Origin of the sequence: Pseudomonas sp. 22526, from assembly GCF_052044735.1 — a bacterium.
In the GTDB taxonomy this organism is placed as follows: domain Bacteria; phylum Pseudomonadota; class Gammaproteobacteria; order Pseudomonadales; family Pseudomonadaceae; genus Aquipseudomonas; species Aquipseudomonas piscium.
In genome coordinates this window covers 113,957-169,417 of the sequence record NZ_JBQENK010000001.1, presented here as the reverse complement: position 1 = coordinate 169,417, position 55,461 = coordinate 113,957, and the positions used below count along the sequence as shown (strand labels likewise).

The 55,461-nt window shown below is 64.1% G+C and carries 53 protein-coding genes (2 of these 53 only partly in view); 24 read left to right on the top strand and 29 right to left on the bottom strand.

All coding sequences use genetic code 11. From position 1 onward, the window contains the following. Positions 1–215, top strand: partial view of an XdhC family protein gene (locus tag ACTJKT_RS00770; RefSeq protein WP_440785784.1) — the 3' end only. 814 nt of this gene lie to the left of the window's left edge; 215 of the gene's 1,029 nt are visible here — the last part of the coding sequence; its start codon lies off the left edge, out of view; it ends in the stop codon at positions 213–215. 19 nt (positions 216–234) lie between these two features. Here the strand turns inward: ACTJKT_RS00770 and ACTJKT_RS00765 are convergent, their stop codons facing one another. Then, complete coding sequence (locus ACTJKT_RS00765) at positions 235–1,125, bottom strand: universal stress protein (protein ID WP_440785783.1); 891 nt, start codon at positions 1,123–1,125, stop codon at positions 235–237. A 310-nt stretch (positions 1,126–1,435) separates the two neighbouring features. Between ACTJKT_RS00765 and ACTJKT_RS00760 the strand changes: the two genes are divergently transcribed. After that, positions 1,436–2,368 carry a universal stress protein gene (locus tag ACTJKT_RS00760; protein WP_440785782.1) on the top strand — a complete coding sequence of 311 codons (933 nt, stop codon included), beginning with the start codon at positions 1,436–1,438 and terminating at the stop codon, positions 2,366–2,368. An 11-nt stretch (positions 2,369–2,379) separates the two neighbouring features. Here the strand turns inward: ACTJKT_RS00760 and ACTJKT_RS00755 are convergent, their stop codons facing one another. Next, a complete protein-coding gene (locus ACTJKT_RS00755; RefSeq protein ID WP_440785781.1) occupies positions 2,380–3,048 on the bottom strand; it encodes a TetR family transcriptional regulator in 669 nt (222 codons plus the stop codon). A gap of 128 nt (positions 3,049–3,176) precedes the next feature. On the opposite strand from ACTJKT_RS00755, the gene ACTJKT_RS00750 reads away from it, so the two are divergent. From ACTJKT_RS00750 to ACTJKT_RS00740, 3 genes are all read left to right on the top strand, one after another. Beyond that, positions 3,177–3,836, top strand: a complete 660-nt coding sequence (locus ACTJKT_RS00750; protein ID WP_440785780.1) for an O-methyltransferase — start codon at positions 3,177–3,179, stop codon at positions 3,834–3,836. A 258-nt stretch (positions 3,837–4,094) separates the two neighbouring features. Continuing rightward, on the top strand, positions 4,095–5,222 hold the full coding sequence (locus ACTJKT_RS00745; RefSeq protein ID WP_440785779.1) for an NAD(P)-dependent alcohol dehydrogenase: 1,128 nt from the start codon (positions 4,095–4,097) through the stop codon (positions 5,220–5,222). Between the two features lie 29 nt (positions 5,223–5,251). After that, the gene (locus ACTJKT_RS00740) at positions 5,252–5,632 is read left to right on the top strand and encodes a nuclear transport factor 2 family protein (protein ID WP_440785778.1); all 381 of its coding nucleotides are present in this window, start codon (positions 5,252–5,254) and stop codon (positions 5,630–5,632) included. Positions 5,633–5,664: 32 nt separating this feature from the next. On the opposite strand, the gene ACTJKT_RS00735 is transcribed toward ACTJKT_RS00740, so the two are convergent. From ACTJKT_RS00735 to ACTJKT_RS00705, 7 genes are all read right to left on the bottom strand, one after another. After that, the gene (locus tag ACTJKT_RS00735; RefSeq protein WP_440785777.1) at positions 5,665–7,449 is read right to left on the bottom strand and encodes a SulP family inorganic anion transporter; all 1,785 of its coding nucleotides are present in this window, start codon (positions 7,447–7,449) and stop codon (positions 5,665–5,667) included. Between the two features lie 49 nt (positions 7,450–7,498). Beyond that, a complete protein-coding gene (gene ppk2 / locus ACTJKT_RS00730; protein WP_440785776.1) occupies positions 7,499–8,320 on the bottom strand; it encodes a polyphosphate kinase 2 in 822 nt (273 codons plus the stop codon). 126 nt (positions 8,321–8,446) lie between these two features. After that, positions 8,447–10,057 carry a gamma-glutamyltransferase family protein gene (locus tag ACTJKT_RS00725; RefSeq protein WP_440785775.1) on the bottom strand — a complete coding sequence of 537 codons (1,611 nt, stop codon included), beginning with the start codon at positions 10,055–10,057 and terminating at the stop codon, positions 8,447–8,449. Between the two features lie 285 nt (positions 10,058–10,342). Next, positions 10,343–11,266 carry a SphA family protein gene (locus ACTJKT_RS00720; protein WP_440785774.1) on the bottom strand — a complete coding sequence of 308 codons (924 nt, stop codon included), beginning with the start codon at positions 11,264–11,266 and terminating at the stop codon, positions 10,343–10,345. Between the two features lie 22 nt (positions 11,267–11,288). Further along, positions 11,289–12,674 (bottom strand): OprD family outer membrane porin, encoded by a 1,386-nt coding sequence (locus ACTJKT_RS00715; protein ID WP_440786055.1) that lies wholly within the window; start codon positions 12,672–12,674, stop codon positions 11,289–11,291. 168 nt (positions 12,675–12,842) lie between these two features. Continuing rightward, positions 12,843–13,469, bottom strand: coding sequence for an isochorismate family cysteine hydrolase YcaC (gene ycaC / locus ACTJKT_RS00710; protein ID WP_440785773.1), 627 nt, complete (start codon positions 13,467–13,469; stop codon positions 12,843–12,845). 69 nt (positions 13,470–13,538) lie between these two features. Next, positions 13,539–14,228, bottom strand: coding sequence for an isochorismatase family protein (locus ACTJKT_RS00705; RefSeq protein ID WP_440785772.1), 690 nt, complete (start codon positions 14,226–14,228; stop codon positions 13,539–13,541). A 316-nt stretch (positions 14,229–14,544) separates the two neighbouring features. Here ACTJKT_RS00705 and ACTJKT_RS00700 point away from each other — a divergent pair, with 316 nt between their 5' ends. Continuing rightward, the gene (locus ACTJKT_RS00700; protein WP_440785771.1) at positions 14,545–15,453 is read left to right on the top strand and encodes a LysR substrate-binding domain-containing protein; all 909 of its coding nucleotides are present in this window, start codon (positions 14,545–14,547) and stop codon (positions 15,451–15,453) included. A gap of 100 nt (positions 15,454–15,553) precedes the next feature. Here the strand turns inward: ACTJKT_RS00700 and ACTJKT_RS00695 are convergent, their stop codons facing one another. From ACTJKT_RS00695 to ACTJKT_RS00675, 5 genes are all read right to left on the bottom strand, one after another. Beyond that, complete coding sequence (locus ACTJKT_RS00695; protein ID WP_440785770.1) at positions 15,554–15,988, bottom strand: nuclear transport factor 2 family protein; 435 nt, start codon at positions 15,986–15,988, stop codon at positions 15,554–15,556. 148 nt (positions 15,989–16,136) lie between these two features. Next, complete coding sequence (locus tag ACTJKT_RS00690; protein WP_440785769.1) at positions 16,137–16,661, bottom strand: cupin domain-containing protein; 525 nt, start codon at positions 16,659–16,661, stop codon at positions 16,137–16,139. 102 nt (positions 16,662–16,763) lie between these two features. Then, positions 16,764–18,650, bottom strand: coding sequence for a GldG family protein (locus ACTJKT_RS00685; protein WP_440785768.1), 1,887 nt, complete (start codon positions 18,648–18,650; stop codon positions 16,764–16,766). 10 nt (positions 18,651–18,660) lie between these two features. Next, on the bottom strand, positions 18,661–19,395 hold the full coding sequence (locus ACTJKT_RS00680) for an ABC transporter permease subunit (RefSeq protein WP_440785767.1): 735 nt from the start codon (positions 19,393–19,395) through the stop codon (positions 18,661–18,663). Beyond that, positions 19,392–20,315, bottom strand: a complete 924-nt coding sequence (locus tag ACTJKT_RS00675) for an ABC transporter ATP-binding protein (protein WP_440785766.1) — start codon at positions 20,313–20,315, stop codon at positions 19,392–19,394. Before ACTJKT_RS00675 ends, ACTJKT_RS00680 begins: the two co-directional genes overlap by 4 nt. Positions 20,316–20,649: 334 nt before the next feature. Here ACTJKT_RS00675 and ACTJKT_RS00670 point away from each other — a divergent pair, with 334 nt between their 5' ends. Next, a complete protein-coding gene (locus tag ACTJKT_RS00670; protein WP_440785765.1) occupies positions 20,650–21,699 on the top strand; it encodes a hypothetical protein in 1,050 nt (349 codons plus the stop codon). Between the two features lie 48 nt (positions 21,700–21,747). Here the strand turns inward: ACTJKT_RS00670 and ACTJKT_RS00665 are convergent, their stop codons facing one another. Then, a complete protein-coding gene (locus tag ACTJKT_RS00665) occupies positions 21,748–22,530 on the bottom strand; it encodes a substrate-binding periplasmic protein (protein WP_440785764.1) in 783 nt (260 codons plus the stop codon). A gap of 757 nt (positions 22,531–23,287) precedes the next feature. Here ACTJKT_RS00665 and arnB point away from each other — a divergent pair. The 12 genes from arnB (at position 23,288) to ACTJKT_RS00605 (ending at position 36,567) form a co-directional block, all read left to right on the top strand. After that, positions 23,288–24,436: a UDP-4-amino-4-deoxy-L-arabinose aminotransferase gene (gene arnB / locus ACTJKT_RS00660; RefSeq protein ID WP_440785763.1), complete on the top strand. Its 1,149-nt coding sequence runs from the start codon at positions 23,288–23,290 to the stop codon at positions 24,434–24,436. Next, positions 24,433–25,452, top strand: coding sequence for an undecaprenyl-phosphate 4-deoxy-4-formamido-L-arabinose transferase (arnC, locus tag ACTJKT_RS00655; protein WP_025808953.1), 1,020 nt, complete (start codon positions 24,433–24,435; stop codon positions 25,450–25,452). Before arnB ends, arnC begins: the two co-directional genes overlap by 4 nt. Next, positions 25,449–27,440, top strand: a complete 1,992-nt coding sequence (gene arnA, locus ACTJKT_RS00650) for a bifunctional UDP-4-amino-4-deoxy-L-arabinose formyltransferase/UDP-glucuronic acid oxidase ArnA (RefSeq protein WP_440785762.1) — start codon at positions 25,449–25,451, stop codon at positions 27,438–27,440. The genes arnC and arnA overlap by 4 nt, the downstream gene beginning before the upstream one ends. After that, on the top strand, positions 27,440–28,324 hold the full coding sequence (gene arnD / locus ACTJKT_RS00645; RefSeq protein WP_440785761.1) for a 4-deoxy-4-formamido-L-arabinose-phosphoundecaprenol deformylase: 885 nt from the start codon (positions 27,440–27,442) through the stop codon (positions 28,322–28,324). The genes arnA and arnD overlap by 1 nt, the downstream gene beginning before the upstream one ends. After that, complete coding sequence (gene arnT, locus ACTJKT_RS00640; protein WP_440785760.1) at positions 28,321–29,967, top strand: lipid IV(A) 4-amino-4-deoxy-L-arabinosyltransferase; 1,647 nt, start codon at positions 28,321–28,323, stop codon at positions 29,965–29,967. Before arnD ends, arnT begins: the two co-directional genes overlap by 4 nt. Next, positions 29,964–30,308 (top strand): 4-amino-4-deoxy-L-arabinose-phosphoundecaprenol flippase subunit ArnE, encoded by a 345-nt coding sequence (arnE, locus tag ACTJKT_RS00635; RefSeq protein ID WP_440785759.1) that lies wholly within the window; start codon positions 29,964–29,966, stop codon positions 30,306–30,308. Before arnT ends, arnE begins: the two co-directional genes overlap by 4 nt. Then, the gene (gene arnF / locus ACTJKT_RS00630; RefSeq protein ID WP_440785758.1) at positions 30,305–30,718 is read left to right on the top strand and encodes a 4-amino-4-deoxy-L-arabinose-phosphoundecaprenol flippase subunit ArnF; all 414 of its coding nucleotides are present in this window, start codon (positions 30,305–30,307) and stop codon (positions 30,716–30,718) included. The genes arnE and arnF overlap by 4 nt, the downstream gene beginning before the upstream one ends. After that, positions 30,715–32,088 carry a UDP-glucose dehydrogenase family protein gene (locus ACTJKT_RS00625; protein ID WP_440785757.1) on the top strand — a complete coding sequence of 458 codons (1,374 nt, stop codon included), beginning with the start codon at positions 30,715–30,717 and terminating at the stop codon, positions 32,086–32,088. The genes arnF and ACTJKT_RS00625 overlap by 4 nt, the downstream gene beginning before the upstream one ends. Next, positions 32,089–33,708, top strand: a complete 1,620-nt coding sequence (locus ACTJKT_RS00620; protein ID WP_440785756.1) for a phospholipid carrier-dependent glycosyltransferase — start codon at positions 32,089–32,091, stop codon at positions 33,706–33,708. A 41-nt stretch (positions 33,709–33,749) separates the two neighbouring features. Further along, positions 33,750–34,283 (top strand): GNAT family N-acetyltransferase, encoded by a 534-nt coding sequence (locus ACTJKT_RS00615; RefSeq protein ID WP_440785755.1) that lies wholly within the window; start codon positions 33,750–33,752, stop codon positions 34,281–34,283. 234 nt (positions 34,284–34,517) lie between these two features. Next, entirely contained in the window at positions 34,518–35,690 is a 1,173-nt protein-coding gene (locus ACTJKT_RS00610) for an MFS transporter (RefSeq protein WP_440785754.1), read from the top strand. Positions 35,691–35,859: 169 nt separating this feature from the next. Further along, the gene (locus ACTJKT_RS00605; RefSeq protein ID WP_440785753.1) at positions 35,860–36,567 is read left to right on the top strand and encodes an HPP family protein; all 708 of its coding nucleotides are present in this window, start codon (positions 35,860–35,862) and stop codon (positions 36,565–36,567) included. A gap of 180 nt (positions 36,568–36,747) precedes the next feature. Here the strand turns inward: ACTJKT_RS00605 and ACTJKT_RS00600 are convergent, their stop codons facing one another. Next, a complete protein-coding gene (locus ACTJKT_RS00600) occupies positions 36,748–37,611 on the bottom strand; it encodes a LysR family transcriptional regulator (protein WP_097303441.1) in 864 nt (287 codons plus the stop codon). A gap of 318 nt (positions 37,612–37,929) precedes the next feature. On the opposite strand from ACTJKT_RS00600, the gene ACTJKT_RS00595 reads away from it, so the two are divergent. Genes ACTJKT_RS00595 through ACTJKT_RS00585 form a run of 3 tightly spaced genes read left to right on the top strand, consistent with a single transcriptional unit; the run spans position 37,930 to position 40,758 of the window. Continuing rightward, the gene (locus ACTJKT_RS00595; protein ID WP_440785752.1) at positions 37,930–38,343 is read left to right on the top strand and encodes a GtrA family protein; all 414 of its coding nucleotides are present in this window, start codon (positions 37,930–37,932) and stop codon (positions 38,341–38,343) included. A gap of 25 nt (positions 38,344–38,368) precedes the next feature. Continuing rightward, the gene (locus ACTJKT_RS00590) at positions 38,369–39,322 is read left to right on the top strand and encodes a glycosyltransferase family 2 protein (protein WP_440785751.1); all 954 of its coding nucleotides are present in this window, start codon (positions 38,369–38,371) and stop codon (positions 39,320–39,322) included. Then, complete coding sequence (locus ACTJKT_RS00585) at positions 39,319–40,758, top strand: ArnT family glycosyltransferase (RefSeq protein ID WP_440785750.1); 1,440 nt, start codon at positions 39,319–39,321, stop codon at positions 40,756–40,758. Before ACTJKT_RS00590 ends, ACTJKT_RS00585 begins: the two co-directional genes overlap by 4 nt. Here the strand turns inward: ACTJKT_RS00585 and astA are convergent. The 7 genes from astA to ACTJKT_RS00550 form a co-directional block, all read right to left on the bottom strand. Beyond that, positions 40,718–41,752: an arginine N-succinyltransferase gene (astA, locus tag ACTJKT_RS00580; RefSeq protein ID WP_440785749.1), complete on the bottom strand. Its 1,035-nt coding sequence runs from the start codon at positions 41,750–41,752 to the stop codon at positions 40,718–40,720. The genes ACTJKT_RS00585 and astA overlap by 41 nt on opposite strands. Next, the gene (ctlX, locus tag ACTJKT_RS00575) at positions 41,749–42,687 is read right to left on the bottom strand and encodes a citrulline utilization hydrolase CtlX (protein WP_440785748.1); all 939 of its coding nucleotides are present in this window, start codon (positions 42,685–42,687) and stop codon (positions 41,749–41,751) included. Before ctlX ends, astA begins: the two co-directional genes overlap by 4 nt. A 232-nt stretch (positions 42,688–42,919) precedes the next feature. Beyond that, on the bottom strand, positions 42,920–43,399 hold the full coding sequence (locus ACTJKT_RS00570; protein WP_007974731.1) for an Lrp/AsnC family transcriptional regulator: 480 nt from the start codon (positions 43,397–43,399) through the stop codon (positions 42,920–42,922). A gap of 12 nt (positions 43,400–43,411) precedes the next feature. Then, a complete protein-coding gene (locus tag ACTJKT_RS00565) occupies positions 43,412–44,173 on the bottom strand; it encodes an ABC transporter ATP-binding protein (protein WP_440785747.1) in 762 nt (253 codons plus the stop codon). A 58-nt stretch (positions 44,174–44,231) separates the two neighbouring features. Then, positions 44,232–44,942 (bottom strand): ABC transporter permease, encoded by a 711-nt coding sequence (locus tag ACTJKT_RS00560; protein ID WP_440785746.1) that lies wholly within the window; start codon positions 44,940–44,942, stop codon positions 44,232–44,234. Beyond that, positions 44,939–45,664, bottom strand: a complete 726-nt coding sequence (locus ACTJKT_RS00555) for an ABC transporter permease (protein ID WP_440785745.1) — start codon at positions 45,662–45,664, stop codon at positions 44,939–44,941. Before ACTJKT_RS00555 ends, ACTJKT_RS00560 begins: the two co-directional genes overlap by 4 nt. 73 nt (positions 45,665–45,737) lie before the next feature. Continuing rightward, positions 45,738–46,517, bottom strand: a complete 780-nt coding sequence (locus ACTJKT_RS00550; protein WP_440785744.1) for a transporter substrate-binding domain-containing protein — start codon at positions 46,515–46,517, stop codon at positions 45,738–45,740. 472 nt (positions 46,518–46,989) lie between these two features. Here ACTJKT_RS00550 and ACTJKT_RS00545 point away from each other — a divergent pair, with 472 nt between their 5' ends. Then, positions 46,990–48,111: an enoyl-CoA hydratase/isomerase family protein gene (locus ACTJKT_RS00545; RefSeq protein WP_440785743.1), complete on the top strand. Its 1,122-nt coding sequence runs from the start codon at positions 46,990–46,992 to the stop codon at positions 48,109–48,111. 3 nt (positions 48,112–48,114) lie between these two features. After that, positions 48,115–49,275, top strand: coding sequence for an acyl-CoA dehydrogenase family protein (locus ACTJKT_RS00540; RefSeq protein WP_440785742.1), 1,161 nt, complete (start codon positions 48,115–48,117; stop codon positions 49,273–49,275). Positions 49,276–49,340: 65 nt separating this feature from the next. Here ACTJKT_RS00540 and ACTJKT_RS00535 read toward each other — a convergent pair whose 3' ends face one another. The 6 genes from ACTJKT_RS00535 to ACTJKT_RS00510 form a co-directional block, all read right to left on the bottom strand. Further along, positions 49,341–50,114: an enoyl-CoA hydratase gene (locus ACTJKT_RS00535; RefSeq protein WP_440785741.1), complete on the bottom strand. Its 774-nt coding sequence runs from the start codon at positions 50,112–50,114 to the stop codon at positions 49,341–49,343. Positions 50,115–50,134: 20 nt separating this feature from the next. After that, positions 50,135–51,262 (bottom strand): acyl-CoA dehydrogenase, encoded by a 1,128-nt coding sequence (locus ACTJKT_RS00530; RefSeq protein ID WP_440785740.1) that lies wholly within the window; start codon positions 51,260–51,262, stop codon positions 50,135–50,137. Positions 51,263–51,271: 9 nt separating this feature from the next. After that, positions 51,272–52,459 carry an acetyl-CoA C-acyltransferase gene (locus ACTJKT_RS00525; protein WP_440785739.1) on the bottom strand — a complete coding sequence of 396 codons (1,188 nt, stop codon included), beginning with the start codon at positions 52,457–52,459 and terminating at the stop codon, positions 51,272–51,274. 16 nt (positions 52,460–52,475) lie between these two features. Next, positions 52,476–53,237 (bottom strand): 3-hydroxyacyl-CoA dehydrogenase, encoded by a 762-nt coding sequence (locus ACTJKT_RS00520; protein ID WP_025808978.1) that lies wholly within the window; start codon positions 53,235–53,237, stop codon positions 52,476–52,478. An 18-nt stretch (positions 53,238–53,255) separates the two neighbouring features. Beyond that, positions 53,256–54,920, bottom strand: a complete 1,665-nt coding sequence (locus tag ACTJKT_RS00515; RefSeq protein WP_440785738.1) for an AMP-binding protein — start codon at positions 54,918–54,920, stop codon at positions 53,256–53,258. A 238-nt stretch (positions 54,921–55,158) separates the two neighbouring features. Then, a protein-coding gene (locus ACTJKT_RS00510) for an AraC family transcriptional regulator (protein ID WP_440785737.1) crosses the window boundary here: on the bottom strand, positions 55,159–55,461 show its 3' portion. The gene runs 714 nt beyond the window's last position; the window shows 303 of its 1,017 coding nt (coding positions 715–1,017); its start codon lies beyond the right edge, outside the window; the stop codon is at positions 55,159–55,161.

Below are 55,461 nucleotides of genomic sequence, written 5' to 3'. Positions count from 1 at the left end.
GCCTGATCGAACACTTCGGCGAGAGCCAAGCATCGCTCCAGCGCCTGCACGGCCCGATCGGTATCTACATCGGCAGCAAGACGCCCGCGGAGATCGCCGTGAGCGTCATGGCCGAGATCCTCGCCGCCAAGAACGGGGTCGCCCTGCCCCGCGCCGTCGACATTTCGAACGCCAAGCAGGCCCGCGAGCAACTCGACTCGGTGGCGGCCCTTTGAATCGGTCCGGGGCCAGCCCCTAGACCGCCAGAACGCTGCAAGACGCCTGATACAGGATATGTTCGGTGGTGCTGCCCAACAGCTTGGCCAGCCCGCGGGACTGGTTTCTGCCCATCACGATCACATCCACATCCTGGGCGTGGGCAAATTCGCTCAGCACCGAGACGGCTTGCCCCCTGATGAAGTGTCGACACTCGGCAGGCACGCCAAAACGCTCGGCCAGCCTGAGGAAAGATTTTTCCAGATCCTCGCGCAGCTCCCTGGTAAGCCCCGCCAGGGTCATGTCGACACCGCCCATATCCGCCAGGAAAGCCGCGGCAATATCACAGGCATACAGCAGGTGCAGCTCGGCATCACACTGCAGTGCAAGGCCGGCGGCCTGATGGATGATCCGCTCATTGAGTTCATTGTCCGCAGGCTCGGTATCCGACACCTCGACCGCTGCCACGACCTTGCGCGGCAAGGCGTAGCCATTCCCGCCAATCAGATAGACCGGTATCGGGCAATGGCGCAGCAAGTGCCAGTCCAGAGGGGTGAAGAACGTGCGCTTGAGCTTCGGCTCATGCTGTATCTGCTTGATCAGCAGGTCGGGTTGCATTTCCACGACATGGTCGAGGATGTCTTGCTCCATGTCATCGACCCATGCCACCTCCGTCGTCACGGCAAGCCCCTTGCCATGCAGGTCTTCTACCTGGGCCTCAAGCCAGTCGCGCTGGTCCTGCAGGTAACTTTCCCGGGCCTGCTTGCGGTCGCCCTCCTCAAGCAACGACAGAATATCCAGAGACCTCAGCAAGGCCGCGATATGCAGGCTCGCCCCGCTGGCCTGGGCCAGGGCTACGGCGTGACCTATGGCGTGGGCATGGCGTTGAGCCGGATTGATGATCAGCAGCAACCGTTGATACTGGCTCATGATCTACCTCCAGACAGGTGGGTCTTCGGTGCCAGACGCCCATTGATGAGGGCATCCGCGTCAATCCAGATTCCTCCCTTGGCGCCTCCAGGGTTCTGATCCATGTCAGATCCCCGCGCAATGCGCCGACATGATCAATAATTCATCAATGGGCCCCTTCGCGGCTGACCGCACGTCAGTTGGCCTGCTCCACGACCGGCCGGCTTGATACAGGTCAAACTCGCCCCGCCGGCCGGCGGCAGGATCGCAGCAAGCTTTCACGGCCACAGACGCGTTGCCGTTATCTGCTATCACCCACGGGAGATTTGTCATGTCCGAGCAATCACGTTTCATGCTGGTCGCCTCGCCGCTGATGGAAAACAGCCCCGCCTTCGATCGCGCCGCCGCCCTGGCCAGGGCCGCAGGCGCGGCACTGCACATCGTGGCCTTCGACTACCTGGAGGGTTTGGCCACGGCCAGCCTGGTCAACGAACAGGCCCTGGAGCAAATGCGCCTGGGCTACGTCGAGCGCCATCGCCAATGGCTTGAAGAACAGGCCCGCCCGATGCGCAAACTGGGGGTCACCGTCACCACTGAAGTGGTGTGGGTGCAAAACCCGCTGCAGGAAATCCTGACTCATCTCAAAGAACAGCCCATGGCCCTGCTGATCAAGGCCCTGGAGCATCAATCGCTGCTGTCGAGGGTGTTTTTCACCCCCCTGGATATCCACTTGCTGCGCGAATGCCCGGTGCCCCTGCATTTTGTCAGCCACCTGCAGCATGCGCTGCCCCGCAGGATCGTCGCGGCGGTCGACCCCTTCCATCGCGATGACCAGTACCAGGACTTCAACGACCGGATACTGCATGAGGCGACAAAACTGGCCAGTGCCTGTAATGCCGAACTCGAGGTGGTCTATGCCCATGACCTGTCCTCTATCGGCGCGGACGAATTCAACTTCGACGAGAGCTCGACGTTCTTCTCCTCAAGCAAAGCCAAGACCCTGTTCGACGCACAGGGCGCTGCCCTCAACCAACTGGCGGAACGCAACGGCATTCCAGCGGAGCGCCAGCACATGATCATGGGCAGCCCGGCCAAGGTCCTTGCCAGCTACGCCGAAACCCATGGCATCGACGTGATTGTCATGGGCAGGGTCGGCCATCGTGGTGGCTTGGGGCGCCTGATCGGCAGCACGGCGGAGCAGTTGCTGTACAAGATGCCTTGCAGCGTGTGGGTGGTGTCGCCAGAGGTGCTAACGGCTGGATAAAAAGTATTTCGTTACTTTTTCAGGACGGTTGCCCCGCGCGCCTGACCGGCATCGAACGCCAGCTGCGTGAGGTAGGCGCAGAACATGTCTGCCATCGCGTCGGCGTAGGTCTCGATCTCTGCGGCGGTACGCGGGCTTTCTGAAAACTCCTTGCCAACGCTGCTGAGCGTGGTGGTGATCAAGTCGGCAGTCAGGGCACGGATTGCCTGCGACGCGTCGGGCAGCGCCTCCTCCATGAAAGCCTGGAAAATCCTCTCACCTTGCGCCTTCACAGCCTGCGCTTCAGGCGCGTGGCGATACAACGGCGCGGCGTCGTTGAGCGCCACGCGCATCCTGGCTTCCTCGCACTCGGACTGGATAAACACCTGGACCAGGACCCGCAGCCGTTCCAACGGGGCTGTGCCAAGGTCTTCGAGGATGCTGCGCAGCAGCTGCGTGGTCTGTTGCCACTCATCGCTTTGCAGGCGGAACAGGATCGCCGCCTTGTTCGGGAAGTATTGGTACAGCGAGCCGATGCTGACGCCGGCCTTCTCCGCCACCCGCGCTGTGGTGAAACGCTGCGCGCCCTCCCTGGCCAAAACCTGAGTAGCGGCTTCCAGGATCGCCGCGACCAGCTCTGTCGAGCGGGCCTGTTTAGGGTCTTTTCGCGAGGAAACCTGCGGGGTTCGGCGGTTGCTCATAAGGGCCTGACAGGGCCGGAGCCAATGCGAATAGCGGATGGGGTCACTTGCTCATATTCTCTAAATGCGACGAATTGATCGCATTTTAGCCACGCGCCGCCAGGCGTCAATTTCGGAAGGGATGCCCCATGACCAGCACACTGACTACTTCCCCGCTCGCGCCCTTGCTCGATCGCCTGTTCGAGCAGGCCGATACGGCGACCAGCCCGGCCGTCGCCGACATCCCCCGCGAGGAACGCGAGCGCCTGATGCACAGCAAGACCGAATACCTGGACTTCTATGGCCGCCTGAAGGAACTCTGGCTACCGGTTTCCCGCGAGACCGGCGGGCTGCTGTACATGCTGGCGCGCAGTACCCGGGCCCGGCACATCGTCGAATTCGGCACCTCGTTCGGCATCTCGACCCTGCACCTGGCGGCGGCGATCCGCGACAACGGCGGCGGCCGCCTGATCGGCAGCGAGTTCGAGGCGTCCAAGGTGCAACGGGCGTACCAGCACCTGCTCGAAGGCGGCCTGGCTGACCTGGTGGAAATCCGCGAGGGCGACGCGCTGAAGACCCTGGCGGTCGACCTTCCCGAGTCCATCGACCTGCTGTTGCTCGACGGTGCCAAGGCGCTGTATGCCGATATCCTGGCCCTGGTCGAAAGCCGCCTGCGGCCGGGCGCGCTGATCGTCGCCGACAACACGGATTACTGCCCGGACTACCTGGCCCGGGTCCGCTCGCCCGGCAGCGGCTACCTGTCCGTACCCTTCAGCGACGACGTGGAACTGTCGATGCGGCTCGGCTGAGTCCCGTAACCATGAGGATCTGCCGCCCGCGAGGCGGCAGATTCGCCTACTGCCGTCCCGTATCGCCCCCCCATCTCACTCAAGATTCGCCAAAAGCTGGCCCTATACCCGGTTTGGCATGGAGGGATCGCCAAATACCATTATTCGGGCCCGCCTGGCCCTTCGATAATCCCGCCCCATCGACCCGGCTTGCAGCGCTGGACAAACCACCGGCTGCATCGCCTGAATCCCCCGAAAATCAAGGCAGAGACTTCCACCATGCACATCAAGGCTGCTGTTGTTCGCGAGTCTGGCGGGCCTTTCCTGATCGAAGACCTGGAACTTGAAGCGCCCCTGGAGGGCGAGGTCCTGGTCAGGATCCTTGCCTGTGGCATCTGTCACACCGACCTGATCATCCGCGACCAGTTCTACCCTACCCCCTTGCCCGTGGTGCTCGGCCATGAAGGCGCGGGCATAGTCGAGGCCGTGGGGCTTGGGGTGAAGTCGGTCAAGCCGGGGGATCATGTACTGATGTCGTTCTCTGCCTGTGGCAACTGCCCCAGTTGCGTGGAAGGGGCAAAGGCCTATTGCTGGCACCACATGCAGATGAATTTTTCCGGCATGCGTTATTCCGGCAAGGCCTGGGACGTGCCGGCGCCGCTGTTGAAGCGCCTGCCGTCGGGCGGCGTGGAGCGGATCAATGGCGCCTTCTTCAACCAGTCGGCACTGGCGACCCACGCCATCGCCACCGAGGACAACGTGGTGGTGGTCGACGCCGATCTCGACCTGAAGATGCTGGCGCCCCTGGGCTGTGGCTTCCAGACCGGTGCCGGGGCCATTCTCAATACGTTGCGGCCTGAAGTCGGCAGCTCCCTGGTGATTAGCGGCGCCGGCAATGTCGGCCTCGCCGCGGTGATGGCCGCGGCGATCAGCCATTGCCATCCGATTATCGTGATCGACAGGGTGCCCGAGCGCCTGGCGCTGGCTCGGGAGCTGGGGGCCACCCATGTCTTCGACTCTTCCGACAGCGACCCGCTGGCCGCGGTATTGGCGCTCTGCCCGGGCGGCGTGCGTTATGGGCTGGACACTACCGGCCATCCCGCGGTGCTGCAGTCGATTTTCCAGATGCTCCAGGCGCGAGGCATATGCGGCCTGATCGGTGGTTCCAAGCCCGGCGCCGAGGTCAGCCTGGACATGACCCACTTGCTGTTCGGGCGCACCGTGCGCGGGATCCTGCAAGGCGACAGCCAACCCAAGAAGTTCCTGCCGCAACTGCTCAAGCTGTTCCGCGATGGCCTGTTCCCCATCGATCGCCTGATCCGGCATTACCGCCTCGATGAGATAGAAAACGCCATTGCCGACATGAAATCGGGGGCCACCATCAAGCCTGTGCTGCTGATGGAATGAACGCCAATCAACCTTGCAAGGAGTCAGGCATGAGCCACCCAAGCCATATCCAGGAGTACCAAGGGATCATCGACACCCTCGGCCACTACATCGCAGGCAACAGGCAGGCCAGCAGCGCGACGATGAAGCCTGCGTTTCATGAGCAGGCGACGATTTACGGTCTCAACGGCACTGAGTTTTTCGGTCCGGAGATTCAACAGCTGTATGACGACATCGATCGGTTCCCGGCCTCCCCCGATCTGCAATCCAGCGTCACCCGCGTCGATATCGTCGGCAACGCCGCCAGCGTCCGCCTCGATCTGGATAACGTCGCTGGCCACAGGTTTACCGACTTCCTCAATCTGCTGAAGATCGACGGGCAGTGGACGGTGGTCAGTAAAGTCTTCTATCTGCACCCAGGCCCTGCCTGAGGCCATGACCTAAATGGCTCTGCCGCCGCGCCTCAGTGATCCTCGCGCCCCGCCCACTCCACCGGGTACAGCGCCAGGTAGCTGTCGACGGCATCGCCTAGGGTCGGGAAGAACGCCGCTTCGCCCAGCCGCGCGAACAGCCCGAAGCGCTTCAGCTTGTCCTTGACCGGGTCTTTCATCTCGGCCACGCACAACTTGATGCCCGCCGCGTGCAGGCTGTCGTCCAGCTCCGCCAGCATGTCGGCGGAGGTCACGTCGACGCTGGTCACCGGCTCCGCCGCCACCACCAGCCAGCGCACCGGTGTCGGCGAGGCCGCCACGGCATCCAGCACCCGGTCATGGAACAGCTCGGCGTTGGCGAAAAATAATGGTGCATCCCAGCGAAACAGGACCACGCCGGGGATGAGCTGCGCGTCGGGATAACGCTTGATGTCGTGATACCCCCTGACGCCTTGCGCCCGCCCCAGGACCGCCGAATAAGGGCGCCAGCCATCCCATAGAAACTCGATGACGGCGATCACTATGGCCAGGCCGATGCCCTCGATTGCGCCAAGCACGGCCACGCCTATGGTGCAGACGATGGACAGCCAGAACTCCCAACGCTGGATGCGATAAATTCGTCGCAGGTCGCTGACTTCGATCAGGCCAATGGCGGATGCGATCACCACCGCGGCCAGGGCGCTGCTAGGCAGGTCCTCCAGCAGGTCCGGGGCCAGCACCAGCAGCAAGGCCACGGCCAGCGCGCCTATGACTCCGGTCAGCTGAGTCTTGGCGCCGGCGGCCTCGGCCACAGGGGTACGCGAGGAGCTGCTGCTGATGGCAAAACCCTGGAAAAGACCGGCGGCCAGGTTGGCGACGCCGAGCCCGACCATCTCCTGGTTCGGGTCGACATAGGTGCGGGTTCGCGCCGCGTAGACACGGGACAGCACGCTGGTATCGGCGAACGAAACCAGGGCCACCGCGCAGCCGCCGATCAGCACCGGGACGATATCGGCGCGGGTGATCCAGGGCACGGCGAACGCCGGCAGGCCTTGTGGCAGCGAGCCGAGGACCGAGACGCCGGCGGTTGCCGCAAGGTCCAGTACAGCAACGGCGACCGTCGCCGCGGTGACGGCGATCAGGATGCCCGGCACCCGCTTGTGGTTTCTGAACAGCAGAATCACCGCCAGAGTCGCCGCGCCGACCATGAAGGCGGTCCAGTTGGTTTTTCCCTCCAGCACTGCAGTGGCGATGGCCCACAGGTTGCGCAGCGGCCCCTCGGCGTCCACCGAAAAGCCGAAGAGTTTCGGCAACTGGCTGATCAAGACCGTCAGCGCAATACCGTTCATGTAGCCGTAGCGGATCGGCTTGGAAAGCAGCTCGGTGACAAACCCCAGGCGCGCGATGCCGGCCAGGATGCACACCGCCCCCGCCACTATCGCCATCATCCCCGCCAGGGCGACCGCGCGCTGCGGGTCGCCGCCGGACAGCGGCAGGACCACGGCGAGGATCACCGCCGCCAGCGAGGAGTCCGGCCCCAGCACCAGGATCCGACTGGGACCGAACAGCGCATAGGCGAGCAACGGCACTATGGTCGCGTAGAGGCCATAGATGCCGGGCAGGCCCGACGCCGCCGCGTAGGCGATGCCGACAGGCACCAGCATGGTGGTCAGCACCAGCCCGGCCACCAAGTCATAGCGCAACCAGGCGATCCGGTATTCGCGCAGCATGCGCAGCCCCGGTAGCCAGCGGCCCCAGCGGTTCTGCCCGTCGCCGGCATCCCGGCGGGCGATGCGCCCGGGTTCCGGGACGGGCGGTGAAGACCCCGAATGGCTCATGGGACGCGGGTCCTTTGCTGTACTGCGCCGGTTTGCCTACAGGTGCCGCTCAGAACTTCTCCGGAACCCGCCGCAACGGATGGTCCGACTCCCGATAGGCACCCGGCTTCTGCCGTTTGGGCAACACCACGTTCTCCCTTGGCACTTCCTTGTAGGGAATACGGCTGAGCAGGTCCGAAAGGATATTGAGCCGCGCGCGGCGCTTGTCGTTGGAGTTGGCCACCAGCCAGGGGCCATGTTCGGTGTCGGTGGCCTTGAACATCTCGTCGCGGGCGCGGGAGTAGTCATACCAGCGGCTGTATGACTTGAGGTCCATGGCGGTGAGTTTCCAGATCTTGCGTCCGTCCTTGATCCGCGCCTCGAGCCGGCGGGTCTGCTCTTCCTGGCTGACTTCCAGCCAGTACTTGAGCAGGATCACGCCCGAGTCGACGATCGCCCGCTCCACCAGCGGCACCGCCTTGAGGAAGGCGACCGCCTGCTCTTCGCTGCAGAACCCCATCACCCGCTCGACGCCCGCGCGGTTGTACCAGCTGCGGTCGAAGATCACCACTTCGCCCGCCGCGGGCAGGTGTGGCAGGTAGCGCTGCAGGTACATCTGGCTTTTCTCGCGGTCGGTCGGCGCCGGCAGCGCCACCACCCGGAACACCCGCGGGCTCAGCCGTTCGGTCAGGGCCTTGATGGTCCCGCCCTTGCCGGCGCCGTCGCGCCCCTCGAAGACGATGCAGATCTTGATGCCCTTTTCGCGCACCCACTCCTGCAGCTTGACCAGCTCCACGTGCAAGCGGCGCAACTGGTCCTCATAGTCTTTCTTGGTCAGTTTCGCGTGTTCAACGGCAGCGCCCTTGGCGACGCCCCTCTTGTTTTTTGCCATGGCCAGAACCTCATGTTCGCGTTCATCGATCGCGTGAGTCTAGTCGATGATCCGGCATCCACAGGGCTGCCCGGGCCGGCTGGGAACGCGGCAAGGACAAGCGCCCGCACCCGCTCCCCCCTTGGCTCAGAACACCGCGATATGGGCATCCGTGCGCGGTTCGGTGCCGCCGCACAGCACGCCGGTTTGCGGGTCGCGCAGGATGATCTGCCCGCGCCCGTAGCTGGTCAGGTCGCAGGCCACCTGCACCTCGTGCCCGCGCCGGGCCAGGGCGGCGGTCATGTCCCGCGAGGCGTTCTGTTCGATCCCCACTTGCAGCCCGCCCAGCCATTGCCAACGCGGCGCATCCAGGGCCGCCTGCGGGTTGAGGCCGAAATCCACCAGGTTCATGACCATCTGCACATGCCCCTGGGGCTGCATGTAGCCGCCCATCACGCCAAAGGGCCCCATGGGCACGCCGCCCTTGCTGAGGAAACCCGGGATGATGGTGTGGAAGGTCTTCTTGCCGGGCGCCAGGCAGTTCGCGTGCGCAGGATCGAGGCTGAACTCTTCGCCGCGGTTCTGCAGGGCGATGCCGCTGTCGGGCAGCACCACGCCCGAGCCGAAGCCGTGGTAGTTGCTCTGGATGAACGACACCATGTTGCCCTCGGCATCGGCGCTGGCCAGGTAGACCGTGCCGCTGGCGTGCGGGTCGCCCGGCTGCGGGGCCTGCGCCTGTTCGCCGATCTGCGCCCGACGCTGGGCCGCGTAGCGGTCGCTGAGCAAATCCTCCACCGCCACCCGCATATGCGCGGGGTCGGTGATGTAGTGCAGGCCGTCGCTGTAAGCCAGTTTCATCGCCTCCAGCTGGCGGTGCCAGGTCTGCTGGCTGTCGCGGTGATCGAAGTCGAAGCCTTCGAGAATCTTCAGGGTCATCAATACCACCAGGCCCTGGCCGCTCGGTGGAATCTCCCAGACGTCCACGCCGCGATACTTGACCTTGATCGGCTCGACCCACTGGGCGCGGTAATCCTGCAAGTCGCTGGCGCGCAGATAACCGCCGGTGGCCCGCGAATGCTGGTCCAAGCGTTGCGCCAGGGCACCGCGATAGAAGCTTTCGCAGCCGCTGGCGGCCAGTTCCGCCAAGGTCCGGGCTTGCGCCGGGTTGCGAAACAGCTCCCCGGCCCGGGGTGCCCGGCCGTCGATCAGATAGGTGTCGAACCAGCTGTCGAGCACGGCGTTGCGGCTCGGGGTGAAGTTCTCCAAGGCTCTTTGCCATTGCAGGGCAACCACCGGCGACACCGGGAAGCCATCGCCCGCCAGGCTTATGGCGGGTTGCAGCAGGTCGGCGAATGGCAAGCGGCCGAAACGCTTGGACAACTCGGCCCAGGCCGACGGACAGCCTGGGACCGTCACTGGCGTCCAGCCATGTAAAGGCATCTGTTCATGGCCGGCGGCTTTCACCGCCTCGATGCTCAGGGCCTGGGGAGCCACGCCGTTGGCGTTCAGGCCGTGCAGTTTGTTCTGGGTCCAGACCAGGGCAAAGGCGTCGCCACCGATGCCGCAACCGGTAGGCTCGACCACGGTCAAGGCCGCCGCCGTGGCGATCGCCGCGTCGATGGCGTTGCCACCGCGACGCATGATTTCAATGCCGGCCTCGGCGGCCAATGGCTGGGACGCAGCGACCATGCCGCGCTTGGCGAACACGCTTTGCCGCTGGGAGGCGTAGGGATACTCATGGGCAGAAAAGTTGAACATGACAGGACTCACACAAGGTTGAGGGTCACGACACCCGGCAGAGAAAGGCCCGGGTCCGGGCGTGGCTGGCTGAAGATCTGCTCGATCAGCCCAAGTACCGATAGCCTAGCCTCGCCATCGTCGCAACAACCTACTGCTCGGGCCGAGGTTCGATTGCTGATTCCAGGCTGCGCCTCATAAGCCCCTCGGGCACGCCTTGACACTCATAAAAAAAGGCGCCGCCAGGACGCCTGTTGAGTTTTTCCCTTTCATTGGCCCGTCCAGAACCAGCGGTATTGATAAGCACTAGAACCCATGAAGGTAGCGCAGCGTCAGTTGCGTTCCCTGGGAGCGGTTTTCGGCACCGCTTTCAAAGTAGAGATTGGCGAACAGGCTCTGCTTGCCCTGGCGGTACATCACCCCAGGGCCGATGCCCAGCACCTGTTCCCGGGAGTCTTTTTGCCGATGGCCGTCGATGCGGTCGTCGCTGATCTGCTTGAGCTGGTAACCCGCCACCCCGACCCGCCAACGCTCCGAGAGCGCATAGGACAGCGCCAGGTTGCTGTGGATCGCCTGCCCCGGCTGAATGCTGTCGGCCTCCAGCACCGACGCCGGATCATGGTTGCGGCTGGACCAGGCGTAATGAATGCGCCCGCTGACCTCCAGGCGCTCGCTCAGCTCCCAGGTGAACACATAGTGCGGGTTGAACACCCAGAGATTGCTCCCGGTATTGATGCTCGAATCCTTGCTGTAGGAACCGGTTGGCAGCGAGAACACGAAGTTCAGGCGCTGCCAGTAAGGCCGGCCGAAGAACGACACCGGGGCCCATTGCAGCAGGAACGGGCTGACGATCATATCGCCCTGGCGAGTGCGCCGGCCCTTGGGGCCCTGGTCGATGTCCAGCTCCAGGTTCACCAGCGGCAACAGCACCTCAGCGCCATAGTTCGCCCCCAGCCAGGTGTCGCTGCTGAAGTAGGCCAGGTGCGGCAGTACCGTGGTGCTGTGCACCTGCTGCCGGCCCGGGACCGAGTGGCCGCGGGCATCGTAGGCCGAATGGCTGCGGTAGTACTGCACCGGCAGTTCGAACAGCCCGCCCGGGCCGGCGACCCCGTCCATGAAGCTGGTATTGCCCAGGGCCAGGGGCGGCAGGCTGACACTGTCGGCCTCGCTCGTGGCGCAGGCCAGCGCCGAGCTGATACCCAGCGCCTTGACCCATTTCGTTCGGTTCATGCAACAGCCCCTCTGCGGCCGGTTAGAAAATGCTGAACGGGTAATCGACTATCACCCGGTATTCGTCGGCGTTGGCATTGCCGCGGGTATTGCCCGGGGCGGTGTAGCCCTGCCCCGTGCGGTGCGCGGCCCAGCGCAAGGTCAGGTTCAGGCCCTTGGCCCGGCCGTCGGGCACGGCGTAGCGCAGCGCCAGGTCGCGCTCCCAGTGATGGGCGTCCTTGCCGGCGGCGTTATAGATGTAGCCGTAGCCCTGGCTGCCAGGGTCGACCCGGGTCAGGTCGGCCTCGCCCCGGGTATAGGCGGCACTGAACTGCAGGTCCGGGGCGTCGATAAAGGCCAGGCTGGTCTGGTACTGGAGTTTCCAGGAGCGCTCCCCCGGCGCGTTGAAGTCGGCGTATTGCTGCGAATTGCTGAGGTAGAGAAAGGAGCGGTCGTCCTGGGCGATGTAGTCGAACGGGGTATTGCCATCGACCTTCTGCACCCCGAGGGTCAGGCTCTGCCCCGCACCGGCCAGGGTCAGCCCGCCGCTGTAGGTATCGTTGTCGATGCGCCCCAGTTGGCCGCGGCCCTGGTCGCGGGTTTTGAAGTAATGCAGGTAAGGCGTCAGGCTGATGCCATGGCTCAGCTTGAAGGGCTGGCTCACGCCTGCGTAGTACTGGCGCCAGATATCGCTCAGTTGCCCGCCATACAGGGTCAGCGTGGGCCCATCCACTGGGCTGTAGATGCCCCCGGCCCAGGCCATGCGCGAGGCTTCGCGGTCGGCTGCGACCCCACTCTTGGTGCCGCTGCCATAGCTGGTGGCCAGGTGGCTCTGCCCGCTCTGGTTGCGCAGGCGGGTGGAGTCGACCATGCCGACGTCCAGGGTCAGGTGTTCCAGGCTGTAGTTCTTCAGCGTCAGCCCACGAAAGGTCTGCGGAAACAGGCGACTGACCCCGCCCGCCACCAGCGGATTCTCCAGATACTGGTCGCCGGCCTGGAGCAGGCTGTCGAAGCCGCGCAGCTTCAGGGCCGCGCCGGCCGCGGAAAAATCCGCCTGCGGTGCCCGTTGCGAATCCAGCGGCAACAGCCCCGCCCCGCCACTGCCGCCTCCGCCGTCGAGCTTGAGTCCGTAGAACCCGTGCACATCCAGGCCGACACCGATCGGCGTGTCGGTGTAGCCCGAGCGAAACGACAGGTACAGGCCCTGCACCCACTCGCGCTGGTCCTGCCGCGCCGAGGTGTCGTGGTTGTCCCGGGCCAGGTAATAGTTGCGCAGCAGGCCGTTGAGCGACGAACCCTGGACAAACCCGGCCGGCACCGCCAGCTCGGCCTTTTGCCGCTCGTTGATGGCGGTGCTGAGGTTGTCGCGCTGGCCCAGGGAGTTGTCGGCCCGGACATCGACCAATGTCAGCGACAGGCCAAGGGTCATCGCCCAGCGTTGCAGGCGTATAGCAGGCACACCCGGGGGTTGGTTTCGTGTGGTCATGGTGGTTTCAGCAATCGTCAGGCGGGATATCGAGGCGCGGCCACCCAGTGGGATTTCCCTCGGGGCCCCCGCGGGCAAGGGCTGCCTGGAGCGGCAGCCCTTGCCCGGCGGTTACTTGCCGGAGGTCAGCGTGTTGTAGCTGGTGATCAGGTTGCGGTAGTCCGGAATGTGGTTGGAGAACAGAGTGCCCAGGCCCTCGATATCGTTGCGCCAGTCGCGGTGCAGCTCGCAGGCCAGGCCGAACCAGGTCATCAGCTGGGCACCAGCGGTGGACATGCGGTTCCAGGCCGAATCGCGGGTCAGCTCATTGAAGGTGCCGGAGGCGTCGGTGACCACGAACACCTCGAAGCCTTCTTCCAAGGCCGACAGCGCCGGGAAGGCCACGCAGACTTCGGTCACCACCCCGGCAATGATCAGTTGCTTCTTGCCGGTAGCCTTGATCGCCTTGACGAAGTCCTCGTTGTCCCAGGCGTTGATCTGGCCCGGCCGGGCAATGTAGGGCGCGTCCGGGAACAGTGCCTTGAGCTCGGGCACCAGCGGGCCGTTGGGGCCGGTTTCGAAACTGGTGGTGAGGATGGTCGGCAGCTTGAAGTACTTGGCCAGGTCGGCCAGGGCCAGCACGTTGTTCTTGAACTTGTCCGGGTCAATGTCGCGCACCAGGGACAGCAGGCCGGCCTGGTGGTCCACCAGCAGCACGGCGGCGTTGTTCTTGTCGAGACGCTTGTAGGTAGTGGTCATGTCCATCTCCAGAGAAACAGCGCAAACCCCCATGGTTTGCGCTGGAAAGGCAGAAAGCCCCGGCCCTGTTCAGCTGCGTTGGGAGTCGAGGGTTTCGTGATTGTTGGCCACTTGCTGAGCCTTGATGTAGCTCTCGATCAGCAGTTGGTAGTGCGGCATCGCCTGGGTGTAGACGCGGGCCCAGTCCTCGGCGTCGGGACGGTTCCACGAGCCCTGCAGTTCGGAGAGCGTGGCCATGATGTCGATCGGCACCACCCCGGCCTGGGCCAGGCGGGCAATTGTCAGATCGGTAGCCAGCCGCGAATGGTTGCCCGAGGCGTCGACCACCGCGAACACCTTGTAGCCGGCATGCACCGCGGCAATCGACGGGAATGCCAGGCAGACACTGGTCAGGGTGCCGGCGATCACCAGGGTTTTCTTGCCGGTGGCTTTTACCGCGGCGACGAACTCGGGATTGTCCCAGGCGTTGATCTCGCCTTTGCGCGCCACGTACTGGGCATGGGGCGCCTCCTGGTGGATTTCCGGGATCAGCGGGCCGTTGGGGCCCTGGGGCACCGAGGCCGTGGTGATCACCGGCATCTGCAACAGGGTCGCGGCTTTCGCCAGGGCGATGGCATTGGCCCGCAGTTGCGGAACTTCGATGTCCTTGACGATCTGGAACAGTCCGCTCTGGTGATCGATCAGCAACATCGCTGTGTCGGTCGGATCAATGGTCGGTTTGGCCCCATTGAAGTTGGCTGCGTGTCCTGATGTGCTCATGTCCATTTCTCCTGCGTGGGGTGCCGTCATGGCATGGGGAACGGGCTGGATGCCCGGCGCTGGCTGCCGTCCTGGGCAAGCCTGGGTGAGTGCCGGGCCATGGGCCGGCCCCGGAGTCCTGGCGGCAGTCGTTTACCTGACTGCCCCTCTCGACTGTTCCAGCGGTGTAACCACGACGGCTGACAAGACGGCCTTCATGGCTGCCCCACCAGCCGCGCAAATCGGCTCAGGAGCACTACCTTAGTGGCCGGCCTTGGGTGCCGGTAGTCATTGAATTAGACTGCACCGTCTCATTATTGGAACAACGCGGCTGTCGATGATCGATCTGAACGAACTCTTCCTTTACGCCAAAGTGGTCGAACACAGCGGCTTCGCGGCGGCCGGCCGGGCGCTGAACATGCCCAAGTCGACCTTGAGCCGCAGGGTCAACCAGCTGGAAACCCGCCTGGGGGTGCGCCTGATCCAGCGTTCGACCCGGCAATTCCAGGTCACCGAAATCGGCCAGGCCTACTACCGGCATTGCGTGGCGATGATGGCCGAAGCGGAGTCGGCCGAAGACCTCATCGAACAGAACAGGTCCGAACCCCGGGGCGTGGTCAGGCTGAGTTGCAGCACCCCGCTGCTGAACTACTGGGTGGCGCCGCTGCTTGGCAAGTTCATGGTCCAGTGCCCGGCTGTCGAGCTCTATGTGAAGAGCTACAACCGGCGGGTCGACATCATCAGTGAAGGTTTCGACATCGCCCTGAGCCTGTGTTTTCCACCGCTGGACGACAGTGAGCTGGTGATGAAGGTCCTGAGCAAAAGCCCGCAGGTACTGGTGGCGAGCTCAGACTTTGTCCGCCGCCATGGCCCGCTGGAGTCCCCCGAGGACCTGGCCGAGCTGCCCAGCATCGGCTGGACCAGCGCCGGGCAGTCCAGCCACTGGTGGCAATTGCGCGACACCTGCGGCGCGACCGCACAGATCGTCCACACGCCCCGGCTGCTCAGCGACGACATGGCGGTGCTCAAGAGTGCGGTGCTGGAAGGCGCCGGCATCGCCAACCTGCCCCTGGCGGTGGTCCGCGACGAACTGGCGAGCGGCCAGTTGCAGCGACTGCTGGGGTCCTGGCAACCCGCCGAAGGAGTGATCACCGCGGTGTTCCCGTCGCGCCGAGGCTTGCGCCCTTCGGTGCGCACGCTGATCGACTTCCTCGCCACCTCCTTTGCCCAGGAACCCAGCGAATAACCGCGCGAAAGTGCGGCTCTGCTGCCCAGCCCAGACGATGCCAAGGGTATGGCGCTGGCCACTGAGGGTCAGCAGCCAGACGTCATAAAGCCTCGGCCCCTCAGCCAGACGCCTTGCTCGCCGCCAGATAGGGCGCCAGGCGGCGCGCCATTTCCTCGCCGAGGGCCTGCAGGCCGCTCATGGGACGGACCATCACCTCGAACTCGACGATCTTGCCGGCCTCGTCGAAGCGGATCAGGTCGATGCCCTTGATCTGCCGCTCGCCGACCCGCGCGCTGAATTCCAGCACCACGCTCAGGCCATCGGCGGTGACCAGTTCGCGGTGATAGGCAAAGTCGCTGAACACCTTGAACACCGTATTGAGGATGGTCGAGACCACCGGCGCACCAGGATAAGGCGTATGGGCCATGGGCGAACGGAATACCACTTTCGAATCCAACAGTTCGGGCAAGGCGCCCAGGTCACCCTGGGCAAGCATGGCGTGCCAGCGTTGCAGGGAGGCGGCAGCCTGGGGATGCAGTTTCAGATCGGACATGGTGTTCTCCTGTCGCAGGTAAGGGTCGGACTGGGGAGCTGTGGTTCGGTGCATTGACCGAGCCACCATAAGCGCCGGGCGCCGCGCGCAACAATGATCGCAAGTGACACTTGACTGATCGCAATGAGCAATCCCGTGGCGGCCCTCTTCAGGCCTGGCAGAGTTGTTCGAACAGTTTGGCGTGCTGCGGGAAGCCTTCGCTGAGCTGGCGCTTGCAGCCCAGCTGCATGTCCGCGTAGTCGAACCCGGGGCACACTGCCTCACTGATCAGCCCATAGCCCGCCGCGCCCGGCAGCAGCCGCGAGGCCTTCCACACGCCGCCGGGAACGTGCAGCTGCAAGCACTGACCGGCCAGGACATCGCTGCCCATCACCCGGGTTTCCAGGCGGCCATCCGGGAACACCAAGTAGTATTCGAGGGCGTCTCCGAGGTGGAAGTAATGCAGGATGTCGGACTGGTTCAGATGGAAGTGACCGATGGGCGAATCCCCGGTCAGCAGGTAATAGATGGAGGTCATCAAGTAACGCTGCCCGCCCGCGCTGGCGAGCATCGGCCGCTGGTCCGTCTGGAAGGTCCGGCGGTAGTAACCGCCTTCCGTGTGCGGCTCCAGATTGAGGGCGGTGAGCAGTTGTTGTGCGCTGCAAGCAGGCTTGAGCGGGAGCTGGTCAGTCATGGCGGGATCGCAGGTCAGGGAGTTGCTCCCAGCGTAGCAGCGCCTCGCCCTGGCGCCCCTGGGTTGGCCCGACCTGNGAATGGCAGGTCGGGCCCAGGTCGCTTACGCCCGCCGCGAGCCGGCTACCTTGCCGGTCGGCGCAGGCTTGCGTGACAGGGTCCTGGTCCGGCGCAGGTAACGCACGGCCCAGACCAGCAGCATGCCCAGGCTCAACAGCGCCGGAACCAGGGCGATGTTGAGCATCTTCAAGGTCCTGCCCAGGTCATCGATATCGGCGTTCAGCTGGTACTGCACCTCGCGCAGCTCCTTGCGAATGCGGGTTTTCTCCTGCATGAACTGGCGCACCGTCGCCTGCTGTTCGGCGCTGAGGGTCTCACCCTTGTCCGAGGAGCCCTGCAATTGCTGCAGCTTGACTTCGGTCTCTTCGAGACTTTCCTCGAGGGCGAAGCGTTTGGCCCGGAAGCTGGCTTCGGCCTGGCGGCGCAATTGCTCCACCACCACGAACGGACGGCTGTAGGGGCCGCGCGAGCGCAGGCTGTTCAGTGCGTCCGAACCGGCGAGGTTGTCCAGGGTATTGAGCACGAAGGAGGCGTTGTCGGCCCATGGCCGCGTTGCCGGGCGTCCGTTGACGTCCTGCATTTCCAGCCACATCCGGTCGCTCAACAGGTCCGTATCGGCCACCACCACCAGGTTGACCTGCTGCGCTTCCTTGAGGCCGTCCTTGCGTCCCTCGATGCCGTCGGCAAAGGCGGTCTGTACCGGGCCCTGTACACGGGCGGCGACAACGTAACGCTGACTCGGCTGCTCCTGGTCGCGCACCCGTTGTTTGCGGTCGGCGGGTTTGTCGAAACGGTCCGCCTCGAAGGCCTTGGCCGAATCGGAGCTGTACATCAGCGGCGTGAAGTGCGTGCTGGCGCCGGCCACTGGCTCGAGGATGCCGACGGTGGTCAGGGCGATGAACTCCAGCCCGGCGGTACTCGGGTCCTGCTGACTCAAGGCGGCTTGCGGCACACCCAGGGTGAACGGCCGTGGCAGCGGACGCCCGTCTTCCTCGGAACTCTCCAGCAAGGCATAGAGGTTGTCCCCCAGGACCTTGCCCGGCTGCATATGAATGCCCCAGGCCTTGAACAACGGCTCGAGATTCGAAGACTTGTCCTTGCTCTGGATGCCGAAGTACTCCTCGCCAGTGTCCTGCTCGCTGTAGGGATCGACGAAGGCCAGCAGCTTGCCGCCGCGCAACACGAACTGGTCGATGGCGTACAGGGTCGGCTGCGAGAGTTTTTTCGGGTGCAGCAACATCAGGATATCGACGTCTTTCGGGATGTCCTGGGTATCGGGCTTGAGCTGTTGCAGATCGAACTCCCGGCGCAGCTCCTGGATCAGCATCCACGGCTCGGTCTTGCTCTGCGTGCGAATATCGAAGCCACCGTTGGCTGGCAGGCTGGTCAGCAGGCCCAGGGTCGGGCGCTTGGGGTTGGCCAGGGCCTGCAGCAAGCGGCTGAGGTCGTACTCGAGAAACTCTTCCTGGTCCGGCGCAAAAAACTCGATGGTCTGGGCGTTGTTCTGCTCATCGGTACCGGCCAGGCCGAAATACACCGGCGCCCCGCCCTGCCCCAGCGGCACGGCCTGCAGGCCGAACTCGCTGGCCTTGTCCTCCTCCGCGGAAAACGGCAGCGGGTCGATGACATGCAGGCGGATCTTGCCGTCGGCCTCGCGCTCATAAACTTTGAGCAGTTCCTGGACACGCTGGGCATAGCCGCGCATCGGCACCAGCTCCTTCGAGCCGCTGTCGGAAAAGTAGAAATACAGGTCGAGGGGTTGCTTGAGCTCCGCGAGAATCTGCCGGGTGCCGGCGCTGATGGAATAGAGCTTGTTCTGGGTCAGGTCGAGCCGGACGCCCGTGAGCAGCAGGCCGGTCGCAAGGTTGAAGGCCAGGAACAGCAAGGCAATCAGCAACAGGCCGGAAGTGGAATACAGCATGCGTTTCATCGAATCGTCCTCACTCGGCTTTCTTCAGGTTGACCGTCACCACCGTGGCCATCAGCCAGGCGACGATCACGCTGAGGAAATACAGCGGATCACGCAGGTCGATCAGCCCTTTGCTGATCGTGCCGAAATGGGTCAGCAGGCTCAGCGAGGCCAGCAAGTCCAACAGCCATTGCGGCGCCCAGGGGTTGAGTGCATCCAGCACCAGGGAGAAACCGCAGGCGACGAACAGGAAACACACCAGGAAGGCGAGGATCAGGGCGACCACCTGGCTCTTGGCCATGGCCGACATGCAGGAGCCGATCGCCAGGTAGGTGCCGGCGAGCAACCAGCTGCCCAGATAGCCGGTCAGGATCACGCCGTTGTCCGGGTTGCCCAGGTAGTTCACGGTCAGCACCATGGGCAGGGTCAACAACAGGGTGATGCCGGCGACGACCCAGGCCGCGAGGAACTTGCCGACCACTGCTTCGAAACAGCTCACCGGCAGGGTCATCAGCAGCTCGATGCTGCCGGACTTGCGCTCCTCCGACCACAGGCGCATGGCCAGGGCCGGCAGCAGGAACAGATAAAGCCAGGGATGGATGTCGAAGAACGGCGCCAGATCGGCCTGGTTGCGCTCGTAGAAACTGCCCAGGTAGAAGGTGAAGACGCCCGAGAGCACCAGGAAGATCTCGATGAACACGAAGGCCAGCGGCGTGGCGAAATAACTGCCCAGTTCGCGCTTGAATATCACCGGTAGCTGTCTCATGCCGACTCTCCCCGGGTCAGGGTCTGGAACACTTCGTCGAGACGACCCTGCTCCAGTTCCAGGCGCTTCATCTTCCAGCCACGCGCAGTCACCAGCGCGTTGACCTGAGGGAAAATCACCTCGCCAGGCCGTGCCAGAAGCGTCAGGCTGCCCTCGGCCGCGTTCTCCTCGACCCCCGCCACACCCGGCAAGACCACCAGGGCCAGCAGGTCCAGCGGTCCGTCGGCCTGCAAGGTCACTGCCTGGCGATAGCGGGAACTGCGCTCCAGCTCATGCGGCGTGCTGTCGGCCAGCAAGCGGCCATTGCTGATGATCAGGGCGCGGTTACAGACGGCCGACACCTCTTCCAGGATGTGGGTCGAGATGATCACGATCTTGTCCTGGCCCAGGTCCTGGATCAGTTGGCGAACCAGTTGTTTCTGGTTGGGGTCGAGCCCGTCGGTGGGTTCGTCGAGAATCAGCACCCGCGGATCGTGGAGGATCGCCTGGCCCAGGCCGACCCGGCGGGTGAAGCCCTTGGACAGGGTCTCGATGGTCTGGCGGCGGACGTCGCCCAGTTCCAGCAGGTCGATCACCCGGTCCACCCGTTCGCGCTTCTGCGCGCCGCGATAGCCGCGAACACTGGCAATGAACTCGAGAAAACCCTGTACCGCCATGTCGCTGTAGCTGGGCGCGCCTTCCGGCAGGTAGCCCATCTGCCGCTGGGCGTGGCGGGTCTGGGTGCGGATGTCGAACCCCAGGATGCTCGCGGTGCCGGAGGTCGGCGCCAGAAAGCCGGTGAGCATTTTCATCGTGGTGGATTTGCCTGCACCGTTTGGCCCGAGAATCCCCAGTACTTCTCCCGGGCCGATATGACAGGACAGATCGTCGACCGCGACCTGTCCGGAAAAAGACTTGGTTAGTTTGGATATTTCGATCATGGCTTCCAGGTTCAGCAAGAGAAGTCTGAGGTGAGCAGCCAAAGGCCATTCAAAGTCAGAAGAGGTTGAGATTGGGTAGTTGCAACAGGATCAATAGCTGTGTTGTGCCGGAATGGGCGCAATACAATACACGCTGATATTTTTAATGCGGGTATAAAGCTATATGAATAAGACCATTCAATAGAAATATAAGATTTATCCTATTCAGCCGGAGCATTACTCTTAACGCCAACTGACATTATTTCCTAGTATCCTAGCGCTCATATTTTTACTTAAGCTTACTGGGTGACACATGCTCTTACGCACTATCTTCATTGAAAACAAAGAGCAGCAAATGCTGACGGCGGCTTTGCTCTGCAGTTTTTCTGTTCCAGAAGCAGGTCGAAACTTTCTCGCCTATAGCCTGAATGAAAGCCTTGATGAGGATAATCTGCGCGTCTATATCGCCTTGTTATTCAACGAAGGGGGCACTTACTGCCTGGGCGCCCTGGACTCCGACGAGGATGGGCAACTGGCGATTCGTGTGTTCAGCCAGATCCTGCGCGAGGCCGCCACCGGCGAACAGCGTGAAAGCGATGTGCCCTACCATCTGCTGGACCTGAACAAACAACAATTGCCCGCCGCCGCGGCGGCGGACCATCGCCTGTTGAGCACCAAGAAGGAATGGATCGCCAAGCTGCTGAGCTTCCAGGCTTCGGCTCAATTCGGCTCGGCGATCGAACATTCGCCCACCGCCATCGATGACCAGCAACTTGACGCCGCCCTGGCGCAGCTCGACGAACAGGCGGGCGACAACGCCGAACAGGAACGCCACGAATCCATCGAGACGGCGGGCAGTTCCGAAACGCAAAGCCCCCAGCCGGACGCGACCGCAACCGAGACCGAAACCCGCTACTCCGATGCCGGCCCCCTGCCAATGCCGGCCGAGCAGCAGCCCCCGACCGAACCCCAGGATGAAGACTGGCCTTTCCCGGGCACCGACCCCGAGCACTTCCTGCAGGATGTCGAGGCGAGCCTGATGGAGTTTTCCAGCATCGCCAACCGGCTCAAGCAACAGAAACAGCAAAGCCAGACGCAACAGCAGACCCTGGACTCCAGAGCCTCTCAATTGCAGGAGAAAGAGCGCCTGCTCGAACAGAAGGAAGAGCAGTTACAGCAACTGCAACGGCAACTTGATCAGGATCGGCAATCCGACAGTGCGATACGCGCGCAACAAGAAGCCCGTCAGGGCGAACTGGATAAACGTGAAGAAGCATTGCAGCAAAAAACCAGGGAGCTGGCGGGGCAATTCAAGAAGCTCAACCATGCCAAGGACAACTTCAACAACACCCTGAAGAACCTCAACGAGATCATTCGGCTCAATGAGGATGTGCTGTCCGAATGAACATCTCCTAGGTGATTACCAATACTGGTAAAACCTGAAGCTGATCAATTACAAGCTGCCTGATTTCTCCAGCGGGTCGTTATTCAGATAGCGGTCTTTGACTTTCTCGATATAACCGTCACGGCGCATGGCCTCTATGGTTTTCGCAACATCGGTCACGACTTCGGCGTCGCATACTTTGGAACAGGCCAGGTAAAGCTCATGACTCACCATAGGCGGGCTCATCAACAGCGGCCGGCTGGAGACGCGCTGCCAGATATAGCGGCTTTCCTGAACCCCGTTGAACCAGGCGTCCACCCTGCCCTTCAACAGCAATTGCGCGGGGTTCTCGCCGATCTTGATGGCATAGATCTGCTCCGGGGCGAAGCCTTTGCTGCGCAGGATTTCTTCCTGGGCACTGCCCAGCCCCACGGCGATGCTCTTGAAACGCTGCCGGGCTTCGTCGAAGGTCGACACTTTATGCTCGAGACTGAAAAATGCCCTGTCCATCTGCATGATCGGGGCAATCCAGGTGTAGCGATCTTCACGCTCGGGTGTCCGGCTGAGCGGCGCGAGCAGGACGTTGTCCTTTCCGAGGGCATATTTCTGCGCCCGCGCCCACGGCAGGGTTCTCAGTTCGCTGGCATATCCAGCTTTTTTCAATGCCCGCAAAACAATATCGCCGACTATGCCGTGACGCTCGCCCTGGTTGACCATGGTCAGGGGTGGCGCGTCCGGGATCAGCAACTCGAGGGATTCGTGTGCCTCGAGCACAGGAACCCTTCCCAGCAATAGCGGCAGTAACAACAGGCTGAAAAGAGAAACGCCTTTGGCTGGTGTTCTATCAATCACACAACGAGCCTCTTGTTGGCTTCTATTCGTTATTGAGTGGCCGGTGGTTATTCAGCTGTGAATGGTAGAGCAGTGTTATTGCCGGCGCCTCCCCTCTCCCGGATTCTGCCGATAAGAGCGCCGTTTGACTTCAGGCAAGCGATCGAGCGCCGCGACAAGCCCGACGGAGTATAAGACGGGAACGCCATGGCCCTGTCAAAGGTCGTATCGGTCGGCGCCCCGAAGGTGCCAAGGCCGCAAGATAGAGCGTCCACGGATCGGTGGCGGGCAAACGGATACTCCTTAGTTCAGCTGGTATTTGAAAACAATGGCGTCTGCAAAGGTAAAAAACATCTCTCGGCCAAGCGACTTTCAGCCCTGTTGTCAGCGAAAAAACACACCTTGGGAATGCTGTAACAGGGGTTTTCCCGGTCAACTAGTGGCGAAGTCTGAACACTGGCTGTCTAGGTGAAAGATAAACGCTCCGTTGGCCTTTTTTTCATGTTCGTTTCACATTTTTCCGCTTAACCTGAATCCATTCATAGGCGCAGGGAGTCAGTCAGGTCATCTAACTGAAACAAAAGCTAACACACTGATCTGGCTTTACTTTTACCCTGCATGGTCTTTACTGCAATCAGGCATGGACGACCACACCGACCTCATTTATGGACGCGCTTCAATGACCGAACCCAAAACGCCTTTTTTGCATAACTCCAGCTGTAGCACAGGCGCTTTTTCTCCTTTCGATTGCTGAAAATCCTTTTTCCCCGAGGTCTCAATGAACCAGGCTTTCCTTCCTTTCTCGCGCCCGAGTATTGGCGATGAAGAGATTGCTGCGGTCGAGCAGGTTCTACGTTCTGGCTGGATCACCACCGGACCGAAAAACCAGGAGCTTGAGCAGCAATTTGCCGCGCAGGTCGGCTGCAAGCACGCGGTGGCGCTGTCGTCGGCCACCGGCGGCATGCACATTGCCCTGCTGGCGCTGGGCATCGGCCCCGGCGATGAGGTGATCACCCCTTCGCAGACCTGGGTTTCCACCGCCAACATGATCTGCCTGCTGGGGGCGACGCCGGTCTTCGTCGATGTCGATCCGCACACCCTGATGACCGACGCCGCCACCGTCGAAGCAGCGATCACGCCACGGACCAGGGCGATCATCCCGGTGCATTACGCCGGTGCCGCCTTCGACCTCGACCCGCTGTACGCCCTGGCCGACAAACACGGCATCGCGGTGATCGAAGACGCCGCCCACGCCGCCGGCACCACCTATCGCGGCCGGCCCATCGGGGCCCGGGGCACGGCGATCTTTTCCTTCCATGCGATCAAGAACATGACCTGCGCCGAAGGCGCGATGTTCGTCAGCGATGACGAGGCCCTGGCCAACCGGGTGCGCATGCTCAAGTTCCATGGCCTGGGTGTCGATGCCTATGACCGCCTGACCCACGGGCGCAAGCCCCAGGCCGAGGTGATCGAACCCGGCTTCAAATACAACCTGGCGGATATCAATGCCGCCATCGCCCTGGTGCAGTTGCAGCGCCTGGACGCGATCAACCGCCAGCGCGAGATCCTGGCCAACGCCTACCTGGAGCAACTGCGCGACCTGCCGGTGCAACCGCTGCACCTGCCGCCGTATCCGCAGCAACATGCCTGGCACCTGTTCATCCTGCGCATCGACGCCGAGCGTTGCGGCATCGATCGCGACGGTTTCATGAAAGCCTTGCAGGAGCAGAACATCGGCAGTGGCATCCACTTCGTCGCCACTCACCTGCACAGCTATTACCGCCAACGCTTCCCGGATGTGCGGCTACCCAACACCGAGTGGAACTCGGCACGCCTGTGCTCGATTCCGCTGTTCCCCGACATGACCCTCGACGATGTCGAGCGGGTCGTCGGCGCCATCAAAACCTGTCTGGACCGAAACCTTTGAAACCTTATCCAATCCAGTTCGTGTCGATCGTCATTCCGGTCTACAACGAAGAAGAGAGCCTGCCCGAACTGCTGCGGCGCACTGAAGCGGCCTGCCGCCAGCTCAAGCACGATTTCGAGATCGTCCTGGTGGACGACGGCAGCCGCGACGAATCGGCACAGATCCTCGAGGAAGCTGCCGGCCGCGAAGGCAGCCCGGTGGTGGCGGTGATCCTCAACCGCAACTACGGCCAGCATGCGGCGATCATGGCCGGTTTCGAGCAGTGCCGCGGCGACGTGGTCATCACCCTGGACGCCGACCTGCAGAACCCGCCGGAAGAAATCCCGCGCCTGGTGGCCCAGGCCGAACTGGGCTACGACGTGGTCGGCACGGTGCGCAACAACCGCCAGGATTCCGCCTGGCGCCGCTGGCCGTCGAAGCTGATCAACCTGGCCGTGAAACGCTCCACCGGCGTGGCCATGAACGACTACGGCTGCATGCTGCGCGCCTACCGCCGCAGCGTGGTCGACGCCATGCTCGCCTGCCGCGAACGCAGCACCTTCATTCCGATCCTGGCCAACAGCTTCGCCCGCCACACCACCGAGGTGCTGGTCAACCACGCCGAGCGTGAACACGGCGATTCCAAGTACAGCCCGATGCGCCTGATCAACCTGATGTTCGACCTGATCACCTGCATGACCACCACGCCGCTGCGCCTGTTGAGCATCATAGGTTTCAGCATGGCCGGCCTCGGCGTGCTGTTCGCCCTGATGCTGATTTTCCTGCGCCTGGTGTTCGGTGCCGAATGGGCCGGCGACGGTATGTTCGTGCTGTTCGCCATCCTGTTCGTGTTCACCGGTGGCCAGTTCATCGGCATGGGCCTGTTGGGCGAATACCTGGGCCGCATGTATAGCGATGTGCGCGCCCGTCCGCGCTTCTTCATTGAAAAAGTTCTGCGCAGCCAGCCTGCCGCCCCTGCTCCCGCTGTCACGGTCGACGGTCTAACTTCCACTCTCTCCGATCAGGTTTCGCCATGAGTCATAAAGCTGTTGTCTTCGCCTACCACGATATCGGCTGCGCCGGCATCGAAGCCCTGCTCAACGCGGGTTATGAAATCGGCGCGGTCTTCACCCATGCCGACGATCCGAAGGAAAACACCTTCTACGGCTCCGTTGCCCAGCTGTGCTCGCTCAAGGGCATCCCGGTGCATGCCCCGGAAGACGCCAACCACCCGCTGTGGGTCGAGCGCATCGCCAAGTTGAAGCCTGACTACATTTTCTCTTTCTACTATCGCAACCTGCTCAGCGAAGCGCTGTTGGCCACCGCCAGCAAGGGCGCGTTCAACCTGCACGGTTCGCTGCTGCCGAGCTACCGTGGCCGCGCGCCGGCCAACTGGGTGCTGGTCAATGGCGAAAGCGAAACCGGCGTGACCCTGCACCGCATGGTCAAGCGCCCGGATGCCGGGGCGATCATTGCCCAGCAACGGGTGGCCATCGAGCGCAGCGATACCGCGCTGAGCCTGCACGGCAAGCTGCGCGATACCGCCGCCAGCCTGCTGCGCGACATCCTGCCCGCCCTGGCGCAAGGCAAGGTCAGCGAAACCGCCCAGGACGAATCCAGGGCCAGCTACTTCGGTCGCCGCACCGCGGCCGACGGCAAGCTGCTGTGGAGCAAGCCGGCCGAACAGCTGTTCAACCTGGTGCGTGCCGTGACCAAGCCTTACCCGGGCGCGTTCTGCGCCGTGGGCGAGCACAAGCTGATCGTCTGGAGCGCCGAGGTGGTCAAGGGCAACGAAGGCCAGGCCCCGGGCCGGGTGATCAGCATCGATCCGCTGCGCATCGCCTGCGGCGAAGACTCGCTGCTGATCAACGCCGGCCAGCGCAACGACAACGGCCTGTACCTCAGCGGTCCGCAACTGGCCAACGAGCTGGGCCTGGTGGATGGCTCGCTGCTGCGCGGCGCCGAGTCCGGCCGTGCGCCGCGACGCACCCGGGTGCTGATCCTCGGCGTCAACGGTTTCATCGGCAACCACCTGTCCGAGCGCCTGCTGCGTGACGACAAGTACGAGGTCTACGGCCTGGATATCGGCTCCGACGCCATCGAGCGCCTGCGCAGCCATCCGCACTTCCACTTCGTCGAAGGCGACATCAGCATTCACTCCGAGTGGATCGAGTACCACATCAAGAAGTGCGACGTGGTCCTGCCGCTGGTGGCCATCGCCACCCCGATCGAATACACCCGCAACCCGCTGCGTGTGTTCGAGCTGGACTTCGAAGAGAACCTCAAGCTGGTTCGCTACTGCGTCAAATACAACAAGCGCGTGATCTTCCCGTCGACCTCCGAGGTCTACGGCATGTGCCAGGACCAGAACTTCGACGAAGACAGCTCCAACCTGATCGTCGGGCCGATCAACAAGCAGCGCTGGATCTATTCGGTGTCCAAGCAGTTGCTGGACCGGGTGATCTGGGCCTACGGCAGCAAGGGCCTGAACTTCACCCTGTTCCGTCCGTTCAACTGGATGGGCCCGCGCCTGGACCGCCTGGATTCGGCGCGCATCGGCAGCTCCCGGGCCATCACCCAACTGATCCTGAACCTGGTGGAAGGCACGCCGATCCGCCTGTTCGACGGCGGCGAGCAGAAACGCTGCTTCACCGATATCGCCGACGGCATCGAGGCCCTGGCGCGCATCGTCGACAACGAAAACGATGTGTGCAACGGCCAGATCATCAACATCGGCAACCCGGACAACGAAGCCAGCATCCGCCAATTGGGCGAAGAGCTGCTGCGTCAGTTCGAAGCCCACCCGCTGCGTGGCAACTTCCCACCGTTCGCCGGCTTCCGCGAGGTCGAGAGCAAGTCTTTCTACGGCGCCGGTTACCAGGACGTGGAACACCGCAAGCCGAGCATCGCCAACGCCAAGCGCCTGCTGAACTGGGAGCCGAGCGTCGAGATGAAAGAAACCATCGGCAACACGCTGGACTTCTTCCTGCGCGAAGCCATGCTCGAAATCGCGGACAAGCATTGATGCAGGCAGGTCTGCGAATCGATGTCGATACCTATCGCGGCACCCGTGAGGGGGTGCCGCGGTTGCTCGAACTGCTCGATGAAGCCGGGATCAAGGCCACCTTCTTCTTCAGCGTCGGCCCGGACAACATGGGGCGCCACCTGTGGCGCCTGATCCGCCCGCAATTCTTGTGGAAGATGCTGCGCTCCAACGCCGCCGGCCTTTATGGCTGGGACATCCTGCTGGCGGGCACCGCCTGGCCGGGCAAGCCGATTGGCCGCGACCTCGGGCACCTGATGCGCCGGGCCCGGGACGCCGGCCATGAAGTCGGCCTGCACGCCTGGGATCACCACGGCTGGCAGGCCAATGCCGGGCGCTGGAACCAGGCGCAGTTGATCGAGCAGATCCGCCAGGGCGTCGACACCCTCAATGACATTCTCGGCCAGCGCGTCGACTGTTCGGCAGCTGCCGGCTGGCGCGCCGACGAGTCGGTGATCGAGGCCAAGCAGGGCTTCGGCTTTCGCTACAACAGCGATTGCCGCGGTACCTCGATCTTCCAGCCACGGCTGGCGGACGGCAGCCTGGGCGCCCCGCAGATTCCGGTCGACCTGCCGACCTTCGACGAAGTGGTCGGGCCGACCGTTGCGGCCCACGACTTCAACACATTCATCCTGGACCGGTTCAGCCCTGAGCGGCTCAACGTCTACACCATTCACGCCGAGGTCGAAGGGATTCTGATGGCCAACGATTTTCGTCAGCTACTGGCGCAAGCCCGCCAGCGCGACATTCATTTCAATACCCTGGGCCAGCTGTTGCCCGCGTCCTTGCAGAGCCTGCCCCAGGGGCAGGTCATTCGTGGCGCCCTCGAAGGTCGCGAAGGCTGGCTGGGGGTGCAAGGCGCATGACCAGACGCTGGGCCCTGCCTCTTTTACTGCTTGCCTTTGGCCTGTTCTACCTGCTGCCGATGGCCACCCACGGTTTGTGGATTCCCGATGAAACCCGCTATGCGCAGATCAGCCAGGAAATGCTCCTGACTGGCAACTGGGCATCGCCGCATTTCATGGGCATTCGTTATTTCGAGAAGCCGGCCGCCGGCTACTGGATGATCGCCCTCGGCCAGGCAGTGTTCGGCCAGAACCTGTTCGGCGTGCGGGTGGCTTCGGCCCTGAGCATGGGCCTGAGCGTGCTGCTCACCTACCTGATGGCCAGGCGGCTGTGGAACAACCCGCGCAAGAGCCTGGTCTGCGCCCTGCTGTACATGAGCTTCTGCGTGGTGGTCGGCGCCGGTGGTTATGCCAACCTCGACCCGCAGTTCACCTTCTGGGTCAACCTGAGCCTGGTGGCCCTGTGGTTCGCCCTGGACAACCAGACGCTGCGCGGCCGCCTGCTGGCCTGGGCCGGCCTGGGTTTCGCCTGTGGCATGGGCTTCATGACCAAGGGCTTCCTTGCCTGGCTGCTGCCGGTGCTGATCGCCCTGCCCTACATGGCCTGGCAGAAACGCCTGCGCGAGCTGTTCATCTACGGCGGCGTGGCGGTGCTGGTGGCTATTGTCATCAGCCTGCCGTGGGCCCTGGCGGTGCATGCCCAGGAAGCGGATTACTGGCGCTTCTTCTTCTGGCATGAACACATCCGCCGTTTTGCCGGGGAAGACGCCCAGCACGCCTCGCCATGGTGGTACTACCTGCCATTGCTGGTGGCGTTCAGCATGCCCTGGGTCCTGGTGCTGCCGGGGGCCTTGAAGCAGGCCTGGCAGACCCGGCGCCAGGCAAGCATCGGTTTCCTGCTGCTGTGGCTGATCCTGCCGCTGGCGTTCTTCAGCCTGAGCAAGGGCAAGCTGCCGGCCTATATCCTGCCGTGCCTGCTGCCGCTGGCGCTGCTGATGGGCAATAGCCTGAGCGACCGCCTGCAGGCCGGGCAGACCCGGACCATCCGCCTCAACGCTGTGCTCAACCTGGTGCTGGGCCTGTTGCTGCTGTTGGCGCTGGTGTATTTCCAGCTGAAGAAGCCGCTGTACAGCAACGAGCCCGGGCATCTGGTGCTGGTGTTCCTGGCCCTGCTTGGCTGGAACATGAGCAACCTGCTGCCGGCCTTCCGCCCGCTGCAGCTGTGGGCCGCGCCGGTGCTCGGCAGCTGGCTGTTCATCGCCCTGCTGCCCGCCGGCCTGCCGAACTCGGTGGTCTACAACAAGATGCCGGATCAATTCATCATCGATCACGCCGAGGAACTCGCCCGGAGCCGCACCCTGGTGAGCAACGACCTGGGCGCCGCCTCGGCCCTGGCCTGGCGCCTCAAGCGCCCGGATATCGCCTTGTACAACACGACAGGCGAAGTGAAATATGGCCTGGCCTATCCTGACAGCCAGCATCGTTATATCGACCTGCGCAAGGTCGGCGAATGGATGCCCGAGGCGCGCAAGCTGGGCCAGGTGGGCGTGGTGATGCGCGTCAATGGCGACGAACACTACGAAATCGATCTGTTGCCGCAGGACTTCAAACGTTATGACCAGGGCAATCTCGTGATCCTGATCTTCCCCCAGAGCCAACCATGAGCCTGTTGCTGCTGCTCGTCGCCTGCCTGCTGACCTGCCTGGGCCAGATCGCCCAGAAGTTCGCCGTGGAAAGCTGGCGCGGCCAGCCTTCGGGCGTGCTTGCCAAACTGCGATCGCCCTGGCTGTGGCTGGCCCTGGCCAGCCTCGGCCTGGGCTTGCTGGTATGGCTGCTGGTGCTGCAGCGGGTCGAGGTCGGCATCGCCTACCCGATGCTCAGCCTGAACTTCGTGCTGATCACCCTGATCGCCCGCTTCGTGTTCCATGAAGCCATCGACCGCCGCCACTGGCTGGGCGTGGCGCTGGTGCTCGCTGGCGTACTGCTGTTGAGTCGTCACGCATGAGCCGGGCCCTGGGCTTCACCTTCGCCATGGGCAGCGTGCTGCTGGTCAGTGCCGCGCAACTGGGTATGCGTTGGAGCATGACCCGCCTGCCGGCACCGGCGGACTGGCTGGCAGCACTGTCCAGCGGCCAGGTCGACCTGCTGGCGCTGGGCGTGGTGCTGGGGGCGATCCTCGCCTATGTCCTGTCGATGCTCTGCTGGCTGCTGGCCCTGCGCGACCTGCCGCTGGGCCGGGCCTATTCCCTGCTCAGCATCAGCTACGCCCTGGTCTACCTGCTGGCCGCCGCGCTGCCGCTGTTCAACGAGCCGTTCAGCCTCTCGAAAACCCTGGGGGTGGCCCTGGTCATCCTCGGCGTCATTACCATCAACTCACGACCTGCTCCCGCGACAAGTCCCAGGAATACCCCATGAAAATCAGCGTATTTGGAAGTGGTTACGTCGGCCTCGTGCAGGCCGCCGTGCTGGCCGAAGTCGGCCACGATGTCATTTGCATGGACATTGACGAACACAAGGTCCAGCAGCTGCAACAGGGGCACGTCAGTATCTTCGAGCCCGGACTGTCGAGCCTGGTGCGCGACAACCTGGAAAGCCAACGCCTGAGCTTCACCAGCGACGAAAAACTCGCGGTGCAGCATGGCCAGGTGCTGTTTATCGCGGTCGGTACACCGTCCAGCGAGGACGGCTCGGCCGACCTGCGTTATGTGCTGTCGGTGGGCGACGCCGTGGCCCGGCACCGCGAGAAGCCGGTGATCCTGGTGGAGAAATCCACGGTGCCGGTGGGCACTGGCGACACCTTGAAAGCCCATATCGAACAGGCTCTGGACGGGCGCGCCCTGCAGTTCGATATCGTCTCCAACCCGGAATTCCTCAAGGAAGGCTCGGCGGTTTCCGATTGCCGCCGCCCGGACCGGATCATCGTCGGTTGCGAGCGCGAAGAAGTCCGCGACGTGATGCGCGACCTCTACGCCCCCTTCAACCGCAACCATGACCGCATCATGTTCATGGACCTGCGCAGCGCCGAGCTGACCAAGTACGCCGCCAACTGCATGCTGGCGACCAAGATCAGCTTCATCAACCAGATCGCCGAGCTGGCCGAACACCTGGGGGCCGACATCGAATCGGTGCGCCTGGGCATTGGCGCCGACTCGCGCATCGGCTACCACTTCATCTACCCGGGCTGCGGTTATGGCGGCTCGTGCTTCCCCAAGGACATGCGCGCGCTGATCCACAGCGCCGAGCAGGCCCATTGCTCCAGCGACCTTTTGCAAGCGGTGGAAGCCATCAACGAGCGGCAGAAGCACAAGCTGTTCGAGCGCATCAACGCCTTCTACCAGGGCGACCTGAAAGGCAAGACCTTCGCCCTCTGGGGCCTGGCCTTCAAGCCCAACACCGACGACATGCGCGACGCCCCCAGCCGGGTGCTGCTGGATGCGCTGTTCGCCGCCGGCGCCCAGGTCCGCGCCTTCGACCCGGAAGCCATGCAGGAAACCCAGCGCCTGTACCCCGAGGAGTCGAAGCTGATGCTGATGGGCACCCCGGAATCGGTGCTCAACGACGCCGACGCGCTGATCATCTGCACCGAGTGGCAGCAGTTCAAGGCGCCGGATTTCCAGCTGCTGCAACAGCGCCTCAAGGCCCCGGTGATCTTCGACGGGCGCAACCTGTACGACGCCGAGCGCCTGGCCCGTGGCGGCTTCACCTACTTCCCGATCGGTCGCGGCGAGTCGCGCCACCTGCCGATTCCTCACCGGCAATGGGCCGACGCCAGGGCCAAGGCCTGAATGCCCAGGGCCGGCACCGCTCCTTCCAGCGCCCTGCATTGGCAAGCCTGGGGGCTGGGGCTGCTGGCCCTGCTGCTGTTCTGTGCCGGCGCGGGACAGGTGACGGTGATCGGCTTCGATTCGCGCTTCGTGCTGTTCGCCAAGGAAATGCTGCGCCATGGGCCGAGCTTCTTTCCCACCACCTATGGCCAGCCCTACCCTGACTACTCCAGCGCCTCGACTCTGCTGATCGACCTGTTCGCCCTGGCCTGCGGCCGGGTCACCACACTCGCGGCCTGGCTGCCCACGGCCATCGCCGGGGCGCTGATCGTCAACCTCATGTACCGCCTGCTGGCGCCCTGTTCGAAAACCTGGGCCTTGAGCAGCATCGCCCTGTTGTTGCTGAGCAGCATCTTCATCACCGAAACCCGCGCCGTCTCCCTCGACCTGATGCTCGCCGCCATCGCCCTGGCGGTGTTCTACCTGGGTTATGCCCATGATCACTTTGCCGCGCCGCGGCGCCTGTGGCTGGCCCTCGCGTTGCTGGTCGCGGGGTTCGCCATTCGCGGGCCGATCGGCCTGGTGATTCCCTGCGGCATGCTGTGCAGCTATTACCTGCTCGAGGGCCAGTGGCAACGCATGCTTGTCTTCGGTGGCAGCGCCCTGCTCCTGCTGCTGGCCTGCGTGGCGCTGTTGCTGTGGCTGGCCCGACTGAGCGGCGGCCCGGCCTTTATGCAGGAGGTGATCCGCATGCAGTTCACCGGGCGCCTGGACGGCAGCGAAGGCAGCAGCGGCCTGTTGTATTACTTCAGCAGTTCCCTGGGCAACTATGCCCTGGCCTACCCGCTGGCGATCCTGACCTGGCTGGCGGTGTGGCTCGGACCCCGCGAACAGCAGGACCCCGCGCGCAGACTGCTGGTGCTGTGCAGCGCCGCGGCCCTGCTGGTGTTGATCGGCCTGTCGATTCCCCAGGCGAAAAAATCCCGCTACCTGCTGCCGATGTTGCCCATGCTGGCGATCGTCGCGGCTTATCCCTTCCACAACGTCCAGGGTCGCAGCCTGGCCTGGCTCCGGCGGGGCATCCAGGGCCTGTGGCTGCTGACACCGGGCCTGCTGATAGCGGCCTTGCTGGTGGCGCAACGGCGCTTTGCCGAACCCTTGACCGGCTTGAGCCCTCTGCTGGTGTTGCTCGGCGTTTTGCAACTGGCAGCGCTGGGCCTGTTGCGCATGCCGCGCTGGCGTACCGGCGGCCTGGCCCTGGGCGCCGTGCTGGCCGTCTGGAGTGCCTATATCCTTGGGTTCGAACCGCTGGCCCGGCAGCTCTACGACACCCGCACCTTCAGCCTGGCCGCCTGGAAACTGATCGAGCAGGACCCGGCCCCGGTGGTGCTGCACCATATGGGCAAGGACGCCAAGGCGATCAAGTTCATGGTCAACCTCGACCAGGACCTGCAGCCACTGTTCACCGAACGCCCCGAGGCCCTTGCGGCCATCCCGGGCCCGGCCTGGGTGATCATGGATCAAGGCGAGCTGGCGACACTCAAGGCCACGCCCCTGGCGCGACTGGCCCCGGTGCTCAGCGGGCGCTTCGACAAGAACGACTACGTCATGCTGCACCTGCCTGCCACCACCCAACCCTGAAGGTTGCCCCGCCGCCCCCTGGCTCCTTACACTCGCGCCCCATGACTCTGCACATCCGCCTGGCCACCGAGGCCGATGCCATTCTGCTCCCCGCCATCGAACGCAGCGCCGCCGCGCTGTTTCGCCGCGACCCCGAACTGGCCTGGCTGGCCGACGCCGAGGTGCCCGATGCGATGCATCACCTGGCTCATATCCGCCAGCAACGGGTGTGGGTCGCCGTGCTCGACCAGCAGGTGTGTGCCTTCCTCGACGCCGAGGCCTGCGCCGACGCGCTGCATATCTGGGAGATCTCGGTCGCCAGCAGCGCCCAGGGGCGCGGCATTGGCCGCCGCCTGCTGGAGACAGTGTGCGAACAGGCTCGCCAGCAAGGTTTCAGCGCCCTGACCCTGAGCACCTTTCGCCAGCTGCCGTGGAATGAACCCTTCTACCAGCGCTGCGGTTTTGTCACCCTGGACGCCGACCAACTGGAGCCGCGCCTGCAACAGGTGCTGGCCGAGGAAGCCCGCCACGGCCTGCCAGCAGCCCGGCGCTGCGCCATGCGCCTGGCCTTGCCTGCGAAATCCACACCCTTGTAGGAGCGAAGCTTGCTCGCGATGCACTTGAGTGCGCCGCGTTCATCCAATAAGTACGCGCCATCGNTAACGACCATCGCGAGCAAGCTTCGCTCCTACGGAAGATGGGGCGGTATTTGAGATGGGGTGCGGGTCCGTCTTGAAGTGCTTGCGCAACTGTCAGAGGATGGCAAGCCTGGGCTGCAGATCGCTACAGGGATTGTCGCCCACTCAGACATCAAGGACTCGTGCACCACAGTGGCCACTTATTCGCTGGTTATCCGCCGCCTGATGATCTGCTCGCTGACCATTGTCGTCAGTCGCGCCATCACCAGCCCCCTGCTCACCCTGTTCCTCAGCGAAAAACTCGGCCTCGACCAGCAGGACGTCGGCCTGCTGCTGGGGATCGCGGTGTTTATCGCCACCCTGCTCGCGCTCTATGGCGGCTACATTCTCGATCGCCTGGACAAGCGCCGGCTGCTGATCCTGACCATGCTCTCCAGTGGCATCGGCTTTGTGCTGCTGACCTTCGCCCACAACCTCTACCTGACCACCGCGATCCTGGTGATCACCGAAACCGCTTCGGCGCTGTTCCTGATCGGCTCCAAGGCGATCATCAGCGAAAACCTGCCGGTGAGTCAGCGGGCCAAGGTGTTCTCCCTGCGCTACACCCTGACCAATATCGGCTATGCCACCGCGCCCATGCTCGGCGTGGTGATCGCCGGGTATCAGCCGTTGGCGCCGTTTCTGATCGCCGGCGCCATCGCCTTCCTCAGCACCTTGCTGATGCGCGGCCTGCCAGCCACGCCAGGGGGGTCGTCGCTGAACAAGCCGCAGAGCTTCCTCACCACCCTGGTGACCCTGAAAAACGACCGCACACTGATCATGTTCACCTGCGGCTGCCTGCTCAGCACCATCGTCCACGGGCGTTTCACCCTCTACCTGTCGCAATACCTGTTGGTCACCGAAGACGCAAAAACCACCCTCGACACCATGGCCGCCCTGCTGGCCTGCAACGCCATCAGCGTGATCCTGCTGCAGTACCAGATCGGTCGTTTCCTCAAGCGCGAACAGCTGCGCTACTGGATCGCCGCCGGCACCAGCCTGTTCATCCTCGGCCTGATCGGCTTCAGCCTGGCTGACAGCCTGCTGGGCTGGTGCCTGGCGATGTTCGTCTTCACCCTCGGCGAGATGATCATCTACCCGGCGGAATTCCTGTTCATCGACACCCTGGCTCCGGAGGAGCTGCGCGGCAGCTATTACGGCGCGCAGAACCTCGCGGCCCTGGGCGGCGCCTTGAGCCCGGTGATCTGCGGCTACCTGCTGGTACATACCCCGGCGCCGACCATGTTCTATGCCCTGAGCGCCTTGGCGGCCCTGGGCGGCTTGCTGTGTTTCATGAGCGGGCGGCGGGTGGCGCAGATCGCTTAAGTGCAAAAATAATGCACTTGAACAGCATTATTATGAATTTGTAGGCACTTCGATTGATCGGCACACTGTGCCGGTTCCTCCCCCCAAATGTTGGAACGTTTCAGGGCTTTCTGGTGATCCAGACAAGCCCTTCTTTTTGCCCGCAGAACCGGAATTGGATCGCTTCGTCATGCTTGCTCGCTGGAAACCCGCCGCCATCAATACCCGCCCCTCGGAATGGAGCCGCGCCGCGATCGGCATGGCCCTGGGCACGCTGTTCAGTGTCTGGTTGTGCAGCCGGGTGTTCGGCATGGAGGTGGCGCTGCACCTGATCGGCCCGCTGGGAGCTTCGGCGGTGCTGCTGTTCGCGGTGTCGTCCGGGGCGCTGGCGCAACCCTGGTCGATCCTCGGCGGTTACCTGTGCGCCGCGGTCCTGGCGTTGCTGGTGGCCCATGTGCTCGGACGTACCCTGGGCAGCGCCTGCCTGGCCGCCGGCATGTCCCTGGTGCTGATGTGCTGGCTGCGCTGCCTGCATCCGCCGGCCGGCGCCGTGGCCCTGACGATGGTGCTGGCCGACCCGGCCACCATCGCCCTCGACTGGCTGGCCCTCGGCCCGGTAATGCTGGCGGCCCTGTGCCTGTTGCTCAGCGCCCTGGCCTACAACAACCTGACCCGCATCCGTTACCCCAAGGGCCAGAGTGAACCCGCGACCAAGCTGCCCGCCGATCACCCATCCACCGATGCCCAGGCCATCACTGCCGCCGACCTCAAGCTGGCGCTGGATGAAATGCAGGAGTTCTTCGACGTCACGCCGCAGGATCTGGAGCAACTGATCCATGCCAGCGAAGCCCATGCCCGTCGGCGGAGTATTGGTGAGGTGTTGGCGTCGCGGGTGTGAACTGAGTTTTTCCAGGCAGATGGCGGATGCAGGTTTTGCGGTTGCTACGCAACCGATCGCAGCCTCGCAGGCTCGGCAGCGGCTACGGCGGCCACGCGATCCCTGTAGCCGCTGCCGCAGGCTGCGATCGAGCGCGAAGCGGTCGCAAATCAGGCGCCGCATTTTCAAGGTTGCCCCCACTCAGATCATCGGATCCCAGCGCTGGGACCAGTCGGTGTCGCTGGCGATGACTTCGCGCAGCACCTCGAAGGCCTGCTGCAACTCCGCCGAATCCCGTTCGCGGGCATACAGCAGGTAGGTCGGGAAGTTGAACTCCGGGGCCTTTTCCACCCGTTCCAGCACGCCGCTGTCCAGGTAGCTTTGCACCACCCGGGTACGGAAGTAGCCGCTGCCGCCGCCTTCGAGGATGAACTGCAAGGCCAGCGGCCCGAGGTTGAAACCCACCGCAGCCTTGGCCTGGTCCGGCAGCGCCGCGTCGTGCTGGCGGCGGAAGTCCTCGCCCCAGTCGATGTACACGTAAGGCTCGGGCCTGCCGGCCAGGCGCACCAGGATCAGCTTTTCCTCCAGCAACTGCTCGACCTGCAACCCCGGCCCGTACACCGGCTGGAACAGCAGCGCGGCGTCCAGCACACCCAGCTCCAGCTGGCGTTGCAGGCTCGCGCCCTCGGCGATCTGGCTGCGCACGGCGTGACTGGGAATCGCCTGGCGCAAGCGGCGCACCCAGTTGAGCATCAGCGGATTGCACAGGCTGACTTCACCGCCGATATGCAGCACGTTGCGATAGCCGGCCAGCAGCGGCAGGTCGCGCTGGGCCGCTTCCCAGGTCTGCACCAGCTGGTTGGCGTAGACGATGAACGCCTCGCCGTCGGCGGTCAGCCGGGCCCCGGCACGGTTGCGCACGAACAGCTTGCAGTTGAGCTGGCCTTCGAGGTTCTGCACCCGGGCGCTGATCGCGGTCTGGGTCAGGTGCAGGCGCTCGGCCGCGGCGATCAGGCTGCCGCTGCGGACGATTTGCAAAAAGGTGCGGGCCAGGTCGATGTCCATGTTGCCTCTGGGTCACGAAAGTCGAGCGCCATTGTAACGACCCTCGGCCATCGAGCCAGGCTTTCAACTCTTGCCCAGTGCTTGAGCCTTACAAGCTGACGGCTGAATAACAACCAGGATATGTTCCAGTAAGTTTGCTTATTGTCCGTTCCGGCAACACCGCGACTTTACTGGCATCGAACACATAATGACTTATTTGTCAGGTTACTTCGTGAAATATCTTCCCCGACCGGACAAACAATATTTTCACAAAACACCCACTTAACATCGACACAACTCCTCCAAGAATTAACGCGCTCGCCACTCTGAGAATTGTCGATGTCGCGAATATTAAAAACACTCTTCAATCATTATCTGAAGCAACTTTCCCGCTATGCCCTGGTGGGCGTTCTCGCCACCTTGAGCCACTACGCGCTGTTCCTGGCCCTGATGGCTTGCATGCCGGCGCTGCTGGCAAGCCTGCTGGGTGCCGGCCTGGGCACCTGGGTCAGCTATCAGGGCAACCGGCGCTGGACCTTTTCCCGGGCGGCCCCCGAGGCCAGGGCCGATCAGGCCCTGCGCTTCTGCCTGACGGCCGCTGGCTACAACCTCGGCAATGCCCTGCTGATGCTGTTTCTGCTGCGCCTCGAACCTGACTCGCCCTTGCTGATGCAAGTGCTCAGCACCCTCTGCCTGACCCTGGTCAGTTACTGGATCAATCGAACCTGGACTTTTAAAAATGAAGTTGCCTAGTTGTGCTCGACCAGACACCCGCGAAATGCTCAGCGTCATTATCTGCTGCTATAACGAAGCCCATGTACTGCCCGAGTTCCATCGCCGCTTGATGTTGGTGATGGAGACACTTTCACTGGTCTACGAAGTTCTCTATGTGAACGACGGCAGCCAGGATGGCAGTTCCGAGTTATTGGAAGAATTCTGCCAGACGCCCCAAGTACGCTGCCTCAACTTGAGTCGCAACTTCGGCAAGGAATCGGCGATGTCCGCCGGGCTGGATCATGCCACCGGCGATGCGCTGCTGTTTATCGATGCCGACTTGCAGGACCCGCCCGAACTGATTCCGCTGATGGTCCGCCAGTGGTTGGCTGGCAATGACATCGTCAATATGCAGCGCAGCGACCGGCGCAGTGACACCGCGGGCAAGCGCCTGGGCGCGCAGCTCTACTACAAGCTGATGAACCTGCTGGTGGACAAGTACCCGGTGCCGCCGGACGTCAGCGACTTTCGCCTGATCGGCGCCGCGCCCCTGCATGCGCTGCGCAACATGCCCGAGCGGGCCACCCTGATGAAAGGCCTGGTCAACTGGCTGGGTTTCAAGACCGTGGAGATTCCCTACCAGCGGGCGCGCCGGGGCGCCGGCAAATCGAAGTGGAGCCCCATGGCCCTGGTGGACCTGGCCATGGAGGGCGTGCTGGCCTTCTCCCGCAAACCCCTGCGCTGGTTCAGCCTGCTCAGCCTGGCGATCCTGCTGCTGACCGGCGGCTACCTGCTGCGCCAATGGTTGGTCGATGCCTTCGACGTCCATCACCTGATCCTCGGCGCGCTGGCCCTGGCCCTGGTGGGCATCGCCATGGTCGGCGAGTACATCGGCGCCACGCTGGTCGAGGTCAAGCGCCGCCCCCTGTATTTCCTGCGCAGCACCTTTGGCGGCTTTCCCCGGCGGCTGCAAGCGCCACCCACCATGCCATCCAGCGAACAAGACGAGATCCGATGAACAGCCTTTCAACCCGCCACCTGTGGTGGCTGCTGCTCGGCATCCTGGGCCTGCGCCTGATGACCCTCGGCCTTTACCCCCTGATGGACACCTCGGAAGCGCGCTACGCCGAGATGGCGCGCAAGATGCTCGAACTCGACGACTGGGTAACGCCGATGTTCAACTATGGCGTGCCCTTCTGGGGCAAGCCGCCGCTGGCCTTCTGGACCCAGGCCTTGAGCATGCAACTGCTGGGCATCAACGAGTTCGCCGCGCGCCTGCCCGCCTGGCTGTTGCACCTCGGCAGTTGCCTGATCCTGATCCGCTTTGCCCGCGAGGAATACGACGAGCGCACCGGGCTGGTGGCGGCCATCCTGTTTTCCAGCTCCAGCCTGGGCCTGGTCTCGGCGGGCGTGGTGCTGACCGATCCGGCCCTGGGTTTCGCCGTGCTGCTGGCCTGTTATGGCTTCTGGCGCGGCACCCTGTACGGCGACCGGGCCTGGGCCCTGGCCGGCTTCTTCGGCCTGGGCCTGGGGTTGCTGGCCAAGGGGCCGCTGGCGCTGGTGCTGGTGGGCGCCCAGGCGGGGCTCTGGACCTTGCTGAACAAACAATGGCGCGCCCTTCGGGCCCTGCCCTGGTTCAGCGGCCTGTCGCTGATGCTACTGGTGGCGCTGCCCTGGTATATCTGGGCCGAACTGCGCAGCCCCGGGTTTCTCGATTACTTCCTGGTGGGCGAACACTGGAAGCGTTATGTGATCAGCGACTGGGCCGGCGACCTGTATGGCAGCGCCCATGCGCGCCCCACCGGCAGCATCTGGCTCGACCTATTGCTGGCGCTGTTCCCGTGGAGTCTGTTGCTGCCCCTGCTGTATGGGGTGTATCGGCAGCATGCGAACACGAGCCGCAGCCTGAGCTTTATCAGCTTGTGGGCGCTCACCACTCCGCTGTTCTTTACCTTCTCCGGCAATATCCTATGGACCTATGTGCTGCCCGCCCTGCCCGCCTGGTGCCTGCTGCTGGCACTGGCCCTGCGCGCGCGCTTGAACGCCCCCGGCAAGCTGGTGGCCGGCCTGGCGCTGGCCTTGCCCCTGGGATTGACGGTGGCGGTGGTCGAGGGCGGCACCTTCCAGCGCCCGCAGAATCAGCAAGACCTGGCCAGGGCCTGGAGCGACCTGCAGGCGACGGAGGCCGCGCCGCTGTACTACTGGGGGTGGCGCTCCTACTCCGGGGAGTTCTACAGCGCGGGACAGGCGCGGCGGATCAAGAGCCTCGCCGAACTGCCCGACAGCGGCGCCTTCTACCTGGCGCGCCGGGCCAAAGACCTCGACCAGGACCGCGCGCAGCTGCAACCCCTGGGCTGCGAGGAGCGGCTGCGGCTTAGCCAGAGCGTGCTGTTCAAGTGCGCGGGCGTTGACCCTAGGCCGCCGACAACTGGCGCTCCGGCACCGCCAGGCTGACTGCCCGCACCGAAGCCCCGGCGACCAGGCCCAGGGCCTGCGCGGTGCTCGCATCGACGATCAGGGTGCCGGCGACGACCCGGGCCGCCGCCGCGGTAATCCGGCACTCGGCGAACTGGCGGTTGTGGATCAGGTAGGGTTCGGCCTGCTCGCCCGGGGTGCCGATGCTCAGTTGCAGCACCTGGCTGTCGCGCACCGCGCGGATCTCGCTGGTATCGCATTCGATCAGCGGCCCGCCGTCGAAGATGTCGATGTAGTCCTTGAAGCCGAACCCTTCGGCCTTGAGCATGCCCAGGGCCGGCTCGGTGTTGGGGTGCACCCGGCCGATCACCGCCCGGGCCGACTCCGGCAGCAGGCAGGTGGGCAGCGGGAACTTGGGCATCAGCTCGGCGATAAAGGTCTTGTTGCCCAGGCCGGTGAGGTAGTCGGCGTCGGCGAAGTCCATCTTGAAGAAGTGCCGACCCAGGCCTTCCCAGAACGGCGACACACCGTCCGCGTCGGAATAGCCGCGCATCTCGGCGATCACCTTGTCGCCGAAGTGCTGGCGGAACTCGGCCAGGAACAGGAAACGCGCCTTGGACAACAGCCGGCCGTTGAGGCCACTGCGGTGATCGGCGTGGAGGAACAGCGAGCACAGCTCGGAATGCCCGGTCATGTCGTTGCCCAGGAACAGGGTCGGCAACTGCTGGTTGATCCCCAGGTTCTTCGAGGCAGCGACAAACAGCCCGAGCCGGTAGTTGTACCAGGGCTCGCGCATGCCCACGGCGCCGGCCAAGGCGCAGATGCCCACGGCCTCGCCGCTGTCGCCCTCGAGCACGAACAGGTAGTCGGCATCGGCCCGCTCGGCCGCGCCGGCGAAGGTCTTTTCCGCCCATTCCAGGCGCAGGCGCAAGCGCACGGCGTCGGCGGGCAAGGTGGTCAGGCCGGTTCCGGCGCTGTGGGCCAGGGCCAGCAAGGCCGGCAGGTCATTCAGGGTGGCAGGACGAACGATCATCGCGCGTGCTCCAGGTGGGGTTGGCGTTTGGGTAGATAGACCTCGGCGAGCATGCAGCGGGCGCTGCCGCCGCCGATGCGTTCGATGGTGTCGATGTTCACCGGCAACGGCCTGGCGTGGCGCTCCACCAAACGGCGCTGCTCGCTATCCAGGGAATTCCAGGCGGTGCGCGACATCACCAGCAGCGGCTCGCCGGCGGCGTTGTGCACTTCGAGCATGTTGCCGGCGAAGGATTCCAGCTGTTCCCAACTGAGGGCCATGATCTGCTTGCCGCTGCCTTCCAGGCGCGAGCGCAGCGCATGGCGTTCGCCGACGTCGCAGAGGGACTCCAGGCAGGCCACGGCCAGGCGCCTGCCGACGCTCATCATCACGTTGGTGTGATAGATGGCCACGCCCTGGCGGTCGACGGCGTTGAACGCGCACAGCTCGTAGCCCAGGTGCGCGACCAGCTGGTCCAGGGCCCGGGCGTGGGTGCGGGTGGAATAACCGGCGTAGCAGATCCGCTGCTCGCGATCCAGGACCATGCTGCCGGTGCCTTCGAGAAACACTTCCTGCTGTTCCAGGCTGGACAGGTCCAGCAGTTGCTCGACCCGGTATTCCTCGCGCAGCCAGTCGAGCACGCCCTTGTCGCGCTCCAGGCGGCGGTTGTGGCCCTGCATCGGGTACAGCACCAGGGTGCCGTCCGGGTGACTGCTCCACCAGTTGTTGGGGAAGATCGAGTCCGGGGTATGCGGGGCCTCGGCGTCGTTGTGCACCATGACCGTCACGCCCTCGGCCCGCAGCGCCGCGACATAGCCGTCGAACTCTTGCAGCGCCTTGATCTGCACGTCCTCGGAGCAGGCCGCGGGACGCTGGAAGCGGTTGTTTGCCGCAGTGTCCTGGTTGAAGGAAAAACGGGTCGGGCGAATCATCAAGACGGTATCGGTGGTTTGCATGGGGCACAGATTCGATGAGGGTTGAGAGGTGCTCATTGTCTGTTCGGGCCACGGAAAAACCCGGCTGATCCGGGGGGTTGCCATGCAGGAAATGGCTGAAAGAAGGCTGTGCGGCAGCCGATTCGGTGGGCTGAATCTCAGATGTTTTTTGAATGGGAAAACGTCATCGCGGGCAAGCTCCGCTCCTNGGAGCGAGGCTTGCCCGCGATGCTTTCAAGGCCGCTGACGCGGTTTACTCCATGGTGGTCTTGACCATCGCCAGTTCGGGGTGGCTGACCAGCTTGTCGATATGCAGGTCCGGGTCGTCGAACCAGACTTCGGTCAGCACCCGGTAATGCTCCATGTCGCGGCAGCGCATGCGCAGGCTGTAGTCGAAGGCGCCGCTGATCAGGCGGCATTCGAGCACCTGCGGGCAGGCGCGGACCTTGGCCTCGAAGGCCTTCTGCGCGGCGCGCCCGCTCTGGTTGGACAGCGCGACCAGGACCAGCAGGGACAAGCCGGGCGTGAGCTTCTTCTCGTCGAGAATCGCCCCGTAGCCGCGGATCACGCCCAGCTGTTCGAGCTTGCGCACCCGCTCCAGGCACGGCCTGGGGGTCAGGTGCACGCGCTCGGAGAGTTTCTGGTAGGTGATGCGCCCTTCGTGGCGCAGCACCTCGATGATGGCCTGATCGATCCGATCAAGCACGATCGACAGGTCGCGGATGTCCGCCATGGATGTCTTGCCTCACTTCAAACGGCCGGATAAAAACTGCTGCAAACGTTCACTCTGCGGGCGATCGAGAATAGTCGCATCGCCCTGCTCTTCCACCCGCCCCTGGTGCAGGAACAGCACCTGGCTGGAGACCTGGCGGGCGAAACCCATTTCGTGGGTCACCATCAGCATGGTGCGTCCCTCCTCCGCCAGCGCCTGGATCACCTTGAGCACTTCGCCCACCAGCTCCGGGTCCAGGGCCGAGGTCGGCTCGTCGAACAGCAGGATCTCCGGCTCCACCGCCAGCGCCCGGGCAATCGCCACCCGCTGCTGCTGGCCGCCGGAGAGGAAGGCCGGGTACTGCTCGGCGACCCGCTGCGGCAAACCCACCTTGTCCAGGTAGGCGCGGGCGCTGGCCTCGGCCTCCTTGCGGCTGCTGCCCAGCACCCGGCATGGCGCCAGCATGATGTTCTCCAGCACGCTCAGGTGGCTCCACAGGTTGAAGTGCTGGAACACCATGGCCAGGCGGGTGCGCAGGCGCTGCAACTGGGCCGGGCTGGCGACGCGCATGCCGCCGGGCGCGGAACGGGTGGCGATGCGCTCGCCGTCCAGTTCGATGTGGCCCTCGTCGGCCCGCTCCAGGAAGTTGATACAGCGCAGCATAGTGCTTTTGCCCGAACCGCTGGCGCCGATCATGCTCACCACGTCGCCGGCGCGAGCCTGTAACGAGACGCCCTTGAGCACTTCGTTGTCACCAAATCGCTTGTAGAGATTTTCAACGCTCAATTTGTACATGGAACACTCCTGGAGCGCCGGCCAGCGGCACTCCGCACAAAAAAATGGGAGGACCGCCTCAGTGCGCCGGCCCGAGGAAACTCAGCCAGCGACGCTCCGCCAGGCGGAAGGCGCCGACCAGGCCGAAGGACAGGCCCAGGTACAACAGGCCGGCGATGCCGAATGCCTGGAAGGTCATGAAGGTCGCGGCGTTGGCGTCCCGTGCCACCTTGAGGATGTCCGGGATGGTCGCGGTGAAGGCCACCGAGGTGGCGTGCAGCATCAGGATCACTTCGTTGCTGTAGTAGGGCAGCGCCCGGCGCAACGCCGACGGCAGGATCAGCCGCAGGTACAGGCGCCAGCCGCTGAGCCCGTAGGCATGGGCGGCCTCGATTTCGCCGTAGGGAATGCTGCGGATCGCCCCGGCGAAGATCTCCACCGTGTAGGCGCAGGTGTTGAGGGTGAAGGCCAGCAAAGTGCAGTTCATCGCATCGCGGAAGAAGGCTTCCAGCAAGGGTTGGGAGCGCACCGCGGCGATGCCGTAGATACCGCTGTAGCAGATCAGCAATTGGATATACAGCGGCGTGCCGCGAAACACATAGGTGAACAGCTGCACCGGCCAGCGCACCAGGCCCCAGCGCGAGGTGCGCATGATCGCCAGCGGCAGCGACAGGACAAAGCCCAGGGCGATACTCGCCACCAGCAGCCACAGGGTCATGGCCAGCCCGGTGAGGCCGTAGCCGTCGCTGAACAGAAAGGGTTTCCAGTATTCCTGAATCAATTCGATCATCGCGACAGCCCCCGCACGCCCTGGTTATAACGCCGCTCGAGTACCCGCAGCAGATAGTTGGAAGCACTGGTGATCAACAGGTACAGGGCGCCGGCCAGGAGCAGGAAATCCAGCATGTTGAAGGTGCTCTTGCCCGCCTCCTGGGCCACCTTGACCAGGTCCGACAGGCCGATGATCGACACCAGCGCCGTGGCCTTGAGCAGCACCAGCCAGTTGTTGCCCAGGCTGGGCAAGGCGAAGCGCATCATTTGCGGAAAGACCACGAAGCGAAAACGCTGCCAGCGGCTCAGGCCAAAGGCCGCGCCGGCCTCCTGCTGGCCCCGCGGCACGCTGAGGATCGCGCCGCGGAAGGTCTCGGTGAAATACGCGCCATAGATAAAGCCCAGGGTGACGATGCCGGCCACGAAGGGGTCGATCTCCATATAGGGCCAAGCCATGAACTCGGTCAGGCTGCTGAGCCAGCCCTGCAGGCTGTAGAAGATCAGCAGCATCAGCACCAGGTCCGGCACGCCACGGATCAGCGTGGTGTAGAAGGTCGCCGGCAGGTTGAACAGGCGCAGCGGCGACAGCTTGGCCGCCGCGCCGAGCAAGCCCAGGAGCATGCTCACCAGCAGCGACAGCGCCGAGAGTTTCAGGGTCACCCAGGTGCCATGCAGCAACAGCGGGCCATAGCCTTGCAGGGCCGCGAGGTCCAGGCCGAAAAGATTCAGGAAGGTATTCACGCCAGTCACCTTGAATGCGCCACGGCCAGGCCCTGCGTCGTGCTGTCACGACACAGTGCCCAGGGTGTGGGAATCAGTTGTTGTAGAGGTCCAGATCGCCGAAGTATTTGCGCTGGATCTGTGCGTAGATGCCCTTCTCATGCAGGGCCTTGATGGCGGCATTGAGCATGCCCTTGAGTTGTTCCTGGTCCTTGCGGATGCCGATGGCGATTTCCGCAGGCACCAATGGGTCGCTGATGCCCTGGCTGTTCTGGAAGTCGGCGCCCTGGGGCGAAGCGAGGAAGCTCATCTGCGCCTGCAGCTTGTCCTGGATCGAGGCGTCGAGGCGGCCGTACACCAGGTCGGCGTACACCTGGTCCTGGTTCTGGTAGGCCCGCAGCTTCACCCCGCCGGGGGCCAGCTTGGCCTTGGCGTAGGTTTCCTGGATGGTGCCCTGCATGTAGCCGATGGTCTTGCCCTTGAGGGACTCGGCGGTGGGTTCCAGGCCCGAGTCCTTGCGGGTGACGATGGCGGTCGGGCCGGCGTACAGCCGGTCGGTGAAGTCGATCTGCTTCTTGCGCGCCTCGGTGACGGTCATCGAGGATTCGATGGCGTCGAACTTGCCGGCCTTGAGCGCCGGGATCAGGCCGTCGAAATCGTTGCTGACCCACACGCACTTGACCTTGAGCTCGGCGCAGATCGCATTGCCCAGGTCCACGCCGAAACCTTGCACGCCACCCTCGGCGGTGGTCGATTCGAAGGGTGGGTAGCTTGGATTGACGCCGAAGCGCAGCTCTTTCCATTCCTTGGCGCTCGCGCCCGCCGAACAGAATGCCAACGCCAGTACAGGCACAGCCAGCCATTTATTGATCATCTTCAGAGTCCCGGATTATTTGGATTTATCGTGTTCCGGCCCAGGGCCGAAGCACACTTTTTTGACAGGGGCAGAGAGTCGGTGCGGTGTCCACCGCAGCAAGGTTGTTATTGTTTTTGGGTCGGCGTCGGTCGGCCTGCGACCGTGCCTTTCCCGCTCGCGGCGCTGGCAGCCAGCGTCTGCAACGGGTGGCCAGAATGCCAACAGATGAATGGGCCGAGGTGTCGTAACGGGCCGCCTGGACAGCCTGAATCAGCTGATAACGGCTCGTTGACAGCCGATTCTGTCGCGAGCCCGCTCCCACGGGCCCTGGATCGCGACACGCGGCGTCAAAGACGGCTACAGCTCATGCAAAAATGCACAGCCAACCTGCAGTTATCCCGGTTGTACATGGCAAATTTGCACTGTTACGATCCCTCATCGTTCGCGCGCGAACACACCTATAAAGAACAATAAAAGCAGGGAGTTAGTGATGACTGCTCAGGTTCCATCCCAGGCCACGCGAGACGCCGGCGCCACGTCGGTCGAGACCTCGCAACAGGACGTGCTGGCCGAAGTCCGCAACCACATCGGTCACCTGACCCTCAACCGCCCCGCCGGCCTCAATGCCATCACCCTCGGCATGGTGCGTACCCTGCAACTGCAGCTCGATGCCTGGGCCCAGGACCCGCAGGTGCACGCGGTGGTCCTGCGCGGCGCCGGCGAAAAAGCCTTCTGCGCCGGCGGCGATATCCGCACCCTCTACGACAGCTACAAGAACGGCCAGACCCTGCACGAGGAATTCTTCGTCGAGGAATACGCGCTGGACCTGGCGATCCACCACTACCGCAAGCCGGTGCTGGCGCTGATGGACGGTTTTGTCCTCGGCGGCGGCATGGGCCTGGTCCAGGGCGCCGACCTGCGCCTGGTCACCGAGCGCAGCCGCCTGGCGATGCCGGAAGTGGCCATAGGTTATTTCCCGGATGTCGGCGGCAGTTACTTCCTGTCGCGCATCCCCGGCGAGCTGGGGATCTACCTGGGGGTCAGCGGCGTGCAGATCCGCGCCGCCGATGCCCTGTACTGCGGCCTGGCGGACTGGTACCTGGAGAGCGACAAGCTGAGCCTGCTGGACCAGCGCCTGGACAATCTGCAATGGCGCGACACCCCGCTCAAGGACCTGCAGGGCCTGCTGGCCAAGCTCGCCGTGCGGCAGTTGCCGGACGCGCCACTGGCGGCGCTGCGCCCGGCCATCGACCATTTCTTCGCCCAGGCCGACGTACCGAGCATCGTGCAACAGCTGCGGGAAGTGACCCTGGGCGATACTCATGAATGGGCCACCAGCACCGCCGACCTGCTGGCGACCCGCTCGCCCCTGGCCATGGCCGTGACCCTGGAGATGCTCCGGCGTGGCCGCCAGCTGAGCCTGGAACACTGTTTCGCCCTGGAGCTGCACCTGGACCGCCAGTGGTTCGAGCGCGGCGACCTGATCGAGGGCGTGCGCGCCCTGCTGATCGACAAAGACAAGAACCCTCGCTGGAACCCGCCGACCCTGCAGGCGCTGGACGCCGCGCACGTGGCGAGTTTCTTCAGCGCTTTCGACCCGAGCCGGAGCTGAGCCATGCACGACATTGAATTGAGCGAAGAGCAGGTGATGATCCGCGACATGGCCCGGGACTTCGCCCGCGGTGAAATCGCCCCCCACGCCCAGGCCTGGGAAAAGGCCGGCTGGATCGACGACGCCCTGGTGGCGAAGATGGGCGAGCTGGGCCTGTTGGGCATGGTGGTGCCCGAGGAATGGGGCGGCACCTATGTCGACTACGTGGCCTACGCCCTGGCGGTGGAAGAAATTTCCGCCGGCGACGGCGCCACCGGCGCGCTGATGAGCATCCACAACTCGGTGGGCTGCGGGCCGATCCTCAACTACGGCAGCCAGGCACAGAAACAGACCTGGCTGGCGGACCTGGCCAGCGGCCAGGCGATCGGCTGCTTCTGCCTGACCGAACCCCAGGCCGGTTCCGAAGCCCACAACCTGCGCACCCGCGCCGAACTCAAGGACGGCCAGTGGGTGATCAACGGCGCCAAGCAGTTCGTCAGCAACGGCCGGCGCGCCAAGCTGGCCATCGTCTTCGCGGTGACCGATCCGGAGCTGGGCAAGAAAGGCCTGTCGGCGTTCCTGGTGCCCACCGACACCCCGGGATTCGTCGTCGACCGCAGCGAACACAAGATGGGCATCCGCGCCTCGGACACCTGCGCGGTGACCTTCAACCAGTGCAGCATTCCCGAGGCCAACCTGCTGGGCGAGCGCGGCAAGGGCCTGGCCATCGCCCTGTCCAACCTCGAAGGCGGGCGCATCGGCATCGCCGCCCAGGCCCTGGGCATAGCCCGCGCCGCGTTCGAAGCGGCGCTGGCCTACGCCCGCGAGCGGGTGCAGTTCGACAAACCGATCATCGAGCACCAGAGCATCGCCAACCTGCTGGCCGACATGCACACCCGCCTCAATGCCGCGCGCCTGCTGATTCTGCACGCCGCGCGCCTGCGCAGCGCCGGCAAGCCGTGCCTGTCGGAAGCCTCCCAGGCCAAGCTGTTCGCCTCGGAAATCGCCGAGCAGGTCTGCTCCTCGGCGATCCAGATCCACGGCGGCTACGGCTACCTCGAGGACTACCCGGTGGAGCGTTACTACCGGGACGCGCGGATCACCCAGATCTACGAGGGTTCCAGCGAGATTCAGCGCATGTTGATTGCCCGGGAGTTGAAGAACTATCTGTTGTGCCCGCGATAGCGTCCTCATGGGCACAAAAAAATCGCAGCCAAGGCTGCGATTTTCGTTTGTAGCAAAGACCCGCTTCAGCGGTCCTTGAACTGCGCCTCGCGCTTGGCGATAAACGCCGCCATGCCTTCCTTCTGATCCTCGGTGGCGAAGGCCGCGTGGAACACCCGGCGCTCGAAACGCACGCCTTCCGAGAGGCTGACTTCGAAGGCGCGGTTCACGCTTTCCTTGATCATCATGCTCACGGGCACCGACTTGGCGGCGATCAGCGCCGCGACTTTCAGCGCTTCGTCCAGCAACTCATCGGCCGGCACGATACGGGCGACGATGCCGCAACGCTCGGCCTCCACCGCATCGATGAAACGCCCGGTCAGGCACATTTCCATGGCCTTGGCCTTGCCCACGGCGCGGGTCAGGCGCTGGGTACCGCCCATGCCCGGCAGCACGCCGAGGTTGATTTCCGGTTGGCCGAACTTGGCGTTGTCGCCAGCCAGGATGAAGTCGCACATCAGCGCCAGCTCGCAGCCGCCGCCCAGGGCAAAACCGTTGACCGCGGCGATGATCGGCTTGCGCCGGTTGGCCACCCGGTCGCTGTCGCTGAACAGGTCGTCCATGTAGATCTGCGGGTAGGTCAGCTCGGCCATTTCCTTGATGTCGGCGCCGGCGGCGAAGGCCTTCTTCGAGCCGGTGAGGACGATGCAGCCGATTTGCGGATCGGCTTCCAGGCTGTCCAGGGCCTGGTTCACTTCGCTGACGATCTGCGCGTTGAGAGCGTTCAGCGCCTGCGGGCGGTTGAGGGTGATCAGGCCGACGCGGTCCTTGATCTCCAACAGAATAGTTTCGTAACTCATGGATCAGCTCCTGCTAAAAGTCAGAGGTTGCGCGAAATGACCATGCGCTGAATGTCGCTGGTGCCTTCGTAGATCTGGCAGACCCGCACGTCGCGGTAGATGCGCTCCAGCGGAAAGTCGTTCAAGTAGCCATAGCCGCCCAGGGTTTGCAAGGCGGCGGAACAGACCTTCTCGGCCATTTCCGAGGCGAACAGCTTGGCCATCGACGCCTCCACCAGCGCTGGCTTGCCGCTGTCGCGCAGGGCCGCGGCGTAGTGCACCATCTGCCGCGCCACGGCGATCTGGGTGGCCATGTCCGCCAGGCGGAAAGCCACCGCCTGATGCTCGATGATCGGTTTGCCGAAGCTCTGCCGTTCGCGGGCGTAGTCACGGGCGGCTTCGAAAGCCGCGCGGGCCATGCCCACCGATTGCGAGGCGATGCCCACGCGACCGCCTTCGAGGTTGGCCAGGGCGATCTTGTAGCCCTCGCCCTCCTCGCCCAGGCGATTCGCCACCGGCACCTTCACATCCTCGAAAAGGATCTGGCAGGTATCGGAGGCATGCTGGCCGAGCTTGTCTTCCACTCGCGCGACGCTGTAGCCCGGCGAGTCGGTGGGCACGATAAAGGCGCTGATGCCGCGCTTGCCGGCCGCCGGGTCGGTCATCGCGAAGACGATCACCACCCCGGCGTTCTGCCCGGAGGTGATGAACTGCTTGCAGCCATTGAGCACGTAATGCTCGCCCTCCAGCCGCGCCCGGGTTTTCAGGCTGCTGGCGTCGGAGCCGGCCTGGGGTTCGGTCAGGGCGAAGGCACCGAGCATGGCGCCGCTGGCCAGGGGCTTGAGGAAACGCTCCTTCTGCTCGTCGTTGCCGAACTTGAGGATCGGCACGCAACCCACCGAGTTGTGCACGCTCATGATGGTCGAGCAGGCGCCGTCGCCGGCGGCGATCTCTTCCAGGGCCATGGCATAGGCCAGGTAACCGGTGTCGCAGCCGCCCCACTGCTCCGGCACCAGCATGCCGAAGAAGCCCAGCCCGGCCATCTCGCCGATGGCCTCGCGGGGGAAGCGATGCTCGCGGTCCCACTCGGCGGCGAACGGTTTCAGGCGTTCCTGGGCGAACTGCCGGGCCGCGTCGCTGATCTGCTGTTGTTCGTCATTAGGCAGCATGGTGATTCCTTAATACAGGCATTCGATGGCCATGGCCGTGGCTTCGCCGCCGCCGATGCAGATGGCCGCGACGCCGCGCTTCAGGCCTTTCTGGCGCAGGGCCGAGAGCAGGGTCACCAGGATCCGCGCGCCGGACGCGCCGATCGGGTGGCCCAGGGCGCAGGCGCCGCCGTGGACGTTGACCTTGTCGTGGGGGATTTCCAGCTTCTGCATGGTGACCAGGCTGACCACGGCAAAGGCTTCGTTGATTTCGAACAGCTCGACCTGATCCAGCGACCAGCCGGTCTTCTTCATCAGTTTCTTGATCGCCCCGACCGGCGCCACCGGGAACAGCCCCGGGGTATCGGCAAATGCCGCGTGGCCGTGGATCACCGCCAGGGGCTTGAGCCCGCGCTTCTCGGCTTCGGAACGGCGCATCAGCACCAGGGCCGCGGCGCCGTCGGAGATCGAGCTGGAGTTGGCCGCGGTGACAGTGCCGCCGTCGCGGAACGCCGGTTTCAGCGCGGCGATCTTGTCCAACTTGGCCTTGGGCGGCTGTTCGTCGTCGCTGATGGTTTGCTGTTCCCTGCCGACGGTGACCTGCAGCGGCACGATTTCCGCCTTGAAGCTGCCGTCCTTGATCGCCTGTTGGGCGCGGGTCAGCGAGGCCACGGCGAAGTTGTCCTGGGCCTCGCGGCTAAAGCCGTTGGCTTCGGCGCAGTCTTCGGCGAAGGTGCCCATCAGCCGGCCCTTGTCGTAGGCGTCTTCGAGACCGTCGAGGAACATGTGGTCGAGCACCCGGCCGTGGCCCATGCGGTAGCCGCTGCGGGCGCGGTCCAGCAGGTACGGCGCGTTGGACATGCTTTCCATGCCGCCGGCGATCACCACCTCGGCGCTGCCGGCCAGCAGCATGTCGTGGGCGGCGATGGTCGCGGCCATGCCGGAGCCGCACATCTTGTTCAGGGTGGTGCAGCGGGTGGCCTTGTCCAGGCCGGCACCCAGCGCCGCCTGACGGGCCGGCGCCTGGCCGAGACCGGCCGGCAGCACGCAGCCGAACAGCACTTCATCGACACTGTCGCTGGCCACCCCGGCGCGCTCGACGGCGGCCTTGATGGCGGCGGCGCCCAACTGGGGCGCGGTCAGGCTTTTCAGCTCGCCCTGGAAACCGCCCATGGGGGTGCGGACGGCGCTGACGATAACGATCGGATCTTGGTTCATGAGAAGTCCTCCTTCCTTACTTGGCTGCCATGCGCAAGGCACCGTCGAGACGGATCACCTCGCCGTTGAGCATGCTGTTGCTAATGATATGCCCGACCAGCGCGGCGTACTCGTCCGGCTTGCCCAGGCGTGGCGGGAACGGCACGCCGGCGGCCAGGGAAGCCCGCACTTCGTCGCTCATGCCGGCCATCATCGGGGTTTCGAAAATGCCCGGGGCGATGGTCATCACCCGGATGCCGAAGCGCGCCAGCTCACGGGCGGCCGGCAGGGTCAGGCTGGCGATGGCGCCCTTGGAGGCGGCATAGGCGGCCTGGCCGATCTGCCCATCGAAGGCCGCCGCCGAGGCGGTGTTGATGATCACCCCGCGCTCGCCGTCGGCGTTCGGCTCGCTGTTGGCGATGGCCGCGGCGGCCAGGCGCATCAGGTTGAAGCTGCCGATCAGGTTGACGTTGATCACCTGGCTGAAGCTGGCCAGGGCATGGGGACCGTTCTTGCCGAGGATCTTTTCGCCGCGCACGATGCCGGCGCAGTTGACCAGCCCGTGCAGGCTGCCGAACGCCTTGAGGGTGGCCTGCACCGCCGCTTCGGCGGCCGCTTCGTCCGTGATATCGGCGACCGTGCTCTGGCAACCGAGCTGTCGCGCCTGGGCTTGCACGGCCTCGGCGTTGAGGTCCACCAGCATCACCTGGGCGCCGGCCTTGACCAGCATCTGCGCGGTGGCCGCACCGAGACCGGAAGCGCCGCCGCTGACGAGAAAAACCTTGTTTTCGATGTGCATCATGAGTTCCTGGGTAATTCAGGCCGAAGCCTTGTGCGCCGCGGCCTCTTGAGCCTTGGCGATTTCCTGGTTGCGCAGGATGAAGCGCTGCAACTTGCCGCTTGGGGTTTTCGGCAATTCGCTGACAAATTCGATTTCACGGGGGTACGAGTGCGCGGCCAGGCGCTTGCGCACGTACTGGCGCAATTCCTCGGCCAGCTCCGGCGTGGCGCGGTACTGGGCGCTGAGCACGACGAAGGCCTTGACCAGCTCGGTGCGCTCCGGATCGGGCTTGCCGATCACCGCCGCCTCGATCACCGCCGGGTGCTCGATCAGCGCGCTTTCCACGTCGAACGGACCGACCCGGTAACCCGAGGTGGTGATCACATCGTCGCTGCGCCCGACGAAGCTGATGCTGCCGTCCGGGTTCAGCTCCACGGTGTCACCGCTGAGGTAGTAATCGCCGACGAAGGCCTTGGTCACCACGCCGTCGTAGCCGTTGAACCAGAACATTGGCGACTGGCTGCGGTCGAGGGCGAGGATGCCCGGCTGGCCCACCGACAGTTCCTGGTGGTTGTCGTCGAGCACCACGATGCGATGGCCCGGCGAAGCGAAGCCGGCCGCGCCGACATGCACCGGGTGCTCCAGGCCATGGTGGTTGCACAAGACCATGCCCATCTCGGTCTGGCCGTAGTGGTCGTGGATCACCACGTCGAGGTTGTCGGCAAACCAGCGGATCACCTCCGGGTTCAGCGGCTCGCCGGCGCTGCTGACGATGCGCAGCTTGCCCTTGATCGACCGGGCGAACTCGTCGCCGCCGGCGATCAGCAGGCGGTATGCGGTCGGTGAACCGGTGAGGTTGGTGATCCCGTACTTGTTGATCACCCGGCAGGTGCTTTCCAGGGTGAAGGGGCCATCGTAGAAGGTGATCGGATGGCCCAGGCCCAGCGGGCCGGTGATGCCGAAGTAGATGCCGTAGGCCCAACCCGGGTCGGCGACGTTCCAGAACGCGTCTTCGGGGCGCAGGTCGACGGCGTCGCGGGTGTAGCTCTGGAACGCGACTATGGCCTTGAGCGGTACGTACAGGGCCTTGGACGGGCCGGTGGTGCCGGAGGTGAACATCAGCAGGAAGGGGTCTTCGCCGGTCAGCAGTACGGGTTCGCATTGCGCCGGGTAATTGGCCAGTTCGGCCCAGAAACTGAAGTCGCCGCGAACGATGCCCTGACCCTTGGCGCCCGCGACCGTGACTATGGTCGGGCAGTCCGCCACTTCAGCGAGCTTTGGCCGGTTGACCGCGTCGGTCACCACCAGCTTGGCCCCGGAACTGCTCAGGCGATGTTCGATGGCCTTGGGGCCGAAGGCGGTGAACAGCGGCTGGTAGACCGCGCCGATGCGCCAGGTGGCGAACACCACAATCAGCAGTTCGACGTTACGCGGCAGCAGGCCGGCGACCTTGTCGCCCTTCTGCACGCCCTGGGCCAGGAGGAAGTTGGCGAAACGCGCGGCCTGATCCTGCAACTCGCTGAAGGTGTAGGTCGCACTGCTGCCGTCGCGGCCCTCCCAGAACAGCGCGATACGTCCCGGCAAGGCGTGCCGGTCACAGCATTCGACGCAGGCATTGAGTGCCGACAAGGAGCCATGCAGGGCCGCATCGACGGTGTGCTGGTAATTGAAGTGTGCCGTGGCAGACAGGTAATCGCGCATTGCCAGAATCCCTCGCTGTTCTTATTAGGATGGGAACCACAAAAACATCAGGCAAATACTGGCGCCACGGCCCGGGCGGGACAATGGTCAAAGCTTTCAAGTTGCGTGACTGGTTTGGCCAAGAACCCCATGGCGGTCAAGGCGCCCTGTAGCCGCTGCCGAGCGACAGCGAGGCAGCGGCTACAGGGATGCGCGCAGGTCGGGGGGAGTCCGTAGGAGCGAGCGGGCGCCGCCGACTTCAACCGGCCTCGTTGAGGATCAGGCTGCGGTAGTGCCCGGGATTGGAACCGGACCATTTGCGAAAGGCCTTGTAGAACGAACTGGCATCAGCGAAGCCCAGGCGGCTGGCGATTTCCGTGAAGCTGATCTGCGGCTCGGCCAGCCAGGCGATCGCCAGTTCCTTGCGCACCCCGTCCTTGAGGCCCTGGTAGGTCTGCCCTTCTTCCGCCAGGCGGCGACGCAGGGTCGAGGCCGACATGCACAGGCTGTGGGCCAGGCTCTCGGTTTCCGGCCACTGGGCGGCGGGCAGCTGGCGCAGGTC

Excerpts from the sequence above, each read along its gene's own strand:
- ctlX (WP_440785748.1), bottom strand. The coding sequence starts at position 42,687 with ATGCAAACCACCGATACCGTCTTGATGATTCGCCCGACCCGTTTTTCC.
- ACTJKT_RS00545 (WP_440785743.1), top strand. The coding sequence starts at position 46,990 with ATGACTGCTCAGGTTCCATCCCAGGCCACGCGAGACGCCGGCGCCACG.
- ACTJKT_RS00725 (WP_440785775.1), bottom strand. The coding sequence starts at position 10,057 with ATGTTCAACTTTTCTGCCCATGAGTATCCCTACGCCTCCCAGCGGCAA.
- ACTJKT_RS00565 (WP_440785747.1), bottom strand. The coding sequence starts at position 44,173 with ATGTACAAATTGAGCGTTGAAAATCTCTACAAGCGATTTGGTGACAAC.
- ACTJKT_RS00745 (WP_440785779.1), top strand. The coding sequence starts at position 4,095 with ATGCACATCAAGGCTGCTGTTGTTCGCGAGTCTGGCGGGCCTTTCCTG.
- ACTJKT_RS00525 (WP_440785739.1), bottom strand. The coding sequence starts at position 52,459 with ATGAACCAAGATCCGATCGTTATCGTCAGCGCCGTCCGCACCCCCATG.
- ACTJKT_RS00740 (WP_440785778.1), top strand. The coding sequence starts at position 5,252 with ATGAGCCACCCAAGCCATATCCAGGAGTACCAAGGGATCATCGACACC.
- ACTJKT_RS00670 (WP_440785765.1), top strand. The coding sequence starts at position 20,650 with ATGCTGACGGCGGCTTTGCTCTGCAGTTTTTCTGTTCCAGAAGCAGGT.
- ACTJKT_RS00550 (WP_440785744.1), bottom strand. The coding sequence starts at position 46,517 with ATGATCAATAAATGGCTGGCTGTGCCTGTACTGGCGTTGGCATTCTGT.
- ACTJKT_RS00765 (WP_440785783.1), bottom strand. The coding sequence starts at position 1,125 with ATGAGCCAGTATCAACGGTTGCTGCTGATCATCAATCCGGCTCAACGC.
- ACTJKT_RS00695 (WP_440785770.1), bottom strand. The coding sequence starts at position 15,988 with ATGTCCGATCTGAAACTGCATCCCCAGGCTGCCGCCTCCCTGCAACGC.
- ACTJKT_RS00585 (WP_440785750.1), top strand. The coding sequence starts at position 39,319 with ATGAACAGCCTTTCAACCCGCCACCTGTGGTGGCTGCTGCTCGGCATC.
- ACTJKT_RS00590 (WP_440785751.1), top strand. The coding sequence starts at position 38,369 with ATGCTCAGCGTCATTATCTGCTGCTATAACGAAGCCCATGTACTGCCC.
- astA (WP_440785749.1), bottom strand. The coding sequence starts at position 41,752 with ATGATCGTTCGTCCTGCCACCCTGAATGACCTGCCGGCCTTGCTGGCC.
- ACTJKT_RS00625 (WP_440785757.1), top strand. The coding sequence starts at position 30,715 with ATGAAAATCAGCGTATTTGGAAGTGGTTACGTCGGCCTCGTGCAGGCC.
- ACTJKT_RS00685 (WP_440785768.1), bottom strand. The coding sequence starts at position 18,650 with ATGAAACGCATGCTGTATTCCACTTCCGGCCTGTTGCTGATTGCCTTG.
- ppk2 (WP_440785776.1), bottom strand. The coding sequence starts at position 8,320 with ATGGCAAAAAACAAGAGGGGCGTCGCCAAGGGCGCTGCCGTTGAACAC.
- ACTJKT_RS00620 (WP_440785756.1), top strand. The coding sequence starts at position 32,089 with ATGCCCAGGGCCGGCACCGCTCCTTCCAGCGCCCTGCATTGGCAAGCC.
- ACTJKT_RS00760 (WP_440785782.1), top strand. The coding sequence starts at position 1,436 with ATGTCCGAGCAATCACGTTTCATGCTGGTCGCCTCGCCGCTGATGGAA.
- ACTJKT_RS00600 (WP_097303441.1), bottom strand. The coding sequence starts at position 37,611 with ATGGACATCGACCTGGCCCGCACCTTTTTGCAAATCGTCCGCAGCGGC.
- ACTJKT_RS00520 (WP_025808978.1), bottom strand. The coding sequence starts at position 53,237 with ATGCACATCGAAAACAAGGTTTTTCTCGTCAGCGGCGGCGCTTCCGGT.
- ACTJKT_RS00615 (WP_440785755.1), top strand. The coding sequence starts at position 33,750 with ATGACTCTGCACATCCGCCTGGCCACCGAGGCCGATGCCATTCTGCTC.
- ACTJKT_RS00705 (WP_440785772.1), bottom strand. The coding sequence starts at position 14,228 with ATGAGCACATCAGGACACGCAGCCAACTTCAATGGGGCCAAACCGACC.
- ACTJKT_RS00700 (WP_440785771.1), top strand. The coding sequence starts at position 14,545 with ATGATCGATCTGAACGAACTCTTCCTTTACGCCAAAGTGGTCGAACAC.
- arnT (WP_440785760.1), top strand. The coding sequence starts at position 28,321 with ATGACCAGACGCTGGGCCCTGCCTCTTTTACTGCTTGCCTTTGGCCTG.
- arnE (WP_440785759.1), top strand. The coding sequence starts at position 29,964 with ATGAGCCTGTTGCTGCTGCTCGTCGCCTGCCTGCTGACCTGCCTGGGC.
- arnD (WP_440785761.1), top strand. The coding sequence starts at position 27,440 with ATGCAGGCAGGTCTGCGAATCGATGTCGATACCTATCGCGGCACCCGT.
- ACTJKT_RS00750 (WP_440785780.1), top strand. The coding sequence starts at position 3,177 with ATGACCAGCACACTGACTACTTCCCCGCTCGCGCCCTTGCTCGATCGC.
- ACTJKT_RS00530 (WP_440785740.1), bottom strand. The coding sequence starts at position 51,262 with ATGCTGCCTAATGACGAACAACAGCAGATCAGCGACGCGGCCCGGCAG.
- ACTJKT_RS00605 (WP_440785753.1), top strand. The coding sequence starts at position 35,860 with ATGCTTGCTCGCTGGAAACCCGCCGCCATCAATACCCGCCCCTCGGAA.
- ACTJKT_RS00735 (WP_440785777.1), bottom strand. The coding sequence starts at position 7,449 with ATGAGCCATTCGGGGTCTTCACCGCCCGTCCCGGAACCCGGGCGCATC.
- arnB (WP_440785763.1), top strand. The coding sequence starts at position 23,288 with ATGAACCAGGCTTTCCTTCCTTTCTCGCGCCCGAGTATTGGCGATGAA.
- arnA (WP_440785762.1), top strand. The coding sequence starts at position 25,449 with ATGAGTCATAAAGCTGTTGTCTTCGCCTACCACGATATCGGCTGCGCC.
- ACTJKT_RS00595 (WP_440785752.1), top strand. The coding sequence starts at position 37,930 with ATGTCGCGAATATTAAAAACACTCTTCAATCATTATCTGAAGCAACTT.
- ACTJKT_RS00675 (WP_440785766.1), bottom strand. The coding sequence starts at position 20,315 with ATGATCGAAATATCCAAACTAACCAAGTCTTTTTCCGGACAGGTCGCG.
- ACTJKT_RS00560 (WP_440785746.1), bottom strand. The coding sequence starts at position 44,942 with ATGATCGAATTGATTCAGGAATACTGGAAACCCTTTCTGTTCAGCGAC.
- ACTJKT_RS00535 (WP_440785741.1), bottom strand. The coding sequence starts at position 50,114 with ATGAGTTACGAAACTATTCTGTTGGAGATCAAGGACCGCGTCGGCCTG.
- ACTJKT_RS00680 (WP_440785767.1), bottom strand. The coding sequence starts at position 19,395 with ATGAGACAGCTACCGGTGATATTCAAGCGCGAACTGGGCAGTTATTTC.
- ACTJKT_RS00715 (WP_440786055.1), bottom strand. The coding sequence starts at position 12,674 with ATGACCCTTGGCCTGTCGCTGACATTGGTCGATGTCCGGGCCGACAAC.
- ACTJKT_RS00570 (WP_007974731.1), bottom strand. The coding sequence starts at position 43,399 with ATGGCGGACATCCGCGACCTGTCGATCGTGCTTGATCGGATCGATCAG.
- ACTJKT_RS00540 (WP_440785742.1), top strand. The coding sequence starts at position 48,115 with ATGCACGACATTGAATTGAGCGAAGAGCAGGTGATGATCCGCGACATG.
- ACTJKT_RS00690 (WP_440785769.1), bottom strand. The coding sequence starts at position 16,661 with ATGACTGACCAGCTCCCGCTCAAGCCTGCTTGCAGCGCACAACAACTG.
- ACTJKT_RS00515 (WP_440785738.1), bottom strand. The coding sequence starts at position 54,920 with ATGCGCGATTACCTGTCTGCCACGGCACACTTCAATTACCAGCACACC.
- ACTJKT_RS00720 (WP_440785774.1), bottom strand. The coding sequence starts at position 11,266 with ATGAACCGAACGAAATGGGTCAAGGCGCTGGGTATCAGCTCGGCGCTG.
- ACTJKT_RS00755 (WP_440785781.1), bottom strand. The coding sequence starts at position 3,048 with ATGAGCAACCGCCGAACCCCGCAGGTTTCCTCGCGAAAAGACCCTAAA.
- arnF (WP_440785758.1), top strand. The coding sequence starts at position 30,305 with ATGAGCCGGGCCCTGGGCTTCACCTTCGCCATGGGCAGCGTGCTGCTG.
- ycaC (WP_440785773.1), bottom strand. The coding sequence starts at position 13,469 with ATGACCACTACCTACAAGCGTCTCGACAAGAACAACGCCGCCGTGCTG.